Source organism: Atribacterota bacterium (genome assembly GCA_028717805.1).
GTDB lineage: Bacteria > Atribacterota > Phoenicimicrobiia > Phoenicimicrobiales > Stramentimicrobiaceae > Stramentimicrobium.
Window position 1 is genome coordinate 1 of sequence record JAQUNC010000014.1, and the last position, 48,190, is coordinate 48,190.

Annotated in this window: 42 protein-coding genes, 1 pseudogene and 1 riboswitch; of the genes and pseudogenes, 37 read left to right on the top strand and 6 right to left on the bottom strand. The window is 35.0% G+C overall.

Going from position 1 to position 48,190, the window contains the following annotated elements:
- Positions 1-223 precede the first annotated feature (223 nt).
- The 14 genes from PHD84_04490 (at position 224) to PHD84_04555 (ending at position 16,403) form a co-directional block, all read left to right on the top strand.
- Positions 224-1,519 carry an extracellular solute-binding protein gene (locus tag PHD84_04490; protein MDD5637058.1) on the top strand — a complete coding sequence of 432 codons (1,296 nt, stop codon included), beginning with the start codon at positions 224-226 and terminating at the stop codon, positions 1,517-1,519.
- A gap of 126 nt (positions 1,520-1,645) precedes the next feature.
- Positions 1,646-2,539 (top strand): sugar ABC transporter permease, encoded by an 894-nt coding sequence (locus PHD84_04495; GenBank protein ID MDD5637059.1) that lies wholly within the window; start codon positions 1,646-1,648, stop codon positions 2,537-2,539.
- 4 nt (positions 2,540-2,543) lie between these two features.
- The gene (locus tag PHD84_04500) at positions 2,544-3,401 is read left to right on the top strand and encodes a carbohydrate ABC transporter permease (GenBank protein MDD5637060.1); all 858 of its coding nucleotides are present in this window, start codon (positions 2,544-2,546) and stop codon (positions 3,399-3,401) included.
- Positions 3,402-3,580: 179 nt separating this feature from the next.
- Complete coding sequence (locus tag PHD84_04505) at positions 3,581-4,543, top strand: glycoside hydrolase family 43 protein (GenBank protein MDD5637061.1); 963 nt, start codon at positions 3,581-3,583, stop codon at positions 4,541-4,543.
- A gap of 25 nt (positions 4,544-4,568) precedes the next feature.
- Positions 4,569-6,077, top strand: coding sequence for an alpha-N-arabinofuranosidase (locus PHD84_04510; GenBank protein MDD5637062.1), 1,509 nt, complete (start codon positions 4,569-4,571; stop codon positions 6,075-6,077).
- Between the two features lie 141 nt (positions 6,078-6,218).
- Positions 6,219-7,214 (top strand): substrate-binding domain-containing protein, encoded by a 996-nt coding sequence (locus tag PHD84_04515; protein ID MDD5637063.1) that lies wholly within the window; start codon positions 6,219-6,221, stop codon positions 7,212-7,214.
- A 96-nt stretch (positions 7,215-7,310) separates the two neighbouring features.
- Entirely contained in the window at positions 7,311-8,093 is a 783-nt protein-coding gene (locus PHD84_04520; GenBank protein MDD5637064.1) for an ATP-binding cassette domain-containing protein, read from the top strand.
- Between the two features lies 1 nt (position 8,094).
- On the top strand, positions 8,095-9,072 hold the full coding sequence (locus PHD84_04525; protein MDD5637065.1) for an ABC transporter permease: 978 nt from the start codon (positions 8,095-8,097) through the stop codon (positions 9,070-9,072).
- 103 nt (positions 9,073-9,175) lie between these two features.
- Positions 9,176-10,657 carry a fucose isomerase gene (locus PHD84_04530; GenBank protein MDD5637066.1) on the top strand — a complete coding sequence of 494 codons (1,482 nt, stop codon included), beginning with the start codon at positions 9,176-9,178 and terminating at the stop codon, positions 10,655-10,657.
- A gap of 64 nt (positions 10,658-10,721) precedes the next feature.
- Positions 10,722-11,825 carry a GntR family transcriptional regulator gene (locus tag PHD84_04535; GenBank protein MDD5637067.1) on the top strand — a complete coding sequence of 368 codons (1,104 nt, stop codon included), beginning with the start codon at positions 10,722-10,724 and terminating at the stop codon, positions 11,823-11,825.
- Between the two features lie 112 nt (positions 11,826-11,937).
- Entirely contained in the window at positions 11,938-12,588 is a 651-nt protein-coding gene (locus PHD84_04540; protein MDD5637068.1) for an L-ribulose-5-phosphate 4-epimerase, read from the top strand.
- Positions 12,589-12,591: 3 nt separating this feature from the next.
- Complete coding sequence (locus PHD84_04545) at positions 12,592-14,130, top strand: FGGY-family carbohydrate kinase (GenBank protein ID MDD5637069.1); 1,539 nt, start codon at positions 12,592-12,594, stop codon at positions 14,128-14,130.
- A gap of 234 nt (positions 14,131-14,364) precedes the next feature.
- Positions 14,365-14,910: a nucleoside-diphosphate kinase gene (locus tag PHD84_04550; GenBank protein MDD5637070.1), complete on the top strand. Its 546-nt coding sequence runs from the start codon at positions 14,365-14,367 to the stop codon at positions 14,908-14,910.
- A 29-nt stretch (positions 14,911-14,939) separates the two neighbouring features.
- The gene (locus tag PHD84_04555) at positions 14,940-16,403 is read left to right on the top strand and encodes a pyridoxal-phosphate dependent enzyme (GenBank protein ID MDD5637071.1); all 1,464 of its coding nucleotides are present in this window, start codon (positions 14,940-14,942) and stop codon (positions 16,401-16,403) included.
- Here PHD84_04555 and PHD84_04560 read toward each other — a convergent pair.
- The 4 genes from PHD84_04560 to otsB are packed head-to-tail and all read right to left on the bottom strand — an operon-like array spanning position 16,398 to position 21,370.
- Positions 16,398-16,871 (bottom strand): CBS domain-containing protein, encoded by a 474-nt coding sequence (locus PHD84_04560; GenBank protein ID MDD5637072.1) that lies wholly within the window; start codon positions 16,869-16,871, stop codon positions 16,398-16,400. The genes PHD84_04555 and PHD84_04560 overlap by 6 nt on opposite strands.
- A 49-nt stretch (positions 16,872-16,920) precedes the next feature.
- Positions 16,921-17,289, bottom strand: a complete 369-nt coding sequence (locus tag PHD84_04565; protein MDD5637073.1) for a response regulator — start codon at positions 17,287-17,289, stop codon at positions 16,921-16,923.
- Between the two features lie 12 nt (positions 17,290-17,301).
- Complete coding sequence (locus tag PHD84_04570; protein MDD5637074.1) at positions 17,302-19,767, bottom strand: glycosyl hydrolase family 65 protein; 2,466 nt, start codon at positions 19,765-19,767, stop codon at positions 17,302-17,304.
- The gene (gene otsB / locus PHD84_04575) at positions 19,730-21,370 is read right to left on the bottom strand and encodes a trehalose-phosphatase (protein MDD5637075.1); all 1,641 of its coding nucleotides are present in this window, start codon (positions 21,368-21,370) and stop codon (positions 19,730-19,732) included. The genes PHD84_04570 and otsB overlap by 38 nt, the downstream gene beginning before the upstream one ends.
- Positions 21,371-22,092: 722 nt before the next feature.
- Between otsB and PHD84_04580 the strand changes: the two genes are divergently transcribed.
- Both PHD84_04580 and PHD84_04585 read left to right on the top strand, forming a co-directional pair.
- Entirely contained in the window at positions 22,093-23,361 is a 1,269-nt protein-coding gene (locus tag PHD84_04580) for a DUF1343 domain-containing protein (GenBank protein MDD5637076.1), read from the top strand.
- Between the two features lie 486 nt (positions 23,362-23,847).
- Positions 23,848-24,225: pseudogene (locus tag PHD84_04585) on the top strand (CPBP family glutamic-type intramembrane protease).
- Positions 24,226-24,457: 232 nt separating this feature from the next.
- On the opposite strand, the gene PHD84_04590 reads toward PHD84_04585, so the two are convergent.
- Positions 24,458-25,285: an LOG family protein gene (locus tag PHD84_04590; GenBank protein ID MDD5637077.1), complete on the bottom strand. Its 828-nt coding sequence runs from the start codon at positions 25,283-25,285 to the stop codon at positions 24,458-24,460.
- A 347-nt stretch (positions 25,286-25,632) separates the two neighbouring features.
- A riboswitch (molybdenum cofactor riboswitch) is annotated at positions 25,633-25,751 on the top strand.
- Positions 25,752-25,837: 86 nt separating this feature from the next.
- Here PHD84_04590 and PHD84_04595 point away from each other — a divergent pair.
- The 18 genes from PHD84_04595 (at position 25,838) to PHD84_04680 (ending at position 43,331) form a co-directional block, all read left to right on the top strand.
- The gene (locus tag PHD84_04595; GenBank protein ID MDD5637078.1) at positions 25,838-26,662 is read left to right on the top strand and encodes a substrate-binding domain-containing protein; all 825 of its coding nucleotides are present in this window, start codon (positions 25,838-25,840) and stop codon (positions 26,660-26,662) included.
- A gap of 398 nt (positions 26,663-27,060) precedes the next feature.
- Complete coding sequence (locus PHD84_04600) at positions 27,061-27,753, top strand: ABC transporter permease (GenBank protein MDD5637079.1); 693 nt, start codon at positions 27,061-27,063, stop codon at positions 27,751-27,753.
- Between the two features lie 14 nt (positions 27,754-27,767).
- Positions 27,768-28,787, top strand: coding sequence for an ATP-binding cassette domain-containing protein (locus tag PHD84_04605; protein MDD5637080.1), 1,020 nt, complete (start codon positions 27,768-27,770; stop codon positions 28,785-28,787).
- Between the two features lie 789 nt (positions 28,788-29,576).
- Positions 29,577-30,698, top strand: coding sequence for an ABC transporter substrate-binding protein (locus tag PHD84_04610; protein MDD5637081.1), 1,122 nt, complete (start codon positions 29,577-29,579; stop codon positions 30,696-30,698).
- A 113-nt stretch (positions 30,699-30,811) separates the two neighbouring features.
- Entirely contained in the window at positions 30,812-31,705 is an 894-nt protein-coding gene (locus PHD84_04615; protein MDD5637082.1) for a branched-chain amino acid ABC transporter permease, read from the top strand.
- A gap of 4 nt (positions 31,706-31,709) precedes the next feature.
- Positions 31,710-32,777 (top strand): branched-chain amino acid ABC transporter permease, encoded by a 1,068-nt coding sequence (locus PHD84_04620; GenBank protein ID MDD5637083.1) that lies wholly within the window; start codon positions 31,710-31,712, stop codon positions 32,775-32,777.
- Positions 32,777-33,550: an ABC transporter ATP-binding protein gene (locus tag PHD84_04625; protein MDD5637084.1), complete on the top strand. Its 774-nt coding sequence runs from the start codon at positions 32,777-32,779 to the stop codon at positions 33,548-33,550. Before PHD84_04620 ends, PHD84_04625 begins: the two co-directional genes overlap by 1 nt.
- Positions 33,543-34,247, top strand: a complete 705-nt coding sequence (locus tag PHD84_04630) for an ABC transporter ATP-binding protein (protein MDD5637085.1) — start codon at positions 33,543-33,545, stop codon at positions 34,245-34,247. The genes PHD84_04625 and PHD84_04630 overlap by 8 nt, the downstream gene beginning before the upstream one ends.
- Positions 34,248-34,250: 3 nt before the next feature.
- The gene (locus tag PHD84_04635; GenBank protein MDD5637086.1) at positions 34,251-35,015 is read left to right on the top strand and encodes an SDR family NAD(P)-dependent oxidoreductase; all 765 of its coding nucleotides are present in this window, start codon (positions 34,251-34,253) and stop codon (positions 35,013-35,015) included.
- 94 nt (positions 35,016-35,109) lie between these two features.
- Positions 35,110-35,331 (top strand): DUF3796 domain-containing protein, encoded by a 222-nt coding sequence (locus PHD84_04640; GenBank protein ID MDD5637087.1) that lies wholly within the window; start codon positions 35,110-35,112, stop codon positions 35,329-35,331.
- Positions 35,332-35,575: 244 nt separating this feature from the next.
- Complete coding sequence (locus PHD84_04645) at positions 35,576-36,352, top strand: thermonuclease family protein (GenBank protein ID MDD5637088.1); 777 nt, start codon at positions 35,576-35,578, stop codon at positions 36,350-36,352.
- 38 nt (positions 36,353-36,390) lie between these two features.
- Positions 36,391-37,509 carry a 2-hydroxyacyl-CoA dehydratase family protein gene (locus PHD84_04650; protein ID MDD5637089.1) on the top strand — a complete coding sequence of 373 codons (1,119 nt, stop codon included), beginning with the start codon at positions 36,391-36,393 and terminating at the stop codon, positions 37,507-37,509.
- Positions 37,502-38,770 (top strand): 2-hydroxyacyl-CoA dehydratase family protein, encoded by a 1,269-nt coding sequence (locus PHD84_04655; GenBank protein ID MDD5637090.1) that lies wholly within the window; start codon positions 37,502-37,504, stop codon positions 38,768-38,770. The genes PHD84_04650 and PHD84_04655 overlap by 8 nt, the downstream gene beginning before the upstream one ends.
- Positions 38,771-38,823: 53 nt before the next feature.
- A complete protein-coding gene (locus PHD84_04660) occupies positions 38,824-39,597 on the top strand; it encodes an acyl-CoA dehydratase activase (GenBank protein MDD5637091.1) in 774 nt (257 codons plus the stop codon).
- Positions 39,598-39,862: 265 nt separating this feature from the next.
- A complete protein-coding gene (pgsW, locus tag PHD84_04665) occupies positions 39,863-40,951 on the top strand; it encodes a poly-gamma-glutamate system protein (GenBank protein MDD5637092.1) in 1,089 nt (362 codons plus the stop codon).
- 95 nt (positions 40,952-41,046) lie between these two features.
- Complete coding sequence (locus PHD84_04670) at positions 41,047-41,697, top strand: histidine phosphatase family protein (protein MDD5637093.1); 651 nt, start codon at positions 41,047-41,049, stop codon at positions 41,695-41,697.
- A gap of 43 nt (positions 41,698-41,740) precedes the next feature.
- A complete protein-coding gene (locus tag PHD84_04675) occupies positions 41,741-41,923 on the top strand; it encodes a hypothetical protein (GenBank protein MDD5637094.1) in 183 nt (60 codons plus the stop codon).
- A 1-nt stretch (position 41,924) separates the two neighbouring features.
- Positions 41,925-43,331 carry a sodium:solute symporter family protein gene (locus PHD84_04680; protein MDD5637095.1) on the top strand — a complete coding sequence of 469 codons (1,407 nt, stop codon included), beginning with the start codon at positions 41,925-41,927 and terminating at the stop codon, positions 43,329-43,331.
- A 22-nt stretch (positions 43,332-43,353) separates the two neighbouring features.
- On the opposite strand, the gene PHD84_04685 is transcribed toward PHD84_04680, so the two are convergent.
- Positions 43,354-44,520 carry a pyridoxal phosphate-dependent aminotransferase gene (locus tag PHD84_04685; GenBank protein ID MDD5637096.1) on the bottom strand — a complete coding sequence of 389 codons (1,167 nt, stop codon included), beginning with the start codon at positions 44,518-44,520 and terminating at the stop codon, positions 43,354-43,356.
- 262 nt (positions 44,521-44,782) lie between these two features.
- Between PHD84_04685 and PHD84_04690 the strand changes: the two genes are divergently transcribed.
- From PHD84_04690 to PHD84_04700, 3 genes are all read left to right on the top strand, one after another.
- Positions 44,783-45,256 (top strand): flavodoxin domain-containing protein, encoded by a 474-nt coding sequence (locus tag PHD84_04690; protein MDD5637097.1) that lies wholly within the window; start codon positions 44,783-44,785, stop codon positions 45,254-45,256.
- A gap of 77 nt (positions 45,257-45,333) precedes the next feature.
- The gene (locus PHD84_04695) at positions 45,334-46,998 is read left to right on the top strand and encodes an MBL fold metallo-hydrolase (protein MDD5637098.1); all 1,665 of its coding nucleotides are present in this window, start codon (positions 45,334-45,336) and stop codon (positions 46,996-46,998) included.
- Between the two features lie 77 nt (positions 46,999-47,075).
- Complete coding sequence (locus PHD84_04700) at positions 47,076-47,855, top strand: inositol monophosphatase family protein (GenBank protein ID MDD5637099.1); 780 nt, start codon at positions 47,076-47,078, stop codon at positions 47,853-47,855.
- Positions 47,856-48,190: the final 335 nt, after the last annotated feature.

Genomic DNA, 48,190 nt, shown 5'->3' on the forward strand with positions numbered 1-48,190 from the left:
CGAAAATAGGAAAGAACCCTCCGTAAATCCTTATCCAATAAGAGTTTTAAAGCTGGAGGTGAAATGTAAAAGCGTATGCTCTGGAAAGCCTTGTAAAGTATGGGTTTCAGAGTTTTCTGAAAGCATGTAGAAATCATAAGTATAGGAGGTGAAAGTGATAGTAAAAATGTAGATAAATTGCTTTTAAAAGAAAAATAAATAATAGATAGAAGGAGAGAAAAAAATGAAACGTTTTTTGATATTGGCAACAGTTATAATTTTCTTGGTTTGTTTGGCAAGCAGTGGAGTTTTTTGCCAGAGCGGAGAAGTGACAACATTAACATTCTGGACATTCCAGGAGAGTCATAAAAGGTTTTTAGAAGATGCTGTTGAAACCTGGAACAAAGACAATCCGGATAGACAGCTCAAGCTGGAAGGCACTGTATATCCATATGAAGATATGCATAACAATCTCCTGATTGCCTTACAATCAGGAATAGGAGCTCCCGATCTCGCAGATATTGAAATAAGTATGTATGCTAATTATCTAAAAGGAACCAAACCTGCCCTAGTATCTTTAAATGATATCATCGAACCCCTGGAAGACAAATTGATTATGGGCAGATTTGAAAGTTATGCCAAAGATGGAATATATTATGGCATTGATTATCATGTTGGAGCAACAGTTATGTATTATAATACCGAAATACTTGATAAGGCAGGGGTCAATGTTGAAGATATTAAAACAATTGCAGATTATGAAGAAGCCGGGAAAAAAGTGGTAGAAGAAACAGGTATACCTTTTACTGTAGTAGAGGTTACCGAACACTGGACCCTTTATCAGGAAATAATTAAAGCTGGTTCTGATATATTTGGTTCAGACGGAGAGGTTATTCTTGATAGTAAAACAAATATTGATATCTTACAAACCCTGTCAGATTGGGTAAATGTAGATAAAATTGCAGTTTCCTGTCCGGGTGGATATACACACTCTGAAGAATTCTGGGCTTTTATGAATAATGGTGGAGCTGCATCAGTTCAAATGCCATTTTGGTATTTAAACAGATTTACTGATTATATGCCTGATTTGAAAGGGAAAATACTGGTTGCACCTGCACCTGCCTGGACAGAAGGAGGAACAAGGTCTGCAGGTATGGGCGGAACCGGTACTTCTATTACTAATCAATGCAAACACCAGGAATTAGCAAAAGAATTTTTAGCTGCTGCAAAATTATCTGAAGAAGGCACTATTAAGACCTATACAGTACTTGGATTTGATCCATTGAGATGGGATGTTTGGGATGCTCCAGAAATGTCCGAGCCAAATGTATTTACAGATTACTTTGTAAATGGGATTGATCTTTTCGATGTGCTTTTAGAGGTTAAGGATGAAATTAATCCAACTGTAATTACTGATATTTATCCAGCCGCAATTAATTTACTTAAATCAGAGGCTTCCTATAGAACAATTGCCCAACAGACTGCAACTCCTGAAGAAGTATTAAAGCAAATTGCGGATGAACTACGTGCAATGCAATAAAAAAAGAACAGCTAAATCTCTAATAATTTTGGCTGTTGACTTTTATGTGCAGGGATGTTTACAACCCTGCACATAAAAGGAATTCATGATTTTTCATTCTATGAACGTCTGGTGGTTTAAATGCATATGATTAATAAAACCCATAATACCATAAATTCTTTAACAGTAATTCCTTATATTTTTGTTTTACCTTTTATAATTACCTTTTTATTATTTTTTTTATATCCAATTATTTCTGCCATAATCATGAGTTTTCAGGATATAGCAGGATTTAGAGATGTAACCTTCGTCGGATTTAAAAATTACAGGAATTTATTGAATCCTCATTATTACAATGCTTTAAGAGTAAGTTTCACCTATACATTTCTTACAATAGCTATATTAATTCCTCTTCCATTAGTTTTGGCAGTATTATTAAATAATAAAAATTTACCGGGACGTAATATCTTCAGGTCAGCATTGTTCATGCCTGCTCTAACTTCAGTAATAGTAGGTGGTATGTTTTTCAGGTTTGCTTTTGGTACCCAGCCCACTGCATTATTTAATCATATTATTGGCTGGTTTGGATTGGAGCCAGCAGTTTGGTTGCAGGGAAAATGGACTGGTATGCTGGCAATGGTTGTCTTATGTGTGTGGAGATGGACTGGCGTCAATATAGTATACTTTCTAGCTGGTCTTCAGGGGATTCCTAACGAATTGTATGAATCAGCAGATATTGATGGAGCAAATGGTTTACAGAAATTTTTTCATATAACTGTACCGTCATTGAAACCAGTTATTATTTTTGTCACCACAATCAGTGTATTCGGCGGATTTTCTATGTTTGCAGAAAGTTTTGCTTACTGGACTTCCAGGTCTCCGGGAGATATTGGTTTAACCCTGGTAGCCTATATCTATCAAACCGGATTTAATTATAATAATTTTGGTTTTGCCTCAGCTATTGGCATTACCTTGCTCGCAATCATTATGACAGTTAATCTTATACAGTTAAAGATATTTGGATTTTTTAAAGAGGGCTAGAATAATGGAATATAAATATAAGAATAGGACAAAACAAAATAAAACTGGATTTTACCTATCATTGGCCGTATTAATTGTTATTTGCTTACTTTATCTGGCTCCGTTTTTTTTCATGTTAATTACTTCATTTAAGCCAGGTCAGGAAATGCTCCGAAAAGGGCTTACCTTAAAAATAGATTTTGATATCATGACTTTTAATAATTACAGGATATTATTTTTTGAAGATAATAGATATCTAAGCTGGTTTAAAAACAGCCTGATTATTGCTGCGATTTACACCTCATTTTCAGTATTTTTTTCATCCTTGGTTGGTTACGGACTTGCTGTTTATAAGTTTCGAGGGAGAAGATTTCTTTTTTTGCTGGTATTGCTGGTAATGATGATTCCGTTAGAAATATTATTACTTCCGTTATATAGATTGATGATTGAATTGAAACTAATGAATACCTATCTGGGTGTTGTTTTACCATTTGCAGTTTCACCATTTGCAGTTTTCTTTTTCAGGCAGTATGCCATGGGAATTCCAAGAGATTTAATAGAGGCTGCTCGGGTTGACGGCTGTGGTGAATTCAGGATATTTTTTAAAATTGTTGTTCCATTAATGAAACCAGCTTTCGGTGCAATGACTATACTAATGGCTTTAACAAGCTGGAATACTTTTGTATGGCCTTTGGTTGTATTAAGATCATCTGATAAACTGACTTTACCGATTGGTCTTATGTCGCTTCTTACTCCCTATGGAAATTCTTATGATATGATTATGCCCGGGGCAGTTATTTCGGTAATCCCAGTTGCTGCGCTCTTTTTTATGAATCAAAAGGCATTTATTGAAGGTTTAACAGCCGGGGGAGTTAAACAGTAATTATATGGTATGTTCTCTCTCAAGATAGGTATAATTATAATGATTATAATAATTTATCTAATATGAAAATATTCAGACTTTTATTAATATCAATATTATTGTTCCCGCTTGTGTTTACTGAATTTCTTTATTGTACACAATTTGATTCTGGAGAATATCAGAAAGGAGAGAATCCTGCTTTGAAAAATGTTGAGTATAAAAATCCAATAATCAAACAGCGTGCAGATCCGTGGATTTATAAACATTCAGATGGTTATTATTATTTTACTGCCTCTGTTCCGGAATATGATCGCATAGAAATAAGAAGGGCAAAAACTATACAAGATATTGGTTTAGTAGATGGAGTAACAATCTGGAGGAAGTATAATTCTGGAGAAATGTCGGTCCATATCTGGGCTCCGGAAATCCATTACATTGAAGGAAAATGGTTTATATACTTTGCTGCCGGGGGACTTGATGGTGATATATGGGGAATTCGGCCATATATATTGGAGTGTACTGATGAAAATCCAGTGACTGGCAATTGGCAGGAAAAGGGTATGATGAAAAAGTCAGCAGAGGACGACTTCTCTTTTTCCAATTTTTCTTTAGATGCAACAACCTTTGTACATGACGGGATGAGGTATTTTGTATGGGCACAAAAAACACATGAGTTACATAATCCCTCCAATTTATATATTGCGGAGATGGAAACTCCATGTACTATTAAAGGTAAATCCGTAATGATTGCTACCCCGGAATATAGCTGGGAGAAAATAGGATTTTGGGTTAATGAAGGACCTGCTATAATAAAGCGAAACAATAAAATATTTATTAGCTACTCTGCTAGTGCAACCGATTCTAATTACTGCATAGGGATTTTAATTGCTTCTGATAAGGCAGATCTATTAAATCCGAACTCATGGAATAAATCTCCTGAACCAGTCTTTAAGACTAACGAGGAAAACAGTCAGTATGGACCAGGACATAATAGTTTTACTGTTTCGGAAGACAATAGTAAAGATGTGCTAGTATATCATGCCAGAAACTATAGGTATATAGTTGGAGATCCTCTTTATGATCCAAATCGACACACCCGTGCCCAGGTATTTAATTGGAATGAAGATGGGACTCCTAATTTTGGAATCCCGGTCCCTGATTAACAATAGGAGTTTTTTAGGTTTAATAATGAAGAAAGCTAAGTGCGTAATTGATAAGGAATATAAAATTGATGAGGTTGATAAACGTATTTATGGTTCTTTTATTGAACATCTAGGACGTGCAGTATATGGAGGGATCTACGAACCAGGTCATCCCAAAGCTGACAAACATGGGTTTCGTAAAGATGTGATAGATTTGGTAAAAGAGTTGAAGGTACCTATTATCAGATATCCAGGTGGAAATTTTGTGTCAGGGTACAACTGGGAGGATGGCATCGGTCCTAAGAATGAAAGAAAAAGCAGATTAGAACTTGCCTGGAGAGTTATAGAGCCAAATCAGGTAGGAATTAATGAGTTTGTAGAATGGTCAAAGATCGTTAACTCAGAGATAATGCTGGCAGTTAATCTGGGTACGAGAGGGATTGAGGAAGCTAGAAATTTTATAGAGTACTGTAATCACCCAGGTGGAACTTTTTATAGTGATTTACGAATAAGACACGGCTACTGTGAACCACATAAAATAAAAACCTGGTGTCTGGGCAATGAAATGGATGGTCCCTGGCAAATTGGTCACAAAACCGCCGAAGAGTATGGACGCTTAGCTTGTGAAACTGCCAGAGTAATGAAACTGGTTGACCCGACTATTGAATTAGTTGCATGTGGCAGTTCACATAGATTAATGGACACTTATCCAGATTGGGAATCTACTGTACTGGAACATACCTATGAAAATATAGATTATATTTCTCTCCATAGTTATTATGGAAATCCGGAAAACGATACCCCAAACTATTTAGCAAAATCCCTTGATATGGATGGATTTATTAAATCAGTAATTGCAATCTGTGATTGCATTAAAGCTAAGAAAAGAAGTAATAAAATTATTAATCTTTCTTTTGATGAGTGGAATGTCTGGTACCATTCCAGAGAGCAGGATAAAAAAATAACACCCTGGTCCATTGCCCCTCCGCAATTAGAAGATATCTACAACATGGAAGATGCCTTACTTGTGGGAAGCTTATTGATTACCTTATTAAAAAATTCAGATAGAGTAAAGATAGCCTGCTTGGCACAACTGGTTAATGTCATTGCCCCGATTATGACTGAAAAGAACGGAATGGCATGGCGGCAGACAATTTTTTATCCATATCTGCATACCTCACATTATGGTAGAGGAACAGCATTGTATCCTCTCCTGGAAACTCCTAGATATGATAGCAGAGATTTTTCCGATGTGCCTATTCTGGATACGGTTGCTGTTTTGAGTGACAACAAAAATGACATAGCAATATTTGCTGTGAACAAGGATATCAAGGAAAACATAATCGCTAATTATCATATAAAAGGTTTTGGAGAATTTAGGATTATTGAACATATTGTTTATCAGAATGATGATGTAAAAAAAGTAAACTCAAAAGATTACCCATTTAGAGTTATACCTGAAATAAAGAACGATTCTGTTATAGAAGAAGGAATTCTAAAGGCTTTGTTACCAAGACTGTCATGGAATGTAATCAGAATTTCAATTGGACAATAGTTTAATCAGAAAATATCTGTTCAAGATGTGGGTAATTTTACTGGGAAAGGAGGTGAAAAGCATATTTAATAGAGTACTTGTCAAAGTAAGATACAAAATTGTTTTATTGCAAAAAATATTTTATATAAGAAGGAGAGAAAAATGTTAAGGAAAATTTACTTTTTAGTATTATTGGTGTTGGTTAGTGTAGTTTTTTTAAACTTGCCTGTAATAGCACAGCAAAATGAGGGACCTATTGTAATTTACTTCTTTCCGGGTGGTTCCCCAGGATGCACCTTTGGCACTGTTGTTTACAACGGGGCGGTAGCAGCTGCTGAAATATTAGGGGATAAGGTGGAAATAAGATATGTGTGGTCTGACTGGAGTCCAGAAAAGATGGTAGACCAATTTCAGCAGGCTGTTGCAGCTAATCCTGATGGGATTGCTATTATGGGACATCCTGGAGATGAAGCCTATCGACCATTTGTGGAAGAAGCACGGAAGCAGGGAATTATTGTTACCAGCCAGAATACTACCTTACCTGAACTAGAAAAAGCCTATGCTGCAAATGGATTTGGATATGTAGGTCAGGAACTTTATGAATCTGGATATACTCTCGGTACAGGCACCATTCCAAGGGCTGGCTTAAAAGAAGGGGATAGGGCACTTGTTTGGGGGTTATTATCACAACCAACCAGAGGGTTGAGGACCAAAGGTGTTATTGATGCTTTCGAAGAGATTGGAGTGAAGGTTGATTATATAGAAATCTCAGCTGAGGTGGATAAAGATGCTGCTACTGGTATACCAGTAATTGCCGGTTATTTACAGGCTAATCCCGATTGTAAAGTAGTGGTAACTGACCATGGCAATTTAACCTCTTCACAACGGGTTTATTTTGAGACAGCCGGCTTAAGCCCTGATGATATTTTTGGAGCTGGCTTCGACTTATCTGCGCCAGTGGTAGAAAGCATAAAAACCGGTTATACTGATTTAGTATTAGATCAACAACCATTCTTACAGGGTTTTCTACCAGTTATGCAAATCTATTTAACTAAGATGTATGGCTTCTCAGGACTACATATTGATACTGGTGGTGGCCTAATCAGTAAGGACAACATTGATATAGTAGCTCCATTAGCTGAAAAGGGAATAAGATAACTAATTTAGATAATATCTTGCAGGAAGATCTTCCATCTTCCTGCAAGATAACAAATAGGATAACTCTATCTGGTCAAAGGAAGGAGTGGCAAGCAAATGGAAAAATTACTTGAAATGAAAAATATTTATAAATCTTTTGATGGAGTTGTTGCTCTAAAAGGTATTGATTTTGAGGTTGGCTATAATGAAGTAGTAGGTCTTTTGGGGGACAATGGTGCAGGAAAATCAACCTTAATTAAAATTATTTCTGGAGTACACTCTTTTGATAAAGGTGAGATGTATATTAAAGGAGTAAAAATTAATTCCAGAAGGTATTCTGTGAAAATTGCTCATAGTCTGGGTGTGGAGACTGTATATCAGGAAAAAGCGTTAGCTGAAAAACAGACCTTATGGAGAAATATTTTTATTGGCAGGCAAATTACCAATAAATTAGGCTTTATTGATATAAGAAAAGAAAAGGAAGAGACAAATAAAATAATGCGTGTTTTTATGGGTTTTAGAGGTATAGGAGCTGATGCTGATTCAGCTATAAGAACTTTATCTGGTGGTGAAAGAGAAGGAGTTGCAATCTCCAGAGCAATGTACTTTGAGGCAGATCTTGTTATTCTTGATGAACCAACTATGGCTTTATCATTGCAAGAAGTAAACAAAGTCCTGAAGTTTATTCAGGATATAAAGAATAAAGGAAAATCCTGTATTTATATATCTCATAATATTGCCAATATTTATCCTGTTTCAGACCGCTTTGTGTTAATTGATAGGGGGAAAATTGTTGGTACTTATCAACGTAAAGAAATATCTTTACACGAATTGAGTGAGGAAATGATTAGACATACTGAACAGGGTAAACCAGTCAGCCAGAGTGGAAGGAAATTGTAAGATGAACAATTTAGATAATAATTCCGAAACAAAAGGTACTACCAGGTATAAGTCACAGATAGCTTTAATAATAATGGCTATCAGTATTTTTGGTTTATTTATGATTACCAGTCCCGAGGTTTTCTTAAAAGGTAGGATATATCAGGCTTTCTTATCTACAGTTCCCATAATGGGTTTTATGGCTCTTGGCTTAACATTTGTTCTGGCTATGGGTGAGATTGACCTCTCCTTTCCTTCTGTCATGGCTCTTTCCGGATATATTTTTGCTGTCACATTTGAGGCTACTAATAGTGTTATTTTAGGCTTTCTAGTTGGTCTTTTATCAGGAGCAATAGTAGGATTTATTAATGGTTCATTAGTTACCTTGATAGGCATTCCTTCTATTGTAGCTACCCTGGGAATGCAGTTTTTAATTAGAGGTTTTAGTAATATCATCTCTAGTGGTTTAGCTAAAAGAGTTTCTCTGGATACTACTTTTTCCTATAAAATATTTGCAGAGAGGTTATGGGTTATACCAGTCCAGGCAATCTGGTTTTTGGGATTAGCAGTGTTTTTCTATTTTTTGCTTTTAAGGCATAAATTTGGTGAACAGGCATTATTTATAGGAGATAACCAGGAAGCTGCCAGGATGATGGGAGTAAATGTTAACAGAATGAAGACCATGGTATTTATCTTAATGTCAGTTGTGGCCTCATTTGCCGGAATAGTCAGCTGTTATCGGATGAGAACCTGGTGGCCTACCCTCGGAGAAGGATACTTAATGATGGTAATGGCTGCTGTTTTTGTTGGCGGTACTTCTATGTTTGGCGGTGAAGCAAGTATTGAGGGTACTTTTATTGGGGCTTTTATTATTGGTTCACTGGAAGCAGGAATTGTTGCGGCAGGACTGTCTGGTTTCTGGACACAATTTGTTTGCGGTATTTTAATTATAGTATCAATTATTATTCATACCCTGTCAAAGAGGAGAAAAGGGAGTTAAAGGGTATTGTGGTTTTGATAATTTATTTTTTCAGATGAATTTACTCTAAAGTGTAAACAGTATTCGAAAATACTATAAATAAAATATATTAAGGAGGACGATAATGGTTAATTTTTCGGAAGTAAAATTAGCGATAGTTGCAGTAAGTCGTGATTGTTTCCCCGTTGAACTCAGTCGTAATAGAAAAAATATGCTCCTAAAAGCATGCCAAAATAAAAATATAAGTATTACCGGTATTGAAAAAGTGGTAGAGAATGAAAGGGATGTACTGGCTGTTTTAACTGAATTAAAAGAGAAAAATATTAATGCATTGGTAATTTATCTTGGCAATTTCGGACCTGAGGGGACAGAAACAATTCTGGCTCAGAAATTTGCAGAGCCTGTTATGTATGTTGCAGCAGCAGAAGAGACTGGAGAAAATTTGATCGGAGGTCGTGGTGATGCCTTTTGTGGTATGTTAAGCGCCTCTTACAATATGGGACTCAGGGAAATATATCCATATGTTCCTGAGTATCCTGTTGGTATAGCCAGTGATGTTGCTGATATGATTTTAGACTTTGAAAATATTGCTCGAATAATCCTTAGCCTGAAAAAACTAAAAATAATTAGCTTTGGTCCCAGGCCTTATGACTTTTTAGCTTGTAATGCACCCATAAAACCTCTCTATAAGTTAGGAATAGAGGTAATGGAAAATTCGGAATTAGATCTTTTTGAGGCTTTTAATAAACACAAAGATGATTCCAGGATACCTGCAATTGTTCAGGAAATGGAAGAGGAATTAAATAAAGGGAGTAAATATCCCGAATTGCTTTTTAAATTAGCACAGTATGAACTTACTTTAAAAGATTGGCTGGAGCATAATATTGGTGCATCTAAATTTGTGGCATTTGCCAATAAGTGCTGGCCAGCTTTCCAGACCCAATTTGGATTCGTGCCCTGTTTTGTTAATTCTCGGTTTGCTTACAGAGGAATACCAATAGCTTGTGAGACTGATATATATGGTGCCTTAAGTGAATATATCATTACCGTTGCTACTAAGTTACCACCAGCTTTATTAGATATAAATAATACTGTACCTAAAGATATTTATGAAGAAAATAAGGATCAAGTAAAAGACTACAGATTAAATGATTTATTTATGGGATTTCACTGTGGCAACACTCCTTCTTGTTTTTTAAAGGATGCTGAATTAAAATATCAATTAATAATGCACAGGTTACTGGAGAAGGATAAAGAGCCTGATATAACCAGGGGGACTCTGGAAGGAACAATAAGACCGGGAGAAATTACTCTCTTTAGATTACAGGGGACTGCCAGTTGTGAACTAAAAAGTTACCTAGCTGAAGGAGAAGTTTTGGACATAAATCCAAAATCTTTTGGCAGCATTGCTGTATTTGCGGTAAAAGAGATGGCTAGATTTTATCGGCATGTACTTATTGAAAAAAGATTTCCTCATCATACTGCAGTAGCGTTCAAGCACACTGGTAAAATTTTATTTGAAGCTATGAAGATATTGCAAATCGAGGATATTTCTTATAATCAGCCCGAATCTCTACTTTATAAAAAAGAAAATCCATTTAGATAAATATGCTATGAAGGTACTGTTTAGGCCAACCTTAATCCGTATTGAGTAGTGGAGTAGTACACTTATGGAGAAAAATGATCAATTTATACCAAAATATTATCAACTAAAAGAATATCTAAAGGATATGATTCAAAGTGGAGGTGTTTTACCCAAACAAAAATTACCTTCCGAAAGTGAACTTATCCGGCAATTTAAGATAAGCAGGCACACTGTACGCCATGCTTTTAGTGAACTGGAGAATGAAGGATTGATATATAAAGAACAGGGTAAAGGTACTTTTTGTGCTTATCGGGGGAGCAAGAAAGAGAGAAGAATAGCGGTGTTAACCACCTATATTTCCAATTATATTTTTCCATATATCATCAGGGGTATTGAAGAAATCCTATGTGAATCAGGGTTTTCCTTCAGTATAGCCAGTACAGGTAATGATAAACAAAGAGAAGAAGAATGCATGAAGAGATTATTGGAACAGGATATCTCAGGATTGATTGTGGAACCAACGAAAAGTGCTAGACCTAATTTAAATTTGAAGTACTTCCAGGAGCTGGAGCGACGTGGTGTACCATACATCTTTCTGCATGCAACTTACCCTGACCTTGATTCTGCTTATATAATAATGGATGATGAAAAAGGCGGTTATCTTGCTACTAAATATTTATTAGAATTAGGCCATAGGAATATTGCCGGTATATTTCTCTCTGATGATTTACAGGGAGTAAGAAGACAGACGGGATTTCTATCTGCCCTAAAGGAATATAGTATTTCTATTAATAATGAGTATTTAGGTAACTATAATACTGAACAATTGTTTTCTTATCCCTTCCACTTTTCCATGGACTTATTGCGAAAAAAGAACTGTCCTACCGCTATCGTATGCTATAATGATCAGATAACTATTCAGGTTATTGAAGCTATACGCCGTAGTAACCTGAAAATACCTGTCGATATTTCGGTAGTGGGATATGACAATTCAAATTTGGCGATAGCAACTGAAGTTAAATTAACCACCATAAACCACCCAAAAGATGAGATGGGTAAACGAGTTGCACGTATGATTGTAGATATGATTGAAGGCAAAGAGGATAAACCAGCATTTATCTATCAGCCTGAACTTATTATCAGAAGTTCATGTGCGTCGGTTTCACAAGAGCTAAGCAGAACTAAATAAATTAAATTGAAGAGAATTGCACATATGTAATTTCTAATCCGGAGTAATTCAAAATAGAAATTTTATTGGAAAAAAGAATAATTTATATGCTGGGGAGGGAGATGAATAAAACATGCTGGAAAGTTTAAAAAAAGCAGTATATGAAGCTCATATCAATCTATGGGATAATAAATTGGTGATGTGGACTTCCGGAAATGTAAGTGCACGAGATTCAGAAACCAATTTTGTTGTTATTAAACCCAGTGGAGTATCTTATAAAGACTTATCACCTTCCAATTTAGTAGTAGTTGATTTAAACGGTAATACCATTGAAGGATCCTTAAAACCTTCAGTAGATATGGCTACCCATCTTTATGTATATAAACATATGCCTGAGGTAAATTCAGTAATCCATACTCATTCTACTTATGCCAGTGCCTTTGCAGCTGTTGGTATGGAAATCCCTGTTTGTCTTACTGCTATGGCCGATTTTTTTGGAGACAAGATACCACTCGGTGAACTGGTATTAATTGGAGAAGAAGAGATTGGTAAAGAAATTGTAAACAAAATAGGAAATTCTAAAGCTATAATTATGAAAAATCACGGTCCATTTACTATCGGGAAAGATATTAAAGAATCTTTGCAGGCAGCTATCTTTTTAGAAGAAGCGGCTAAAGTCATAATTATAGCTAAAATTCTGGGAGAACCACAAATTATTCCAGGAGATATAGTGAAAATACTTCATAAAAATTATACAGAAAAATATGGACAGAAAAGGAGATAAAAGATGTCAAGCCAGTTTCTGTTAGGAACTGATATTGGTACACAGGGTACTAAAACAGTAATGGTGAATCCTGATGGTCAGATAATTTCATCAGCATTTTCAGAGTATGATGTCCTTAAGCCGAAACCGACCTGGGCTGAGCAATGGCCTGATGTATGGGTAAAGGCAACCTTTGAGACAATAAGTAAGACTTTAGAGAAGTCCAGAGCAAAACCAGGTGAGATTGCCGGAATTGCCTTGAGTGGATTATACGGTGGTTCTGGTATACCGGTTAATAAGGCGATAGAGCCGATAAGACCCTGCCTTATCTGGATGGATCGACGTGCAACTGAGGAAGTTCAGTGGGTAAAGGATAATGTAGATAAAAACAAAATTTTTGGTATCACCGGAAATTATGTCGATTCCTATTATGGATTTACCAAGATGATGTGGATTAGGAATAATGAGCCAGATAACTGGAAAAAAATCTTTCAATTTATAACTCCCAAAGATTATGTAATATATAAATTGACTGGAGAGAATATTATAGATTTTTCTTCAGCAGGAAATATTGGTGGAATATTTGATATAAAAAAGAGAATCTGGTCTGAGGAAATGTGTAATATACTTGGTATTCCCAAGTCAATGTTACCCCAACAGATCGTAAAATCTGCTAATATTATAGGTAAAGTTTCCCGAGGAGCTTCGCAGTTATGTGGTTTACTGGAAGGAACACCGGTAGTTGCTGGTGGAATAGATGCGCCAGTAGCTTCTTTAAGTGCTGGAGTTCTTGAAGAAAAGAGCCATGTAGCTATGGCCGGTACTTCCATATGCTGGGGAGTGGTGCATAAAGGACAGCACCTATCTCCAAAATTAGTTAGTTTTCCCTATGTAGCTTATGACGATGAGATGATTTATACTTTTGGGGGAGCTGCAACTGCCGGAGGTATTGTCAGATGGTTTCGGGATCAATTCGGAGAAAAGGAGATGTCTGCCGAAAAAGAATTGAATGTCTCAGCATATCAGCTTATGGATAAAGAAGCTGAGAAAATTACTCCCGGTTCAGAAGGGCTCTTATTATTACCATATTTTATGGGCGAGCGTTCACCCATCTGGGACCCTGATGCCAAAGGAACTATAATTGGTTTAACCTTATATCATACCAGGAATCATATCTACCGTGCGATTCTGGAAGGAGTTGCCCTTTCTTTAAGACATAACATTGAAGCTGGTTTAGAAAGTGGATTAGAGCTGGCAGAGGATTGCATAATGGTCGGCGGAGCCACTAAATCACCTCTTTGGCTTAAGATGTTTTCAGATGTAACCGGATTTCCTATTAAAACTCTCAAGCAAGATGTAGAGGCACCCTATGGAGATGCCTTGCTAGCTGGAGTTGGTACAGGGATTTTAAATTCTTATCAGAAGATAAAAGATTGGGTACAGTTCAATAATCCCATATATCCTGATGAGAAGGTGAAAAAAATTTATGACCAGTATTTTGTAGAATATAAAAAAGCATACGAAGTTCTCAAGGATACTATGAAAAGATTAAGCCGAATATGATCATATTTATTTAACCATTTAAAAGATGATTAAGGTTATTCCTGATCAGAGTATAAGGATAAGTGTTTTCAAACTAAAATCATTATGATCATGATAACGTTTATTATTTAAACTGAAAAAATAAGACTAACTACTGAAAACCTATAAAATTTATCATTTTCAGTTATACTTGAAAATATATACTAATAGTAAATTTATGATAGGGGTAAGTTTATTTATAGAAGGGATGCTGGCATGGAAAAAACATTGGTTTTAATCAAACCTGAGGCCATAAAAAGAGCTCAGGTGGGTGAGATTATATCTCGATTTGAAGGAGTAGGTTTAAATTTAGAGGAAATGAAAATAATACGGCCTACCAGGGAAATAATAGAAAAGCATTATCCAGATAAGCAAGACTGGATTAGGAATGTGGGAAGCAAAACAATAGATACTTATAAGAAATATAATTTAGATTTAAGGAAAGATCTGGGTACCGAAGATGCCCTGGAAATTGGTCAAATAATTAGAAAATGGTTAATTCAGCATTTAACTGCTAGTCCTGTGGTAGCTCTTATCTTAAGCGGTAACCATGCAGTTGAGGTAACCAGAAAAATTGTAGGTAGCACAGTTCCTCTTTTTGCGGAATTGGGGTCTATCAGAGGTGATTTTTCTGCAGATTCTCCCGATTGCTCTACCCCGGAAAAAAGGGTCTTATACAATTTAGTCCATACTTCTGAATCAGTAGAAGAAGCAAGACGGGAAATTACTCTCTGGTTTGGAGATGATTTTAACAGAAGTTAGCCTTCTATTATTGATAAAGGAATTTGAACATGATTGATTTAACTATAAATGAAGAACAACTGAGAAGAACAATTAAAAGAGCTAAGGAAAAGAATATTATTATTCCCACTTTTAAGCAAATGAAAAATCCAGAGCTTATTCCAAAAGGAATCAAAGAAAAACTAAAAAAGATTGGTTTATGGGATATTGACTCTTACAATTTATTTCGCATTACCTGGAAGAATCAACCGGTAAAAGTTGGTGGACTTTTTGGTGGCGTTAATGTTCTAGAATTACCCTCACAATTAACCGGTGTTCCAGCGCGGATAATTGGATTGGTAGGCAAGTGGTTCCCAACTGGATCGCATAAAGTAGGAGCTACCTTCGGATGTCTGGTTCCACGATTGATAACCGGACAGTTTGATCCGACTAAAGATAAAGCAGTTTGGCCTTCTACCGGTAACTATTGTCGGGGAGGAGCCTATAATGCGGACTTGCTTTCCTGTGCATCAATTGCCATTCTACCAGAAGGCATGAGCAAAGAACGTTTTGAATGGCTATCACAGGTAGCAGGAGAGGTGATTGGTACACCAGGTTCAGAAAGTAATGTGAAAGAGATCTTTGACAAGTCCTGGGAATTAAAAAAGACCAGAGATAATGTGGTGGTATTTAACCAGTTTGAAGAATTTGGTAACTACCTCTGGCATTATGAAGTTACCGGACAAGCGATTAAAGAGGTATTGGACCAGGTTATGAATTCCAGTGAAAAATTTAGAGGCATAGTATTAACTACAGGTTCTGCAGGTACCATAGGCTGCGGAGATTATTTAAAAGAGATATTTCCCAATAGCAAAATTGCTGCAGGGGAGGCTTTACAATGCCCGACTCTCTTAGCAAATGGATTTGGTGCTCACCGTCTGGAAGGTATTGGCGATAAGCATGTACCCTGGATTCATAATGTAAAGAATACCGACTTGGTCATTGCCGTTGATGACAACAATGCTATGGGGATCATCCGGTTGTTTAATGAACCTGCTGGAAAGGATTATTTAAAGGAGTTGAAGATAGAAGATGACATAATTGACCAATTGCCATTACTGGGAATTTCCAGTGTTGCTAATTTAATTATGGCTATTAAGTTTGCTAAATACTACGAACTTACTGAAAAAGACATTGTATTTACCGTATTTACCGATTCTATGGAGCTCTATGGTTCCAGATTAAAGGAGTTGCAAGAACAGTTTGGTCTCTATGATAACCAGGATGCTGCCATTGACTACCATCGTAATCTAATGGCTTTAACTACTGATTACTTGCAGGAGTTAACCTATTATGATCGAAAAAGGATTCATAATTTAAAATATTTTACCTGGATAGAACAGCAGGGTAAGGATTTAGAAGAATTAAATTCTCAGTGGTATGATTATGATAATTACTGGTATGATATTCGTAATCAGGTTGATAGAATTGATGAACTTATTGCTGAATTCAATAAAAAAACCGGATTATTATAATATTAAATCTCGAATTGCACAGTAAAAGCTTTTAAATACATCTCGACGACCGATTACTCCCACCAGTTTATTCTGGGTGGTTACCGGTAGAGTGTGAATGTTTCTATATTTCATTAAGGCGATAATTTCATCAAGATTTCCTTCAGGACTCACGGTAATAATTTCTGTAGACATGGCAAAGCTTACCTTTGGTTGGGAATAATCAGCGCTATTGTTTTTTAATACTTCTCCGGTCTTTATCATATCCATTACTAGAAAAAGGTCATTTGCTGTTATTATACCAATGATTTCATCATTTTCTAAAACCGGAAAACCGCTGATCCTTTTATCAATCATCAATTCAGCAACATCAGCGAGGGTATCATCTTTTTTTACGATAACAACATCTTCGGTCATAATATCTTTTGCTTTTATCTGTTTTAATCGCTCTGCTAACTTTTGCAGGTTAAAAGAATGAATTCTGGTCATTTCTGTACCTCAAAAACATTGTTCTTAAATATTTATCTCAATATCATTATTATTCAGGGAAGATATATTTGATTTTTTTAACTAATTCAAAAATATCATATGGTTTTTCTATAAATAGAGTTGCTCCAATATCATAGATAGTTTTTTCCAGATTAATTTTACTGCTTGTAATAATAACAGGAATCTTGCTAAATTCCTTATGTTTTTTTATCTCCTGTAATAATTGAATACCATTCATAGTTCCCTGCAATGTTATGGAAGAGATAATCAAATCAACCCATTTTCTTTTCAAAGTCACTATTGCTTCAGTACCATGATACATCACATCAACAATATAATTTTCTAATTCCAGATTCCTTTTCAGTCTCTCTGCTTGCATAACATCTCCGTCCACAATAAGAATTTGTTTTTTGGTCATTTATCTCTCCATTTATTTAAGATAAAAGGTATATGTTTTATTCAAATTCAACAGGTATTCTTGGTGGCGTATATTAATTTTTTCCTGATAATTATCCGGTACTGCTTTAGTAGCGGAAAGGGTAACATTAATTTTATGTTTTTCTATTTCCAGGGAATACCAGATACATTTGTATTTTATCTTAAATTTTATATGTTTCCATTTTTTAGGAAGGTCAGGATCTATATTTATTATACCATTAATTACATCTACACCGGCATATCTTTTCAGAGCAATATTTATGGAACCACCCATTACTCCGGTATGTATTCCTTCCGGTGTAGTTCCGCCTTGAATATCATTGATATCGGAGTTTAGCACCTCACAATACCATTTCCAGGATTGTTTGGACTGCCCTAAAATATCTGCTAAATAGCAATGCACCACTTTACTAAGGGTAGAGCCATGAGAGGTTCTCTGAACATAATAGTTATAATTTTTTCTTGAAATCTCTTCATCAAATCTGTATCCCAATTGATGAAAAATGTCTTCTAGTTCTGATAGAGAAAATAAATAGGGCAGCATAAGAGTGTCAGCCTGCTTTGCTACCTTATAATCATTGGGAGATTTACCCTCTGCTTTTAAGATACGATCCATTCTCTGAATGTTACCATATTTTTTTTTATAAGCCTTCCAGTTCAGTTCTGGCAGAGAAAAATAGCCATCAAACTGGCTAATAATTCCTTCTTCATTTATTATCAAATTCATCTTTCTGGTAATTTCGGTCCAAACTATTAGTTCTTCTTGATTTATTTTTAATTTTCTAAGCAACCCTTCTTTTCGTTTTAGAGGAAGTATAGATGACAGCATCTCCAGTGCTCTTTGCAAGGTCCAAACAATCATTATATTGGTATAAGCATTATCTTTAAAACCAGCTTCAATTGACCCAGGAAGCTTTTCATGAAACTCATCTGGTCCCATTAATCCTCTGGTATGGTATTTTTGATCTTTTGGATCAAAATAGGACAAACTAGCCCCAAATTGGGCAATTGATAGGAATAGCTCAGCTCCATATTTACACAGAAAATCAAAATCATGTGCTATTTTCCAATGTTCCCATATACTATAAGCAATAGCAAAAGAAATATGTCTCTGATTTCGGCTATAATCAGGTCCCCATTTACCGGATTTGGGATTAAGGTGAATAATTTGTGTCTCTTCTTCTCCGCTGGAGCCGCTTTGCCACGGGAACATTGCTCCCCGGTAACCATTTTCTCTGGCATATTTTCTAGCCTGTTCTAATCTGCGATAACGATAGAGCAGGGTAGATTGTGTTACCTCCGGCAAACGATAATCATAAAATGGTAAAATATATACCTCGTCCCAAAAGATATGACCGCGATAAGCTTCACCGGATAGACCTCTGGCAGGTATGCCCACATCTAATTTAGAATTATGGGGAGAGGCAGTTTGCAGGAGATGAAAAATATGTAACCTTAAGGTTTTTTGTGAGAAGATAGGTCCTTCTGTTTCTAAATCAAACATATTCCAGAGATTAGACCAAACTTCTTTTTGTGATGCTAATAGTAATGAAAAATCAGAAACTTTTTGCACTGATTCAATAGCACTTTTTAAGGGATTTTTGCTATCCTTATCCAGAGATGTATAAATAGAAACTATTTTTTCTACAGTATATCTCTCTTGTTTTCTTACCTGGATTTTAAATTCCTGAAAGATAGCTTTCTCTTCCTTTTTGGTATTGGTGGAAGTTAATTTCACTTCCTTACCGTTATTGTTGATAGATACATGAGAAGCCATAGCGATTTGTATATTTGATTGGTTGGTATTAACAGCTAAATAGATACCATCATCAGAAAATTCCCCGCTTGGTTCTGCTATCAGATGCAAGGAATTCAGTTCACCATATCTTTCTACTCCCCTATTTTCAACATTACCATCTAAACCGGAGCGAATAATAACTTCACCGTCGTAATTTTCAGAAATAATAGAATATTCTTGTGCTACCAGATGTATATTGCCCATGTGGACTATTCGACGGGTTTCTACATTGGTTATCTTCCCGGAATCTTCTTTAATTTTATAATTTCTAATTAATAGTGCTTCTTTCAGGTCTAATTTTTGATAATAGGAAACAATATGATGAAGAGAGGGCATTATCCATTCCTGGTCTTGACCGGTTTTAAAAGTCAGAGATAACCAGTTGGGGCAATTAACCAGGTCTTCGTTAGCAATGGTTTTTCCGGCAACGTTACTGTCTAATTTATTATATACTCCTGCCAGGTAGGTTCCGGGGTAATGGATTCGGGAGGCAGTAGATTCGTTAAAAGCCCCCCTGGTACCCAGATAGCCATTGCCTAAAGTGCATAAAGCCTCTCTAAGTTTTTCTTGACCTGGTTCAAATTTAAAGTATTCTAAGGACCAGGGAGAAGAACCGTAATTATTATTGTTGTTTTTTATAAATTGCCATAACCTGTTCAAAGAATCTTTGTACCTCTTTTGGTGATTGTAACTGAAAATCAGCAGTGGAAGCTTTTTCTGGATCATCTGAGACTAAAATGGCAGTACCTCTAGTTATTATGGTACGGAAGGCATATTCATCAGTGGTATCATCTCCAATGTAGAATGCTGCTGTTGATTCCCAGGTTATATCAAGAGCATCCATAATCCATTTAACTGCTTTACCCTTATCCCAGTCTATATTGGGAAGAATTTCAAAAACTTTTTTACCTTTTAATATTCTCAACTCATCATATTTTTGTACCATATCATTTACTACCTTTTTAATGCATTGTAAATCTATTGAACTTTTTACCTTACGATAATGAACTGCTACACTAAATTTTTTCTCTTCAATCAAGACCCCATTTATATTATTCAGTTTTTCTTTTAGTAGCTTTATAATTCTAGAAATCAAAGGGATAGTTTTTTTTGCATCCGGGTGAATCATACTGAAACCACCTGGTCCTTCTATATCAAAACCATGGCTACCGGCATAAAAAATACCCTTTATTCCAACCAGATTTTGGACATCTTCTCTTAATCTACCACTGACGATTGCCACAGTATGAATGCTGGCTAAAGTCTCTACTGTTTTTTTCATATCAGGAGAAATAATAGCCAGTTCAGGACTTTCTACAATGGGAGTCAAAGTTCCGTCATAATCTAAGAATAAGGTCATTTTTTGCCTGGTATTGATAACAGATTTGCCGGTACGCTGATAGTAAGGATTAATAAAAATATTTTTTCCATTAAGATGTTCCCGGGGGAATATCTGGGGTGCTTTTTTCAGGTTTTCAAAACATAAGAAAAAAGATTTTGGTTTTCTTAAAAACCAGTTATTTATTAAATCAACACTTATTTCTGATAAATCAGGTACGACCAGATCTGCTCCATGTTTTGCTAATTCCTTTTCATTGTTTTCTCTGGCTACACCCAGTACCAAACCAAATCCCCCATTTCTACCAGCTTCAACTCCAGATGAGGCATCTTCCACTACCACAGAAGTTTCGGGAAGACTATCCAGGTTTTTAGCAGCGGTCACAAAAATATCTCCTTCCGGTTTTCCTTTTAGATTTAACTTTTGAGATACAATTCCGTCTACCCTTGTTTCAAATAAATACTCCAGGTGAACAGATTTTAAAACCGAGAGACAATTTTTAGAAGAAGAGGCTACTCCAACTCTGATCCCGTTATTTTTTAAATTTTTAATAAGGATGATGGTTGATTCAAAAACCTCAGCTCCTTCTTTCTGCAGCAGTTTATCAAATAATTGATTTTTTTTATTGCCTATTCCACAAATTGTTTCTTTATCCGGAGAATCAGAGGGATCTCCGAAGGGAAGGCGAATATTGCGTGATGACAGGAAGTTTTCTACTCCCGTATAGCGAGGTTTTCCATCAACATAAGTAAGATAGTCATTCTGGTAAGTAAATTCTTGAAATGGTTCCCCATTTCTTTTTGCTCTTAATTTAAGATATTCATCAAAGACTTTTTTCCAGGCATGAGCATGTACTGTAGCAGTTTTAGTTATCACTCCATCAAGGTCAAATATTACTGAATGAAAAGCAAGCCTATTTTTCATTTATTACCCCCTTTCTTTCTATTTTTTCCATTATTGCCTTAAGGGAAGTAAAAGATATATAAGCTGATGAATGATACACTACTCTAAGCAGGTTAGGTTTAGAAAACAGATTTCTAAACCTACTTTTCAAATAATACTGGATTAATTATAAATTGTCAATTTAATATCTTATATAGTAGTAATTACTATTATGATATTATATGACACTATTATTTTATAGCATCGGAATTCCATAAAAACTCCTATGCTCTAAAATATTCTTTTTTAAATTCAGGAAATATATGCTAAATTAGATATTAATATGATATAGTATACCTATAATTTTATACCTAATAGTTCTCCAGGGGAAGAATTCCCCTGGAATATCCTGAGGACAGTGAAAGGTTTATAGTTTTTGTTTAAATTTTTTGAGTATTACTGTTGCATTTGATTCATGCAATACGCATGACTAATAACAAAATGGTCATTATAAGGAGCACTTTTTTGTTCCTTGCCAATAGCAAAGCGACAAAGCAATCTCATCCATTTATGCCAGATGAGATTTTAACTGAAAACCAAAAACTGAAAACTTTAAACCATTTTACTCTAAGAACCAAATACTTGATACCAATACTAGCTACCAACGACTTATACTATATACTGGTATACTATATACTAATTAAGGGATTCTAAAGTGGGAAGGATTCCCCTTTAAATAATTAAAACAACAAAAGGGAAGGTCAATGTCTAAAACAACAAAAAATAAATATATTGATTTATTGAGCTATCAGCAAAAACAAAAAATCATTTATATTGTCTTTACTTTATCAATTATATTAACTTTTTTAACTACCTTATTTTTAGTTTCTGCCTATGCTGATGTGCCGTTAGTAAAACTTGGAAATGAAGTTCTGTTGGAAGATTATTTTTATCTTATTGAAGGTAAAAAGGTAGGATTAATAACCAATCAAACCGGCGTAGATAGTAGAGGAGTAAGCTTCATTGATAATCTCCTTGCTACACACAGAGTAAAGCTGATAGCTCTTTTTGCTCCCGAACATGGATTGGATGGCAAAACCAAAGCCGGTGCCCAGATAAATTCTTATATTCACCCACTTTATGATATACCTGTTTACAGTCTCTATGGTAACACCAGAATGCCTACTGAGGAAATGTTATTTTCGCTGGAAGTCCTTATTTTTGATATTCAGGATATTGGAGCTCGTACTTACACTTATATGTCTACACTTCAATACTGTATAATAGCAGCGGAAAAATACAATAAACCAATTATTGTTTTGGATAGACCCAATCCGTTGGGTGGAATAATTGTGGAAGGTCCAGTTTTAGAGGATAATTTTAAATCCTTTGTGGGGGTAGATAATCTGCCTATGTCCCATGGTATGACTGTAGGAGAATTGGCTCAATTCTATAATCGTAATATTGGTGCTGACTTAGTTGTAATCCCTATGGAGAGATATCATCGAGCCATGACCTTCTCTGAAACAGGGCTTCCTTTTGTCCAGACTTCACCAAATGTTCCGGATCTTCAATCTGTATATGGCTATATGGCTACTGGATTAGGAGAGGGAACTGGCGTTTTTCAAAGAGACCAATTCCGATGGATAGGTGGTAAAGGACTTGATTCATATCAGTATGCTGAAGTTCTCAATAAGGCAGGACTCCCTGGAGTATGGTATATTCCTGAAGATCGGGACACAGCAGGTGGAGTACGTCTGGATATCTATGATCCTTCTGTTTTCAACCCTGCAAAAAGCGGTATTTATGCTCTGGCTTATGCCTTTATACAGGGAGATTTCCAGGTCCCAAAGAGTGTACCGGGTAATCTTGTTATGTTCGATAAAATCATGGGTACCGATAAAATTGGTCTTTTACTGGAAGACAAGATACCTCCTCAGTTGATAGTAGCCTATTATACTCCAGAGCTGGAAAAGTTCAAAGAAGAACGGGAGCAATACCTTATTTCTTTCTATAAGCAACCAGATTCTTAAAAAAACATTAATAAAATAGTATTTTATGAATAAAAAAGTGGATAAAAAGATAAATAAAAATTTAAAACAGATAATCTATTTCTTTTTCATTTCACACGGATTACCTTTTTTCGTAACTGGAATAATAATTATACTTTGTAAATCAGGGTCCATTACCAATATCTTTTTTGCTCAGATAATATATTTAAGTATGTTAAGCTCGGCTCTTGCTGCTTTCTTTATTTTATTCAATTTTTATGGCCGAGAAGAGAGGTAAAACTATTGGTTAACGGTTACTTGATTATAAAAGGATTACTCCAAAATTGTTGTTCCTGGTACTTATTTTTCCTTTTCTGGTGAAGTATTTTGCGGCAATAATGGCGCTGACTTTAATTGGGCAAGGTTACAATTCAGTATAGCCCCAGAAATGACTTTATCTTATGCTTTTTTCTTGCTTTTTTTGGTCCCATAACTGAAGAATTAGGGTAGAGAGGTGTAGCATTACCAGAGCTGGTAAAAAGATATGATTTTACCATTGCCGCTATTTTTCTGGGATTGATGTGGGCAATATGGCATCTACCTTTATTTTTTATTAAAGGAAGCTATCATTACCAATTGGGGTTGGGAGGCCTTGCCTTCTGGAATTATATGCTGAGCATTATTTCCATTTCTATCCTGTATGGAGCAGTCTATTATAAAGCTGGTAAAAGTATTTTAATAGTCATCTTATTTCATTATCTTGATAATTTGGCTGGGGAGACATTTCAAATTAGTTTAAGTGCTAAAATCCGGGAAAGTATCTTAAGAACTGTGTTAGCATTATTAGTACTATTATATCAAAAGAGATTATTCCCGAGTGATTCTTTTCCCAAAAAACTCCTTTAGTAGTATCTGCTATCTAGTATTTTGTAATTAGATATTTGTATAGTACAGTTTTTTATCTCAATCCTATGCTGGTATAAGAGGATGAGATTGCCTGAGATTGCTACACTTCCTGAATTTACTTGCCTCGAAAACACACACAAACTGCAAATCTTATAGATCTTATAGTAGTATCTTTATACCCTACCATTGTTTTCTTAAAATAGTAACACAAAAGAACTGTCCCCTTGTGTACTTAAAGGTAAAGCCTGGTAAGTTCGGTAGTTAAATAGGAAAAAGCCTCATCAACTGTATCACATAATTGAAATAATTTTAGATCCGATTTGCTGATAGTACCATATTTTATCATAGCATCGAAGTTAATGACTTGTTTCCAATATTCTGAGCCATAGATAACAATAGGTAGCTGTTTTTCTAATTTTTTAGTTTGGAGTAGAGTCAGTACTTCAAATAATTCATCCATTGTACCAAAACCACCTGGGAAAATAACCAATCCCTTTGCTAAATAAACAAACCAGAATTTGCGCATAAAGAAATAATGAAATTCAAAATTAAGTTCAGGAGTAATATATTGATTTGGGACTTGTTCCATAGGGATACTGATATTCAGACCAATTGATTTACCACCAGCCTCCTTGGCACCTTTATTAGCTGCTTCCATCATTCCCAATCCTCCTCCTGAACAAACTACAAAGCGAGAATTTGAATTCAGTGATTTAGACCAGGCAGTCAAGCGTTTGGCTAATTCTACAGCATCCTGATAATATCTGGCAATAAAAACCTGATTTTTGGCATTTTCTAATTTTTCCAATAAATGTTTTTTATTTTGTCTACCTATAGCGTTAATCTTTTCTCCTATTTCTTTAAGATGCCTTATCGCTACAATAGGAGGCTTGGTTCGTGCGGAACCAAAAAAAACAATTGTATCATTAATTTTATATTTGCGAAAACGTTGCATGGGCTCCAGTAATTCTGCTAAGATTCGAATAACCCTGGCATCACCGCTATTGATAAAATCTATATTTTTATAGGCTTTTTCTGCTTTTCTTAATTTTTTATTCATAGCAATTAATTGTACTTTCTATAAGATATTCAAGGGGAATCTTTCTATTTAGAACTATATAGTATAACGTATATCATCTTCTTTGAAGGATTTCAAGGGATAACTTCCCTGATTACCTGGTTTTTGTATCTTTATAATAAATATCTTTTGGAATAAAGTATAAATAATTATAGCAATTATATACTATATTTTAAATCTAAAAAATATTTTATATGTTCCATCTGCTTCTACAAAAAAATTCAGGGAATTATATCTGGAGATGTATTAAAACAAAATATAACACTATTTTGCTTGATTAAGTCTAAGGCAAATATTATAATAAATTAAGTAAAAGCTGATTATTGATTAAAAATACATAACTCCGAGCTATTACACCTAATACTGAGGTAATGGTGAATAGCCAAAAGGGAATAAGCGGAAACGCCTATTCCTCCCGTGTTTGGAAAGGAGGTGGATATCAGGTGGAATTAATTAGCCAACACCAGACACAGTGTTGGTTTTTTATTATCTACGTGTCGCTTATACAATAATTTTGAAAGGAAATAGATTTTTATGAAGAGATATTTTTCTATAATGGTAAGTATAATTATGGTAATTATGATAACTTTAACTTTTGTAGTTTCTGCTACACCGATAAACATAAAATTAGCGACAACAACCAGTACGGAAAATTCAGGATTACTTGGAGTTTTACTACCTCCTTTTGAAGAGAAATACAATATAAAAGTAGAAGTAATTGCAGTTGGAACTGGTGCTGCAATTAAGTTGGGAGAAAATGGAGATGTGGATGTTGTCCTGGTACATGCCAGAGCGGCGGAAGATAAGATGGTGGAAGATGGTTATGGAGTAAATCGCAGGGATGTTATGCATAATGACTTTATTATTGTAGGACCGGAAGATGATCCTGTAGGTATAAAAGATGAAAAAGACGCAGCTTTAGCTCTTACCAGAATTGCTAATTCAGAAAAAGAAACATTTTTTGTTTCCCGTGGTGACAATTCCGGAACTCATATAAAAGAATTAGAGTTATGGCAAAGTGCAGGTATGGAACCAAAGGGTGAGTGGTATCTGGAAATTGGACAGGGTATGGAAGCTGCCTTATTAGTAGCAAATGAAAGACAAGGATATGTACTTTCTGACCGGGGGACTTATTTAGCAACTAGAGACAAGATAAAGCTGGTTATTCTTTCAGAAGGCGATCCCCGCCTCTTTAATCCCTATGGAATTATCGCTGTTAATCCAGCAGTACATCCCCATGTTAAATATATGGAAGCCATGCAGCTTATTGCTTGGATGACCTCTATTGAAGGACAAAAAATAGTCGGGGAATTCAAAAAACACGGTGAGGTGTTATTTTTCCCGGATGCTATCAAATAAGAAAAAATTATAGTTTTCAGTGAATTACATTATTTAATAGTATTGGAATTTTTCTAAATTCCGATACTATTAAATAATTTGTAATAAGGAACATGTGGAACATATATACCTGAGTTAAATTTTAATTATGGAGTGAATAATTTATATAATTTATGCCTTAATCCAAATAGCATTTATTACCCAAAATAATGTAGAGAAGATATCCAAGTGAATATTAAATGTTAAGATAGATATTAAACCAGATGTTCTAAAAGGAGAGGATTTCCTCGGAATATCCTGAAAACAATATATTCTAACAAGATTGTCAGAAGAAATTTATAGAATCGAAATGAGAAAAAATGTAGAGTGGTTTTAGGGAAGTTCGCTTCTATGATAAATTTGTAAAGAGAGGTAGTTTTTTGAGCTTTATTTTTGAGGGATTACAGAAAGCTTTTCAATTAATTTTCTCTTTGAATAAGGAAGTTTTCATCATTGTATTATTTTCTTTAAAAGTATCAGGTATTGCTATTCTCTTAGCTTCTTTAACCGGTGTACCACTTGGTTTTTTAATTGGAGTAAAAAAATTTCGCTGGAAGAAATTTACAGTTATACTGCTGAATAATGCCCTGGCAATACCTACGGTGGTAGTTGGCTTAATTATATATTCCTTTATTTCTCGGGTAGGTCCGTTAGGTTATTTTGGGCTGTTGTATACCCCGACTGCCGTAATTATCGGACAATTTTTTTTAGCAACGCCAATTATTATTGCTTTAACCCATTCTGCTATACAGGGAATTGACACTAAAGTAAGAAATACTGCTTTAACTCTGGGTTCAACTGAAATACAAGCAGCCTGGGCAGTGGTAAAAGAAGGTCGTTATACCATTATGTCAGCAATTATTACTGGGTTTGGCAGAATTATAGCTGAAGTAGGAGCAGCTATGATGTTAGGAGGCAACATTAAAGGATCTACTAGAACCATGACTACAGCCATTTCCCTGGAAACTTCTAAAGGTGAGTTTGGTTTTGGTATAGCTCTAGGAATCATATTGTTATTAATTTCTTTGAGTATAAATGTATTTCTTAGTTATATACAAAGTAAAAAGTTATAATAAGGTTAATTGGAATGAATAACTACGTTTTACTTAGAATTGAAAATCTGAAAAAAATCTATGATAAGCGCCTTGTATTGAATATTTCATCTTTTGCATTTGAACAGGGGAAAATTTATGCCATTGTTGGTCCCAATGGTTCTGGTAAAACTACCCTGATTAATATTTTAAGTTTGCTTGATATCCCGGATAACGGGAAAATATTTTTTAAGGAAAAAGAAATAAAAAATATTTCTAAAAATGACCTATTGAAAATCAGGAGACAGATTACTCTAGTTCATCAAAAGCCATTTTTATTTCAAACCACAGTCTATAATAATATAGCTTATGGCTTAAAGATAAGAGGGATTTCTTATTTAGAACAGGAAAAAAGAATTAAAGAAGTTCTTAAAATTGTAGGACTATCCGGTTTTGAGCGAAGAGGATCGAATCAACTTTCAGGAGGAGAAGCACAGCGGGTGGTTATTGCCCGGGCTTTAGCAATAGAGCCAGATATACTTTTTTTAGATGAGCCAACTGCAAATATAGACAAGAGATATATTGAAGCAGTAGAAAGAATCATAAAAAAAATTAATCGTGAACTGAATACTACTGTTATCTTTACTACTCATGACCTTTCTCAAGCATATCGGTTGGCTGATACAATAATATCATTACTGGAAGGTAGGATTATTCAACATATTCCGGAAAATATCTTTAGAGGCAAAATAATACAGGAAAATGGATTGCAATGGTGTAAAATAACAGAGGAAATAAAATTTGCCCTGGTGAGTAAAAGAAGAGGTTATGTTTATATTTACATTGCTCCCAGTGATATAATTTTATCCTATAATCAATTTGCCTCCAGTGCTCAAAATTCGTTTATAGGAAAAGTAATTAAAATTTCTGAACATAACCATCTTATCAGATTAGTAATAGATATAGGCGTAGAATTAGTTAGCGTTATCACCCGTGATTCATTTCTAAAAATGAACATAAATATAAGCAGCAATATTTGCCTCACCTTTAAAGCCTCTGCTGTAAAATGTTTTTGATTGTTTCTTGTACTGCCCAAAAGCTTTTTTTCGATGGGATATGACCGGTAAAATATTTCTTTTAAAAGATATACAAAAAAAGAAAAAAGAATTGAAAACAGTAACTAATAAAAAGTCCCTTCTCTCCTTAGGTTTCTTGAGGCTATCAGTTATAGTGCGTGCTGTTTATAAGAAGAATTACCAGGGAGTGTTTTTTGTTCTGTTATATGATATACTTATTCTGGAATTAAATATTTTTAATATAAATAGACCAAGATTTTTTTACTAATTAATTTAGCTTATAATAAAAAGTGTTAATCAAGATACTGGCTCCATTAAATTTATTCTAAAGTAAATCATGATTTAATCCTGAATAAATCATTTGGATAATTGAGTTCCAATTCATATTTATTTATTCATAAAAACGACTTACTTGGAAGATGGTGATGATTAAATAGGATATTCTTGCCATACAAATAAATATAAACCAGCTGATCATTTTTTACCCGAAGTCCAAAGCAGGGAGTTGTATTTCCGGGCAATATTAAGTTAAAATATAGGTAAAAAGCTAAAAGTGGAAAAGTAGAATAAAAAATGATAAGAAAACGGTATATTTTGCTCAGAGGTTCTTCAAGCTAAATGTATGAAGGTTGCCTCTTTAACCATTATACAGATGATTTTGAAAAGAAAAAAGTTTCAGGAGGTGATAATAAAGAAAATATAAAAACTTGAGAATTTAGTTCTTAGTAAATTCTTAGTAAATTAGGCGTTTGTCAAAATATCTTAATAGAAAAGAAAGGAAGAAAATAAATGAAAAAAAATTTAATTGTTTTTGCTTTAGCTGGATTGATGCTTTTAATAGGTAGCGTAGCATTAGCTCAGGATGTGGTAAAATTCGGTGTCGCCGAACCAATGACTGGCGCTATGGCAGTTGGAGGAGAGCTATGCTGGCGGGGTTATGAGTTAGCTCATGAGCAAATCCCAACAGTATTAGGCAAAAAAATTGAATTAGTTCTGGTTGATAATAAGAGTGATAAAGTTGAAGCTGCCAATGCGGTTTCCAGGCTTATTGAAAGAGAAGGGGCTGTAGCAGTTTTTGTTAGTTATGGTAGCGGTATGGCTATTCCGGGCGGTGAAGTTGCCAATAAAGCGGGAATACCGCTGCTTTCTGGCACTGCCACCAATCCCTTAGTCACTCAGGGAAAAGAATATGTATTTCGTGCTTGCTTCATTGATCCCTTCCAGGGTCAGGTTATGGCTCAGTATGCTTATGAAACTCTAGGAGTTAGAAAATCTGCTCTGTTAGTTGACATTGCTCAGGATTATTCGGTTGGACTGGCTAATTTCTATAAAAGAACCTTTGAGGCACTGGGGGGAGAGATTGTAAGTGATACTAAATATAATACCGGTGACCAAGATTTTAGTGCCCAATTAAGCCAGATTATTGCTTCTGGAGCAGAAGCTCTCTTCTTCCCTGGATATTTTGGAGACGTTGCCCTGATAGCTATTCAAGGCAGAGAATTAGGGTATATAGGTCAATATTTAGGTGGTGATACTTTACACAATCCGGTTTTGATAGATCTAGCAAAAGATGCTTCTGAAGGTCTAATTGCCAGTACTTTCTTTGCTGAAGACCAACCTGCTACACCTGAATCTGAAAAATTTGCTAAACTTTTCAGAGAAAAATATAATTTAGCTCCTGATGCTGTATCAATTCTTTGCTATGATTCCTATAACCTAATGGTTGATGCCATTGAAAGAGCAGGTTCATTTGATCCAGTTGCAATCAAGGATGCCTTAGCTTCTACCAAAGGTTTTCAGGGTGCTGGTGGGTCTATCACCATTGACGAAAATGGTGATGCTATTAAACCGGCTGTTTTAGTGAAGATTGTAAACGGAGAATATAAATATGAAGCTACTGTCTATCCTTAATTTGAGATAGATAAGTAATTGATATTATAGGCAAAAGAGATAGGATTAAGTCCTATCTCTTTTGCCTATAATGATTATGAAGTTTTCATTCCAATAATGACAAGGAGAAGTCCATGACAATAAATCTATTCTTGCAGAATATTGCGAATGGCCTATCACTGGGTACTTTATATGCTTTAATTGCCATAGGATATACCATGGTTTATGGAATTTTAAGATTAATAAACTTTGCCCATGGAGAAATATTTATGTTGGCACCATATTTCCTTTATTTTGGATTCTTGATTTTTCATCTGCCCTGGTGGGCTTCAGCAATGGTTGCCATTGGGTTAACTGCTTTGACTGGTGTATTGACTGAAAGGATTGCCTATAAACCTTTGCGAGATGCACCTAGAATTTCAGCTTTAATATCGGCAATTGGAGTATCTTTCTTTCTGCAAAATTTAGCTATTGTAGTTTTTTCTGGTATTCCCAAATCTGTTCATCGACCAGCATTTTTTACCAGACTTTTTCAATTTGGAGAGATTCGTATTCAATCAACTCTGTTTGCTTCCATTGGGATATCTATTATATTTCTATCCCTATTAATCTATATTATCTATCAAACAAAAACCGGTTTAGCAATGAGGGCAATATCGAGAGATATTGAAACATCCAGATTAATGGGAATTGATGTAAACAGAGCAATTTCGGTAACTTTTGTTATTGGTTCATCGCTGGCAGCAGTAGGAGGTATTCTCTGGAGTCTTAGATTCCCACAGCTATTTCCCACCATGGGTATGATACCTGGTTTAAAAGCCTTCATTGCTGCTGTAGTTGGAGGTATCGGTAGTATTCCGGGTGCTATGCTGGGTGGGTTTGTTTTAGGTATGTCTGAGATTTTATTTGTAACATTTTTCCCTGCCCTGTCAGGTTATAGAGATGCCTTTGTCTTTATAATTCTAATTTTAATATTATTGTTTAAGCCCGATGGTATTTTAGGCATAAAGGTACAAGAGAAGGTGTAACACAATGAAAAAACAAAGTGATAAAATATATACCCTGATAGCTTTAATAATACTTTTTTTATTTGTGTACTTTGCGCAGAATAAATTGGACGCTTATAAGATAAGAATTCTTAATCTCGGTGCGATATATGTTACTCTTGGAGTAAGTTTAAATTTAATATATGGATTTACCGGACAATTCTCTCTGGGTCATGCCGGTTTTATGGCAATTGGTGCCTATGTAACGGCCTTATTAGTTCTCCCTCCTTATTATAAGGAAATAATTTTTATATTGGAACCTTTAGCCTGGCCCTTTACGGTAATCCACGCTCCATTTATAGTAGCCTTATTCTTAAGCGGATTAGTTGCTGCTTTGGCTGCCTTTGTAATCGGTTTACCTGTACTAAGATTGAAAGGGGATTATCTGGGAATTGCTACCCTGGGATTTGCCGAGATAATCAGAATCGTTGCCAATAATATTCCTCACATTACTAATGGTGCTTTGGGCATTAAGGGTATTCCAGAATATACCAATCTCTGGTGGACGGTAGGGGTAGCAGTGGTAACCATTTATATTATTAAAGGATTAATTAATAGTAGTTTTGGAAGAGCGTTAATGGCAATTAGAGAAAATGAGATTGCAGCTGAAGTTATCGGAATAAATCTCACTTATCATAAAGTAATGTCCTTTACTATTAGTGCCTTCTTTGCCGGAGTAGGGGGTGGCTTATTTGCCTGTTTATTGACTACTATAGATCCAAAGGCGTTTATGTTCGTGATGACCTTTAATATTTTGGCTGTAGTAGTGCTCGGTGGATTAGGAAGTATAACCGGAACAGTTATTGCTGCTTTTCTCTTTAATTTCTTTCTAGAATATCTTCGTCCTATTGAAGCTGGCTTTAATTTAGGACCACTTAATTTTCCACCTATACCAGGATTAAGGATGGTTTCTTTCTCAGTCCTGCTTTTAATTCTTATTCTGTATAAACAAAGGGGTTTGATGGGGGGAATTGAATTCTCCTGGAGAGGATTCTTTCAACTGATTAATAGAATATTTACTAATAAAAAACCCACTGAAGGGAGTGCCTCTTAATGGAAATATTAAATATAGATAATATCACCATAAAATTCGGTGGCTTAACAGCAGTGAAGCATTTCAAATTGGAACTAATAACCGGAGAGCTGGTAGGATTAATCGGTCCTAACGGTGCTGGCAAAACTACGGTCTTTAATATGATTACTGGTATATATACTCCTACCGAAAACAGGATATATTTTCAAAATATGGATATCACTAGAATGAAGCCAGATAAAATAGCCAAGTTAGGTATTGCCAGAACCTTCCAAAATGTGAGGCTTATGGAAAATTTAACAGTCATTGATAATGTAATGATTGGATTTCACCTCCATTTACAATCAGGTCTCGCCTCTGCCATCTTTAAATTTCCAGGCTATGTCAAGGAAGAAGAAAACATCTACCAGAAATCTATAGAATTACTGGAGAAAGTTGATTTAGAAAAATGCAAATTGGAAAAGGCAGGGAGTCTTCCCTACGGTCAGCAGAGAAAATTGGAAATTATCAGAGCCTTAGCAACAGAGCCTAAGATTTTACTTCTGGATGAACCAGCTGCAGGCATGAATCCTCAGGAAACTAAGGAGCTTATGCGTTTTATTCAGAAAATAAGGGAAGATTTTGATTTGACCATTTTATTGATAGAACATGATATGAAGGTAGTAATGGGAATATGCGAGAGAATAGTAGTTCTAAATTATGGTGTAACGATTGCTGAGGGGAATCCCGAAGAGATACAACATAATCCAGAAGTTATCAAAGCTTATTTGGGGGTGGAAGCTCAATATGCTTAAAATAGAAGATTTGAACGTTTTTTATGGTGGAATACACGCTTTAAAAGGTATCACTTTTGAAGTACCGCAAGGTAAAATTACTACACTTATTGGTGCTAACGGTGCCGGAAAAAGCACTACCTTGAGAGCCATATGTTCATTGGTTAAAACAAAGACTGGGAAAATAATATTTCAAGATAAAAATATTAATAATTTTTCAACTGACCATATTGTCAAGATGGGTGTAGCAATGGTCCCTGAAGGGAGAAAAATATTTCCTAATTTAACAGTAAAGGAAAATTTAGAGTTAGGTGCCTTTACCCGGCAAGATAATGAAGGAATTGCTAAAGATTTAGAGTGGGTTTATGAGCTATTTCCCAGGTTAAAGGAGAGACTCTGGCAAAAAGGGGGCACTTTATCCGGTGGAGAGCAGCAGATGCTATCAGTAGCTAGAGGATTAATGTCTCGTCCCAAACTTTTAATGTTAGACGAGCCTTCTTTGGGTTTGGCACCATTATTGGTACAGGAAATAATAGAGACCATTCATAAAATCAGTCAGGAAGGAATAACGATTCTTTTAGTGGAACAGAACGCCTTTGCTGCTTTAAAAATATCTGATTATGCCTATGTACTGGAAACAGGCTGTCTTGTTTTAAAGGGTAGCGGGGAAGACCTACTGAATGATGAGAAGGTTAAAAAAGCCTATCTGGGAGAGTAGAAGATGTTAGATATTTTCAATTTGAAGGGCAAAGTTGCACTTATTACTGGTTCCAGTCGTGGTTTGGGTTTAGTCTTGGCTCGAGGACTGGGAGAGGCGGGAGCCCGAATAGTGCTCAATGGCAAAGACAAGAATAGGCTAAAACAGGCTGTGGAAAGGTTAAAAGGAGAAGGATTGGAGGTAGTTGGATACCCTTTCGACATTACCGACAAAGAAGAGATTAAAGAACAAATTGTTAATATGGAGAGAGAGATTGGCTTCCTTGATATATTGGTAAATAATGCCGGGATACAGATAAGGAAGCCCCTTGAGGTATTTGAAGAATCAGCCTGGAGAAAAGTGATTGATACCAACCTTACCGGAGCCTTCTTGGTTAGTCAGCAAGTGGCAAGAGGTATGATTAAGCGGAAATCAGGGAAAATTATAAATATTTGCTCTTTACAAAGCGAGATTGGCAGAGAAACCATAGCTCCCTATGCGGCAGCCAAGGGTGGTCTAAAGATGTTAACTAAAGCTATGAGTGTAGAATGGGCTAAATATAATATACAGGTTAATGGCATTGGTCCCGGCTATTTTATTACCGAGATGACCCTTCCTCTAAGTCAGGATAAGTCATTTGATTCCTGGCTTAAAAATCGTACTCCAGCTCATCGTTGGGGGAATCCTGATGAATTGATTGGTACCATTATATTCCTGTCTTCTTCTGCCTCCGATTTTATTAATGGACAGATTATTTATGTAGATGGCGGACTGTTAGCTTCAATTTAGATATTTGCATGGGACACTAGTAATAGCTTATAGTAAAGTACTATTATTACTGACATTGTAAAAAATAAGAAAATTGAGAGAATGGTATATCAAAATGAAATTTTCAGCGTGGTTATATGGATTTATAGGTTTTATCGGTTTCTTAGGATTCCAGGGGTTTGCTCATAATAATCCCTATGAATTGTTATTTTTTACTTTCTTTGCCTTTTTTGCCTATTTTAAATTTTTACGAAAGGAATTGGAATATCTTGGTTTATTAGGATTTGTAGGATTATTTGTTGCTATTTTGGGCTTAGTAGGAATTATCAAGGTTTAATTATCATAATTTTCGTAAAAATCCTTTCTTATTTAATTAATATAATACCCTTAAGAATAATAATTTTGCTTAACAATCAAAATATAGTCTTTTTATGGTTTAAAGTTTAAATAAAAATATTTAACCATAAGGATTAAAATATACCAGCTATATTGTTTGTTTGACTGAGGTTCGAAATAAAAATTATGCTAGAAAAAATCGATTCCAAATTGTTTTATCTTTTATGAATAACCATTTAGATATAATGAAAAGATATTTATTAATTATTTTATTTATCTCTTCAATTGCCATTCTGGCAAATGCCAAAACTTATTTTATTAGTCAGGTAATAGATGGAGATACATTCCTTCTGAAGACTAACGAAATAGTTCGTTTATTAGGCATTGATGCCCCAGAGATTGGACAACCGGGGTATGATCTAGCCAAATGGTTTTTATTTTACATAACCGAAGGAGAAGAGATTATCCTGGAGAAAGATTTTCAGGATAAGGATGAACATGGACGGCTATTGCGTTATGTTTTTTTAAAAAAGAACAGCCAAATGATAAATGAATTAATGCTTAGATATGGTCTGGCTGATTTTCGCTATCTTTCGTTAGATGCCAAATATTATCAAAGATTAGAGGAAGTGACATTAAGGGCAGAAAAAAATAAACATGGTTTATGGGCTTTCTCAGTTTTTCCACCAGGTCAAATTAAAGGTGAAGATTATTCTGTCAAGGTAATTAGCTGGCAGGAAGCCCCCGTCTATATTAATCAAATAGTTACTCTGGAGGGTTCTATCTTAAGGACTTATGATTCTGGTAAGGCCTGCTTTTTAAATTTCCAGCGTAATTGGCAGGGGACCATAGATTTAGTAATCTTCGCTGAACATTATCATTTATACCCTGCTAATCCAGCTGTGTATTTTTTAAATAAAAAAATAAAGGTTACCGGTTTAATTCAATTACATAATGGGAATCCTCAAATGATAATTAAATCTCCACAACAAATTAGCATAATTGATATAATAGATAAATAATAGTTGTTATGGAATTCAAAATACATTAAGGAAGATTAATGTTAGAATATCCACCACATTCTCAAAAAAATAAAATCATCACAATAAAAAAGAAACCATTGATAGCCTTCTTTTGTTCCTATACTCCTCAGGAAATAATTTTAGCATCCGGTTTTCAACCCCAGAGAGTAATTCCACTTGGTTTTGATCCTTCTTTGGCTAATACCTTTCTTGATAGTAATTTTTGTCCTTTTGTACGCAGTATTTTAAGCTGGGCAATAAAGCAGGGTCAGGATAATGTTATGGCACCTTTTATTTTATTGAATTCCTGTGATGGTATGCGCCGTTTATACGATGTAATGAGCTATTATTTCAGAGATTCCTTTATTTATTTTCTGGACTTACCCAGAAAGAGAGATAAGGCAAGCGAAGAACTTTTTAAATCATATTTGTATGACTTGAAGCACAGTTTGGAAGATTTTACCGGCAGAGAAATAACAGATGAAGCATTACAAGAGGCCATCAGGGAGAGCAATGAATTCCGTACTATTTTTATGAGATTGGATGAAATGAGAAAAAAACAGAATCCCAATCTTTCTTATTATGATTTTTTTAAACTGATTCAAGATAGGATGCAGGTAATAAAAAAAATTTACGGTCTATACTCTAATGATTCTATAATGTATGATTCCCATTTGATTACAAAGCAGAATCAGCCGGGGGAAAAGAAAAAAACTCCTAGAATATTATTGACCGGCTCAGTCCTGGACAATGCAGTGATAATTAAGGTAATTGAAGAATATGGAGGAATTATTGAGTTAGCTGACCATTGTAATGGCTGGCGTTATTATATGAATAAAATAGATGAAACTAATCCAGATAAGATTGATGCTATTGCCAGCTTTTATTTACATAAGATTTCTTGCCCAAGAATGATGGAAAGCGTAGCAAGAGAAGAAAAATTGTTGGAAATTATCACAGACAGAAAGATAGATGGAGTGATATTTTATACTCAGAAATTTTGCGATATCTCTCTGTTTCAAATACCTTTATTAAGAGAAAAAATAAAATCTCTGGGAGTACCCTCATTATGTTTAGAAGGAGAATTTAGCGACAATATTAGTGGACAGGTTAGAACGAGAATACAGGCTTTTATGGAGGCTATAGAATTTGGGTAATATAATAAATAGTGATTTAAAAGATAGAATCATCATATCCTTAGCTCAGAGCTCCTTCACCTATAAACTTATTAGGAAAGTAGGAAGTTATTATTTTAGAAAATCCGATAGTAGTTTCTTGTTCTGGTTAAATTTTTATACCAGGCAATTGGAAATAGCTTATCAGCAAAAGAAACCGGTAGTGTGGGCTAGTATATTTACTCCTTCCGAATTACTTTATGCTCTGGATCTTATTCCCCTATACCCGGAAATGATTTCTGCTTCAGTAGCTTCTCTTAATCTGGCAGATTATTTTATAGAGACAGCTGAATCTAATTTTTATTCGCCGGATTTATGTTCTTTTTACCGGGTTGCCAGTGGGATGTCTTTGAAAAATTGTCTTCCCAGACCAGATATGGTAATTTCTACTTCATTGTTATGCGATGGTTCAGTAAAATTCTTTCAAAATGTTAGCAGATATTATGGTTGTGATTACTATTTGATTGACCCACCATATGAAAGGAATCAAGGTTCTCGAAAATATTTAGTCAATGAATTAAAAAAATTAGTTCAATGGGTAAGCAAAAGAACTAATGAACAGTTTTCTTCGATTAAACTTAGAAAAGCTCTCGAATTAGCTAATCAAAGCACATTGCTGATTAAAAAAATTAACCAGATAAGGGAAAAGGTTCCTGCTCCATTATCTGGTTGGAATGCGCTTGCTTATCAGTTATATATGTATTTTGCTTCTTTGGGTTCAAGGGATGGATTGAATTTTTATGAATTACTAGCCCGGGAAGTAAAAAACAATGCAATCCAGGATAAAGGTGTTGTTGAGAGGGAGTGTATTCGAATTTTATGGTTACACCAGTTAAGACCCTACTATCCAAATATTATCTGGCAGATTATGTTAGATTATAAGGCTGTGATTGCTTTTGAAGAAATAAACCAGGTATTTTGGTTAGAATATGACCTTACTCAACCCTTTTCAGGTTTAGCAGACAAGATATTAGCCAATCCAGGCGCAGGATCTTTAAGTCGTCGCATTTCATCTATTGAAAATCTGATTAAGAAATATAAAATTGATGGAGTAATTCATTTTAATCAAAGGGGATGTCGCCAGAGTTGTGGGGGAGCTTCCATGATAAAAGATTATTTGAAGGCAAAGGGAATTCCTATGTTTATTCTGGACGGGGATGGCATAGATAAGCGCAATTACTCAGAAGGACAAACCAGAACAAGATTAGAAGCCTTTTTTGAAATTCTCAGTCAAAATAGATAAAGTCTTGAGAATTAAGATTCTTAATTATACAATTATAGAAAAAAGGAGATACCATGGTCGTAGCTGGTATAGACATCGGTGCTATAACTACTAAAGTAGTATTGATGAATGAGCAGAAAATTGAAAGCTATGTTGTTATAAAAAGTAGAGTGGGAATAAATCAGAATGCCAGAGAATGCTTTGAACAGGTATTACAGAATTCCGGTTATCAAAGAAAAGAGGTAACTTCTATTGTGGCAACTGGTTATGGCAGAATAAATGTACCATTCGCCCATAAGTGTATAACAGAAATTACCTGCCACGCCAAAGGAGCTTACTGGCTCAATCCAGCTGTACGCACTATAATTGATATAGGTGGTCAAGATAGCAAAGTTATCTCTATTTCTGAGAGTGGACAGGTTATTGACTTTATGATGAATGATAAATGTGCCGCAGGGACTGGTAGATTTCTGGAAGTAATGGCTCAAGCTTTAGAAGTAGCGCTGGAAGATTTAGGAGACCTTTCTTTGCAATCAAAAAAGAAAGTACATATTAGTTCTATGTGTACCGTATTTGCAGAATCTGAGGTTATATCACTGATTGCGGATGGTTATCGAAAAGAAGATATTATTCGCGGATTGCATGAAGCAATTACCAATCGCATATATTCTATGGTAGTTCGCTTACCTATTACAGATGTTATAGCCTTAACCGGTGGGGTAGCTAAAAACAGGGGAATAATACTAAGCTTTAAAAAGAAAATAAAGAAAAAATTGTATCTACCTCCTGAACCTCAAATAGTAGGAGCTATAGGCGCTGCTCTGCTTGCTCATGATTTAGCAAAATAAATTAATTTTATCATGGTGATAGTTGAAACTGAAATCCCCTCCTAAGAGGACCTACCGTATTACAAGTAGCCAGAGCAATGAAGGCAAAGGATTTTCAGTTTTAGAGGCCTTTCAGAAGTCATAAAAAGAGTACCCTATCAGAATTGGTCTTAAATTGGTCTTTTTTAATATGCTAAAATAGACCAAAATAATTATGAACACAATCTTTAATATAGGAGGGTATTTATAAAATCTTAAGAATAATTATTTCAGAAGTTAATATAAAATGAGAAATTGGATTAAATGTAAGGTATCTATAAAATATTTGACATTGATTTTTATTATTGTTGTTACAGGATTGGTTTTAACTGAAAGTTCTAAAGTAAAGACAGTGACTCCTTATTATCAATTACAATATCAGGCAGCAAAAATTATGTCAGAATCTTTAGAGGCTATCCGAGAAGAAAGAGAAGCGAGAGGAATACTTATCAATAATCAATTAGATCCCAACAGAACCGGATTAATTGGTGAAGAATATACCCAATTGACCACCACTCTGGGTAATCTTAGTGCCAAAAGGACTTCTACCAATCCTGATTTTGCTGCCTTAATGGTGAAATATTTTCAGCAGGCTGACTTAAAATCCGGTGATATCATAGCTGTTGGTTCCAGTGGCTCATTTCCTGCCTTAATCCTGGCTACTTTTACGGCATGCAAGGTTATGGAGATTACTCCCATCTCCATCTATGCTATAGGAGCTTCTGAGTATGGAGCCACTATTCCTGATTTTACTTTTATTGATATGCTGGAGATTTTAAATCAGAGAAACATTATCAATTATAAACTGGCAGCAGTTTCTATGGGAGGTAATCAAGATCAGGCAGAAGGGATGTTTTTCCAGGATTCTAAGAAAACTATTGAGGACATTGCTGAGCAATCACATATTACATTTATTAATACCGGTAGTTTAATAGGCAATATTCAAGAAAGGTTAAAAATTTATCGGGAAGAAGCAGAAGGGAATGTGATTGAATTATTTGTCAATATTGGAGGAGCCTCTGCCAATTTTGGAGATAGCCTTGCCTCTATTACTTTTCCTAATGGTCTAGTGCAGGGAGGTCTGGAAATTCCTGCTCTTGCAGAAAGAGGATTAATATTTGAATTTTTAGCTGCAGGGATTCCCGTAGTTCATCTCTTAAATATTCGAGATTTAGCTATAAAAAATCGCCTTCCCCTGGATCCCATCCCCTTACCGGAAATTGGTCAATCCGAAATATACTTCGAACATAAATATCAAAAAGAGATTATTATATTAACAATTTTTATAGTCATCAGCTTTATAATATACTTAAAAAAAGCAAAAATAATTATGTAAATACATAAGAAATGGGAAAAAGATAATTGCTTTTAGTGGAAAATAGATTTACAATAATGCTAATTAATTTATAAATCAAGAAGGTTTTTAATCAGGTGAGTAAGAATCATAGAGATAGAACAAAGATCATTCTGGTTCGCCATGGAGAATGTCAGGGTAACAGAGAAGGCCTATTTCGCGGAAGAAGTGATTTTCCCTTAAATGAGCTTGGATTTCTTCAAGCAAAAGAATTAGCTGCTGAGATGAGCTTATATCAACCAATTAAGATATTTACCAGCCCCCTCTTACGTGCCAAACAAACTGCACAGGTTATTGGTCAACAATGCCACGCTGAAATTGAAGTAAATGAGGGAATAAATAATATTGAATTGGGTCCCTGGGAAGGACAGGCTAAACAATTTATTGCACAGCAATACTCCGAAGAATGGAAAATATGGTTACGCGAGCCAGAAAAACTAACCGTCCCCGGTATTGAAACTTTAGATCAGGTTCAGCAAAGAGCTAGAAAAGAACTGGATAAAATTAGAAAGGATTTTGATGGCAAGACAGTGCTTATCGTTTCCCATCGTGCTGTCTTAAAGCCCTTAATAGCATCCTGTCTGGAAATGAGCAAACCTTATTTCTGGCGTATTCATATGGACACTGCGGCTTATACCATTTTACACTATGCAAGGTGGAGTGGCTATACCCTGGTCCAATTAAATCAAAACAGGCATCTCAGTGAATTTATTTCTGAGTGGGAATAAGTGGGAAGCAAATGTTTTTAACCTTAGTAAAAAGGAGAATAAAATGGATAAAATAAATTTGAGTCCTATTAAAAAGCCCTTAATAGTTTTTCTTATTCTTATTTTATTCAGTTTAACTGTTCCTTTTTTATTACCTGCCACATTTTTTGGTGCCTATCTATTCTGGATAATTTTATCACTGGTAGTTATTTTATATGGACTCCTGATCATAGGTGGTGGAAAATAAAATGAGTAGGCCATCTATTATGCTCTGGGGTTTACTAATATGGTTTCTTCTGGGTTGTTTAGTTTCTTATTTAGCCAGGAAAAGAACAGGACCGGGCATTGTCGAATACTTTATTGCTAATCGAACTATTGGCGGCTTTGTTTCGGCAATGACTTACAGTGCTACAACCTATAGTGCCTTTATGATGGTAGGTTTGGTGGGCATGACTTATTCCATGGGCATAAGCGTAATGGGTTTTGAACTATCTTATTTAATGGGAACCATATTATTATTAGTATTGTTTGCCCCTTATTTCTGGTCAATAGCAAAAAAGTATGATTGTATTTCACCGGTGGAATTACTGAGCAAGGTGTATCAGAGTCGCTTGCTGGGCGGTATTGCTACTATATTCTCTATGCTTATGTTAATACCCTATATGTCGGTTCAGTTTACTGGTATTGGCTATCTTCTGGAAACCTTAACCGGAATTCCCTATCAGGTGGGCGTTTTCTTAACTCTGATTATAATCTTAGTCTTTACTCTCTGGGCTGGTATGCGTTCTGTTGCCTGGACTGATTGTATGCAATCTGTTATTATGTTGGTTTCTTCCTTATTACTTTTATATTATGTTATGAACTACTTTATGGGAGGTGTGGGTTCCTTTTTTCAAATTATTCAAAATGACCATACTGAGCTCTTGGCAGCTAATAAAATGCCCTATCATAGATTTCTGGGACTTACTGTTCCCTGGCTTTTCTTTGCTTTAACCAATCCTCAGGTTGCCCAAAGGATGTTTATACCAAAAGATCAAAAAAGTCTCAAGATAATGATTATAGGCTTTTCTATATTTGGCCTGATTTATACCCTCATTGTAGTTCACCTGGGACTGGCAGCTCGACATATCTTTCCGGAGGTTACCAATACAGATATGATTACTCCCTTAATATTAGAAAAAACGCCTGTTCTGTTAGCTCTTATAGTCTTTCTGGGCATTGTAGCAGCTTCTGTATCTACCATAAATTCTATTATTCTGACTCTCAGTTCTATGTGTACAGTGGACATATATGGTCAGTTATTTGAAGTAGAGGAAAAGACTAAATTAATATTTGGTAAAATTATGGTGCCTGTTATTGCGATATTGGCCTTTCTCTTTTCATTAGGAAAGTTTGGCATTATAGTTGAATTATCGGTAATGTCTTCTGCCGGTCTCTTGGCTCTGGCACCCAGTTATTTTGGTATTTTCTGGCCAAAGAGAGATTTAATAGCTGCGCTTAGTAGCATTATTATTGGGGGATTAAGTGTTATTACCATGTACTTTACAGGCTACTATCCCTTAGGAATCTGGCCAGGAGTATGGTGTATCATTATCTCCACTATTATTTTTATTGTGATAGCTGAAATAAGATTTCCTAAACATAAGGCTATTTGAAAAAGAAGTACAATCTAGATAATCAGGCTTGATAATTCTGAAAATATCTTTCTAACCGATTCATCCCTTCCTTTATATTTTCTAAAGAGGTGGCATAAGAAATTCTTAAATAACCTTCTGTGTTCTTTCCAAAGTCAATGCCGGGAGTTACAGCTACTCTGGCTTTTGCTAAAATATCAAAAGCCATCTGAAAGGAATTGTTAGTATATTTTTTGACATTAGCCAGAGCATAAAAAGCCCCGGCTGGTTCTACCTGACAGGCGATACCAGTTTCCTGAAGTCGTTTGAGAAGATAGATACGCCTCTGATTGTATATTTCAGCCATATTTTTAACTTCATCATCGCATTCTTTCAAAGCTGTAATTCCGGCAGTTTGAATAAAAGCATTGGCACAGATAAAAAAGTTTTGCTGAATTTTTTGCAAAGGTCTAATATATTCCGGAGGAGCAATTAAATAGCCCAGACGCCATCCGGTCATAGCATATCGTTTGGAGAAGCCATCCAGAATAAAGGTGCGGTCAGTAAATTCAAGCATAGAATGCTCTTTTCCTTTATACACTAAGCCGTGATATATTTCATCGGAAAGAGTATAATAACCTAAATTGGCAATAGCCTCAAGATTCTCTTTACTATAAATCATTCCGGTAGGATTAGCAGGAGAATTTACCATAATTAACTTAGTTCTGGGAGTGATATATTTTTTAATCAGTTTAAGATTATATTTAAAATCCTCTTCTTCATACACGGGAACAAAAACCGGGTTTCCGCCTAAAAAATTTATCATTTTTGGATAACAGGCATAATGTGGATCAGAAAGAATGACCTCATCGCCATGTTCTAATGTTGCGGCAAATATAAGATACATTGCCGGAGAAGTACCGGAAGTAACAATAATCTGTTCCGGAGAAATCTTCAGATGATATTTTCTATGATAATAATTAACTATTTCTTCTCTTAGTTCGAGTTTACCCATACTGTTAGTATAATGAGTATCACCATCCCGGATTGCCTCAATAGCTGTCTTTTTAATAATGGGGGGTGTGTCAAAATCAGGTTCTCCCACCTCCAGATGGATAATATGCAAACCTGATTTTTCTTGTTGCTGGGCTTTTTCCATTACATCCATTGCTATGAAAGGTTTAATTGAGTTTGCATTTTCTGTGATTTGAAAATCGTGTTTTTGTGTCATATTAATAATCCCTACCTTTACTTCATATATTTATATCTGGTCTCTGGAATGAATAAATGAAGAATATTTTAATTTTATATTCTAATATATTTTTGGGGAAATAAAAAGTAATAAACTTAAAAATATATTCTTTTTCTTAGAAAATAATCAGAAGGAGGTATTTTGAAATTAATATTAATAAAATAGTGGAAAGTAGAATGATTTTATGTTAAATTAGTATAAAATTTTAATATTGAAATCAAATTACTGGTTGTAATAAGGGATGTCAAAACCACGAATTATTATCATATATGAGTCATATCACCACCAGAACACTGAGAAAGTTGCTCAGGTAATTACTCAAAGACTCCAGGCTGATTTATACAAACCAGATCAGATTAAGCCTGCTAAGTTGTTAGACTATGAAGCAATTGGAATTGGCACTGGTATCTATTTTGGTAAACCACACCAAAAAATTCAATCATTCTTGGATAATTTACCAGCTTTATCCGGTCAAAAAACCTTTCTTTTTACCACCAGCGGAAATATTGAAAAAAAATATATAAAGCGTATTCTTAATAATATTATTTATAAAGCCGAACAAAAGGGATTGAAAGTACTTGATTGTCTTTCTATCAAAGGATGGGATACCTTTGGTCCTCTGGTATTGTTAGGCGGAATAAATAAAGGGCATCCTGATTTAACAGATTTACATAAAGCAGAATTATTTGCCAATAAAGTACTAAATGAGTTATAATTTGTACTTCTGTGTTAAAATAGAAAAATGATAGCTAAAAATAGAACTAGTGATGAGTGTAAGAAAGGAGATTTGATATGAAGATCAGTTTTTTAGGAGCTAATCGTCTGGTATCTGGTTCCTGTTATCTTATCCAGACTAAATATAAGAAATTTTTAATAGATTGTGGCCTTTTTCGAGGAGATGAAGCTATTACTCGCTTAAATTATCTACCATTTTCTTTTCGGCCTGAAGAAATAGATTTTATTATTCTTAGTCATGCCCACATTGACCATTGTGGAAGAATTCCCCAACTTTATAAAGGAGGCTTTCATGGGCAGATCTATTGTACAAAATCTACCATGGAGCTTTGTTCTATCATGATTCCTGATAGTGGACAGATTCAGGAAGAAGAAGCAGAAGAGGAGAATCAAAGGAGACTTAGAACTGGTGAACCATTTGTAGAACCACTTTATAGTATTGAAGATGCCTTAGACTGTCTTTTATTATTTCGAGCTGCACCATATCAATATAAAATCAGTATTGATGAAAATATTAGTTTCAGATTTCAGGATGCCGGACATGTTTTAGGTTCAGCTGCTATTGAATTATGGGTAAACGAGGATGGTAGAACCTGTAAGTGGTTATTTTCAGGTGATATTGGACGAAAGAATAAACCATTTTTAAAAAATCCACAACATGTTAAAGAAGCAGACTATGTAGTAATTGAATCCACTTATGGAGCAAGAAAACATCGTCCTTATCGACAGGAAGTGAAAAGGTTTTTTTCCATTATTGATAAAACCATAAAAAGGGGAGGGAATGTTATTATCCCAGCTTTTGCCTTGCAGAGGGCACAGGATATTATTTATGAATTAAGTCACTATTATAATTTACAACTGAGACAATTAACAAAACAAGACAAAAAGCTAAAGAAATTGAGGTTTTATCTTGATAGCCCCTTGGCCATCGCTGCAACTAAGATATATCGAAATAATCTCCAGGATTTTGCTCAAAAAGATTTAAGGATTATGGAAAAGAGAAATCAGTTACTTGATTTTCAATCTTTGAGAATGACCAGTACGGCAAAATCTTCCAAACAGATAAATAGTTCTAAAAGAAGTAAAATAATCATTTCTGCTAGCGGTATGTGTGATGGAGGTAGAATCCAGTACCACCTGAAAGAACACCTCTGGAAGAAAGAATCATCAATTATTTTTGTAGGTTATCAAGCTGAAGGAACTTTGGGTAGAAGGATAGTCAGTGGTGAAAAAAGCTTAGATATTTTGGATGAAATGGTTGATGTAAGAGCAGAAATCTATCATCTTGATGGTTTTTCATCTCATGCAGATCAAGATGAATTATTATGGTGGATGAAAGGATTGCGAAACAAGCCTAAAAAGGTTTTTGTAGTACACGGGGAAAAAGAAGAATCAGAATCTTTTGCTGAATTACTCCAGCAACAATTAGGCTTTGATGCTTATACACCTGCTCTTGGTGAGACCTTTCTCATTAGGGATAAGAAGATTATCACTCAGGGAATGATAAAAGATAGCAATAAGGAATTACAGCTGGACGAAATTTTGACTGATTTAAATAAAATTAAACATAAATTTTATCTCTTGTTAAATGAAATGGAACTTTCCGGCATAGAGAATGAACAGGAAAGCATTTGGTATAAAATAAAACAGCAAGTGGAAGAATTGCAAAAAGATATTCGTAAAGTGAAATATTTAATTAAGGAAAATGAGTTAGAAGTTTAGTCCGAACAATCTTAATAATACCTTATTTAAGCTATTAGTATATTTTTAAATTGGTCTCATATCTGGAGTGTGGCAGCATGAAATATGATATACTGGAAAGCATTATTAGTGTGTCACTAAAAGCTGGTAACTTTATTCGACATTATTATGAAAGTAGAGAATTCAGAGTATCAGAGAAAAAGGATTGTCATGATCTGGTAACCAACGTTGATCGTGAATCACAAGAAATAATTACCACTGAGCTCTCCAACAGATTCCCTGATATTCCTGTTATTGGAGAAGAAGATAAAGATATACTAAAAAAAGAGCATGCCTTTTTTATTGACCCTTTAGATGGCACTTTAAACTTTGTAAAACAGGTCCCCTTTTTTACAGTATCTGTTGGTTACTGGAGGGAAAATAAACCGGTTTGTGGTGTTGTTTTTGATCCGCTTCGGCAGGATCTTTTTTATGCCCGAAAGGGGGCTGGTTCTTATCGTAATGGTAGGCAGATAAAAACAACTGATAGTAATAACGGTAAATATCAATTATTTGCCTCAGATTGGGGTCATGAACCATATTATTATAATAAAAATATTCTGATGACACAAAGATTACTCAAGGAGAATTCATATTTATTTCGATTCATGGGCTGTGCCAGTCTGGCAATTTGTTATGTAGGCGCAGGGGTACTGGATGGTTACTGGCACTATAAACTTGCTCCCTGGGATATGGCAGCCGGAGTATTAATAGCCGAGGAAGCCGGAGCCAGCGTTACTTTAATTAATGGGAAACCATTTGACCTCTGGCAGAAGGATATACTGGTAGTAGTTCCCAATTTAAAGAATAAGGTTATACCAATATTTAATAGTATTTGAATGTAAAATCGATTACCAAATATTGGATGAATACTAATGATAAATAAGCATACCGTATGGCATATTAGAGCATAGATAGCATAAAGTTTATAGGGGAATAACTGTATGAGATTGCCACGCACTGCCAAAGCAGTGCTCGCAATGACCTTGAAGTTGATAGTTTTTATAGTTAAAGGTTTATAGTTTTTGGTTAAACTTCTTTTGGGTGGGTACGACTTCAGGACATGAGTAACAAAAAACTTCAAGACATAGGTAACACTTTCTAATAAAATAACAGATGAAAACTTAGTAAAAGGAGTGTTCATCTGATGCCTTGGAGGGAACAAAAAATAATG

Excerpts from the sequence above, each read along its gene's own strand:
- PHD84_04560 (MDD5637072.1), bottom strand. The coding sequence starts at position 16,871 with ATGACCAGAATTCATTCTTTTAACCTGCAAAAGTTAGCAGAGCGATTA.
- PHD84_04640 (MDD5637087.1), top strand. The coding sequence starts at position 35,110 with ATGAAATTTTCAGCGTGGTTATATGGATTTATAGGTTTTATCGGTTTC.
- PHD84_04630 (MDD5637085.1), top strand. The coding sequence starts at position 33,543 with ATGCTTAAAATAGAAGATTTGAACGTTTTTTATGGTGGAATACACGCT.
- PHD84_04645 (MDD5637088.1), top strand. The coding sequence starts at position 35,576 with ATGAAAAGATATTTATTAATTATTTTATTTATCTCTTCAATTGCCATT.
- PHD84_04595 (MDD5637078.1), top strand. The coding sequence starts at position 25,838 with ATGAAGAGATATTTTTCTATAATGGTAAGTATAATTATGGTAATTATG.
- PHD84_04515 (MDD5637063.1), top strand. The coding sequence starts at position 6,219 with ATGTTAAGGAAAATTTACTTTTTAGTATTATTGGTGTTGGTTAGTGTA.
- PHD84_04565 (MDD5637073.1), bottom strand. The coding sequence starts at position 17,289 with ATGACCAAAAAACAAATTCTTATTGTGGACGGAGATGTTATGCAAGCA.
- PHD84_04615 (MDD5637082.1), top strand. The coding sequence starts at position 30,812 with ATGACAATAAATCTATTCTTGCAGAATATTGCGAATGGCCTATCACTG.
- PHD84_04520 (MDD5637064.1), top strand. The coding sequence starts at position 7,311 with ATGGAAAAATTACTTGAAATGAAAAATATTTATAAATCTTTTGATGGA.
- PHD84_04650 (MDD5637089.1), top strand. The coding sequence starts at position 36,391 with ATGTTAGAATATCCACCACATTCTCAAAAAAATAAAATCATCACAATA.
- PHD84_04530 (MDD5637066.1), top strand. The coding sequence starts at position 9,176 with ATGGTTAATTTTTCGGAAGTAAAATTAGCGATAGTTGCAGTAAGTCGT.
- PHD84_04605 (MDD5637080.1), top strand. The coding sequence starts at position 27,768 with ATGAATAACTACGTTTTACTTAGAATTGAAAATCTGAAAAAAATCTAT.
- PHD84_04535 (MDD5637067.1), top strand. The coding sequence starts at position 10,722 with ATGGAGAAAAATGATCAATTTATACCAAAATATTATCAACTAAAAGAA.
- otsB (MDD5637075.1), bottom strand. The coding sequence starts at position 21,370 with ATGAAAAATAGGCTTGCTTTTCATTCAGTAATATTTGACCTTGATGGA.
- PHD84_04625 (MDD5637084.1), top strand. The coding sequence starts at position 32,777 with ATGGAAATATTAAATATAGATAATATCACCATAAAATTCGGTGGCTTA.
- PHD84_04525 (MDD5637065.1), top strand. The coding sequence starts at position 8,095 with ATGAACAATTTAGATAATAATTCCGAAACAAAAGGTACTACCAGGTAT.
- PHD84_04620 (MDD5637083.1), top strand. The coding sequence starts at position 31,710 with ATGAAAAAACAAAGTGATAAAATATATACCCTGATAGCTTTAATAATA.
- PHD84_04675 (MDD5637094.1), top strand. The coding sequence starts at position 41,741 with ATGGATAAAATAAATTTGAGTCCTATTAAAAAGCCCTTAATAGTTTTT.
- PHD84_04550 (MDD5637070.1), top strand. The coding sequence starts at position 14,365 with ATGGAAAAAACATTGGTTTTAATCAAACCTGAGGCCATAAAAAGAGCT.
- PHD84_04685 (MDD5637096.1), bottom strand. The coding sequence starts at position 44,520 with ATGACACAAAAACACGATTTTCAAATCACAGAAAATGCAAACTCAATT.
- PHD84_04500 (MDD5637060.1), top strand. The coding sequence starts at position 2,544 with ATGGAATATAAATATAAGAATAGGACAAAACAAAATAAAACTGGATTT.
- pgsW (MDD5637092.1), top strand. The coding sequence starts at position 39,863 with ATGAGAAATTGGATTAAATGTAAGGTATCTATAAAATATTTGACATTG.
- PHD84_04690 (MDD5637097.1), top strand. The coding sequence starts at position 44,783 with ATGTCAAAACCACGAATTATTATCATATATGAGTCATATCACCACCAG.
- PHD84_04660 (MDD5637091.1), top strand. The coding sequence starts at position 38,824 with ATGGTCGTAGCTGGTATAGACATCGGTGCTATAACTACTAAAGTAGTA.
- PHD84_04540 (MDD5637068.1), top strand. The coding sequence starts at position 11,938 with ATGCTGGAAAGTTTAAAAAAAGCAGTATATGAAGCTCATATCAATCTA.
- PHD84_04695 (MDD5637098.1), top strand. The coding sequence starts at position 45,334 with ATGAAGATCAGTTTTTTAGGAGCTAATCGTCTGGTATCTGGTTCCTGT.
- PHD84_04680 (MDD5637095.1), top strand. The coding sequence starts at position 41,925 with ATGAGTAGGCCATCTATTATGCTCTGGGGTTTACTAATATGGTTTCTT.
- PHD84_04590 (MDD5637077.1), bottom strand. The coding sequence starts at position 25,285 with ATGAATAAAAAATTAAGAAAAGCAGAAAAAGCCTATAAAAATATAGAT.
- PHD84_04545 (MDD5637069.1), top strand. The coding sequence starts at position 12,592 with ATGTCAAGCCAGTTTCTGTTAGGAACTGATATTGGTACACAGGGTACT.
- PHD84_04495 (MDD5637059.1), top strand. The coding sequence starts at position 1,646 with ATGATTAATAAAACCCATAATACCATAAATTCTTTAACAGTAATTCCT.
- PHD84_04700 (MDD5637099.1), top strand. The coding sequence starts at position 47,076 with ATGAAATATGATATACTGGAAAGCATTATTAGTGTGTCACTAAAAGCT.
- PHD84_04610 (MDD5637081.1), top strand. The coding sequence starts at position 29,577 with ATGAAAAAAAATTTAATTGTTTTTGCTTTAGCTGGATTGATGCTTTTA.
- PHD84_04510 (MDD5637062.1), top strand. The coding sequence starts at position 4,569 with ATGAAGAAAGCTAAGTGCGTAATTGATAAGGAATATAAAATTGATGAG.
- PHD84_04490 (MDD5637058.1), top strand. The coding sequence starts at position 224 with ATGAAACGTTTTTTGATATTGGCAACAGTTATAATTTTCTTGGTTTGT.
- PHD84_04555 (MDD5637071.1), top strand. The coding sequence starts at position 14,940 with ATGATTGATTTAACTATAAATGAAGAACAACTGAGAAGAACAATTAAA.
- PHD84_04635 (MDD5637086.1), top strand. The coding sequence starts at position 34,251 with ATGTTAGATATTTTCAATTTGAAGGGCAAAGTTGCACTTATTACTGGT.
- PHD84_04580 (MDD5637076.1), top strand. The coding sequence starts at position 22,093 with ATGTCTAAAACAACAAAAAATAAATATATTGATTTATTGAGCTATCAG.